Annotated in this window: 34 protein-coding genes and 2 pseudogenes; 17 read left to right on the top strand and 19 right to left on the bottom strand. The window is 50.3% G+C overall.

Going from position 1 to position 42,445, the window contains the following annotated elements:
- Positions 1–270 precede the first annotated feature (270 nt).
- Entirely contained in the window at positions 271–1,317 is a 1,047-nt protein-coding gene (argC, locus tag TW89_RS01595; protein ID WP_128580336.1) for an N-acetyl-gamma-glutamyl-phosphate reductase, read from the top strand.
- A 76-nt stretch (positions 1,318–1,393) separates the two neighbouring features.
- Here argC and TW89_RS01590 read toward each other — a convergent pair whose 3' ends face one another.
- Positions 1,394–1,669, bottom strand: a complete 276-nt coding sequence (locus TW89_RS01590; RefSeq protein WP_003748371.1) for a hypothetical protein — start codon at positions 1,667–1,669, stop codon at positions 1,394–1,396.
- A 252-nt stretch (positions 1,670–1,921) separates the two neighbouring features.
- On the opposite strand from TW89_RS01590, the pseudogene TW89_RS01585 reads away from it, so the two are divergent.
- The 3 genes and pseudogenes from TW89_RS01585 (at position 1,922) to TW89_RS01575 (ending at position 4,087) form a co-directional block, all read left to right on the top strand.
- Positions 1,922–2,607: pseudogene (locus TW89_RS01585) on the top strand (S24 family peptidase).
- 131 nt (positions 2,608–2,738) lie between these two features.
- A complete protein-coding gene (gene erpA / locus TW89_RS01580; protein WP_003680162.1) occupies positions 2,739–3,077 on the top strand; it encodes an iron-sulfur cluster insertion protein ErpA in 339 nt (112 codons plus the stop codon).
- Between the two features lie 335 nt (positions 3,078–3,412).
- Entirely contained in the window at positions 3,413–4,087 is a 675-nt protein-coding gene (locus tag TW89_RS01575; RefSeq protein ID WP_128580335.1) for a hypothetical protein, read from the top strand.
- Between the two features lie 80 nt (positions 4,088–4,167).
- Here TW89_RS01575 and TW89_RS01570 read toward each other — a convergent pair whose 3' ends face one another.
- A complete protein-coding gene (locus TW89_RS01570) occupies positions 4,168–6,357 on the bottom strand; it encodes a primosomal protein N' (RefSeq protein ID WP_128580338.1) in 2,190 nt (729 codons plus the stop codon).
- Positions 6,358–6,492: 135 nt separating this feature from the next.
- Between TW89_RS01570 and TW89_RS01565 the strand changes: the two genes are divergently transcribed.
- Entirely contained in the window at positions 6,493–7,284 is a 792-nt protein-coding gene (locus tag TW89_RS01565; protein WP_128580334.1) for a DsbC family protein, read from the top strand.
- Positions 7,285–7,421: 137 nt separating this feature from the next.
- Here TW89_RS01565 and TW89_RS01560 read toward each other — a convergent pair whose 3' ends face one another.
- The 7 genes from TW89_RS01560 to TW89_RS01530 form a co-directional block, all read right to left on the bottom strand.
- The gene (locus tag TW89_RS01560; protein ID WP_128580333.1) at positions 7,422–8,105 is read right to left on the bottom strand and encodes a 2,3-diphosphoglycerate-dependent phosphoglycerate mutase; all 684 of its coding nucleotides are present in this window, start codon (positions 8,103–8,105) and stop codon (positions 7,422–7,424) included.
- Positions 8,106–8,207: 102 nt separating this feature from the next.
- The gene (locus TW89_RS01555) at positions 8,208–8,960 is read right to left on the bottom strand and encodes a class I SAM-dependent methyltransferase (RefSeq protein ID WP_128580332.1); all 753 of its coding nucleotides are present in this window, start codon (positions 8,958–8,960) and stop codon (positions 8,208–8,210) included.
- Positions 8,961–9,008: 48 nt separating this feature from the next.
- The gene (locus TW89_RS01550; protein WP_063069330.1) at positions 9,009–10,637 is read right to left on the bottom strand and encodes a sigma-54-dependent transcriptional regulator; all 1,629 of its coding nucleotides are present in this window, start codon (positions 10,635–10,637) and stop codon (positions 9,009–9,011) included.
- The gene (locus TW89_RS01545) at positions 10,630–12,216 is read right to left on the bottom strand and encodes a two-component system sensor histidine kinase NtrB (protein WP_128580331.1); all 1,587 of its coding nucleotides are present in this window, start codon (positions 12,214–12,216) and stop codon (positions 10,630–10,632) included. Before TW89_RS01545 ends, TW89_RS01550 begins: the two co-directional genes overlap by 8 nt.
- 70 nt (positions 12,217–12,286) lie before the next feature.
- Entirely contained in the window at positions 12,287–14,590 is a 2,304-nt protein-coding gene (parC, locus tag TW89_RS01540) for a DNA topoisomerase IV subunit A (protein WP_128580330.1), read from the bottom strand.
- A 208-nt stretch (positions 14,591–14,798) separates the two neighbouring features.
- Complete coding sequence (locus TW89_RS01535) at positions 14,799–16,121, bottom strand: MFS transporter (protein ID WP_128580329.1); 1,323 nt, start codon at positions 16,119–16,121, stop codon at positions 14,799–14,801.
- Positions 16,122–16,321: 200 nt separating this feature from the next.
- Entirely contained in the window at positions 16,322–17,365 is a 1,044-nt protein-coding gene (locus TW89_RS01530; protein ID WP_128580328.1) for a LacI family DNA-binding transcriptional regulator, read from the bottom strand.
- 257 nt (positions 17,366–17,622) lie between these two features.
- Here TW89_RS01530 and pgi point away from each other — a divergent pair, with 257 nt between their 5' ends.
- Both pgi and TW89_RS01520 read left to right on the top strand, forming a co-directional pair.
- A complete protein-coding gene (gene pgi, locus TW89_RS01525) occupies positions 17,623–19,263 on the top strand; it encodes a glucose-6-phosphate isomerase (protein WP_128580327.1) in 1,641 nt (546 codons plus the stop codon).
- Between the two features lie 205 nt (positions 19,264–19,468).
- Positions 19,469–20,746, top strand: a complete 1,278-nt coding sequence (locus TW89_RS01520) for an AmpG family muropeptide MFS transporter (protein WP_283114233.1) — start codon at positions 19,469–19,471, stop codon at positions 20,744–20,746.
- Between the two features lie 73 nt (positions 20,747–20,819).
- Here TW89_RS01520 and hpf read toward each other — a convergent pair whose 3' ends face one another.
- The 8 genes and pseudogenes from hpf to TW89_RS01480 form a co-directional block, all read right to left on the bottom strand.
- Positions 20,820–21,134, bottom strand: coding sequence for a ribosome hibernation-promoting factor, HPF/YfiA family (gene hpf, locus TW89_RS01515; protein ID WP_004518850.1), 315 nt, complete (start codon positions 21,132–21,134; stop codon positions 20,820–20,822).
- Between the two features lie 49 nt (positions 21,135–21,183).
- Positions 21,184–22,538 (bottom strand): annotated as a pseudogene (rpoN, locus tag TW89_RS01510) (RNA polymerase factor sigma-54).
- Positions 22,539–22,673: 135 nt separating this feature from the next.
- Positions 22,674–23,315 (bottom strand): energy transducer TonB, encoded by a 642-nt coding sequence (locus TW89_RS01505; protein WP_128580326.1) that lies wholly within the window; start codon positions 23,313–23,315, stop codon positions 22,674–22,676.
- A 45-nt stretch (positions 23,316–23,360) separates the two neighbouring features.
- The gene (gene lptB, locus TW89_RS01500; protein WP_003679854.1) at positions 23,361–24,095 is read right to left on the bottom strand and encodes an LPS export ABC transporter ATP-binding protein; all 735 of its coding nucleotides are present in this window, start codon (positions 24,093–24,095) and stop codon (positions 23,361–23,363) included.
- A 70-nt stretch (positions 24,096–24,165) separates the two neighbouring features.
- Complete coding sequence (gene lptA / locus TW89_RS01495) at positions 24,166–24,696, bottom strand: lipopolysaccharide transport periplasmic protein LptA (RefSeq protein WP_049328829.1); 531 nt, start codon at positions 24,694–24,696, stop codon at positions 24,166–24,168.
- Positions 24,677–25,258 carry an LPS export ABC transporter periplasmic protein LptC gene (gene lptC, locus TW89_RS01490; RefSeq protein WP_003748335.1) on the bottom strand — a complete coding sequence of 194 codons (582 nt, stop codon included), beginning with the start codon at positions 25,256–25,258 and terminating at the stop codon, positions 24,677–24,679. Before lptC ends, lptA begins: the two co-directional genes overlap by 20 nt.
- Positions 25,255–25,791 (bottom strand): KdsC family phosphatase, encoded by a 537-nt coding sequence (locus TW89_RS01485; protein ID WP_128580325.1) that lies wholly within the window; start codon positions 25,789–25,791, stop codon positions 25,255–25,257. Before TW89_RS01485 ends, lptC begins: the two co-directional genes overlap by 4 nt.
- 66 nt (positions 25,792–25,857) lie before the next feature.
- Complete coding sequence (locus TW89_RS01480) at positions 25,858–26,832, bottom strand: KpsF/GutQ family sugar-phosphate isomerase (RefSeq protein ID WP_003748334.1); 975 nt, start codon at positions 26,830–26,832, stop codon at positions 25,858–25,860.
- Between the two features lie 134 nt (positions 26,833–26,966).
- On the opposite strand from TW89_RS01480, the gene tal reads away from it, so the two are divergent.
- The 3 genes from tal to TW89_RS01465 all read left to right on the top strand — a co-directional run bounded on the left by tal (position 26,967) and on the right by TW89_RS01465 (position 30,037).
- Entirely contained in the window at positions 26,967–28,022 is a 1,056-nt protein-coding gene (tal, locus tag TW89_RS01475) for a transaldolase (protein ID WP_128580324.1), read from the top strand.
- Between the two features lie 154 nt (positions 28,023–28,176).
- Positions 28,177–29,064, top strand: a complete 888-nt coding sequence (gene gluQRS / locus TW89_RS01470; RefSeq protein WP_128580323.1) for a tRNA glutamyl-Q(34) synthetase GluQRS — start codon at positions 28,177–28,179, stop codon at positions 29,062–29,064.
- A gap of 238 nt (positions 29,065–29,302) precedes the next feature.
- Positions 29,303–30,037, top strand: a complete 735-nt coding sequence (locus TW89_RS01465) for a LytR/AlgR family response regulator transcription factor (protein WP_003686784.1) — start codon at positions 29,303–29,305, stop codon at positions 30,035–30,037.
- 276 nt (positions 30,038–30,313) lie between these two features.
- On the opposite strand, the gene pilC is transcribed toward TW89_RS01465, so the two are convergent.
- Positions 30,314–33,703, bottom strand: coding sequence for a PilC family type IV pilus tip adhesin (gene pilC / locus TW89_RS01460; protein WP_283114230.1), 3,390 nt, complete (start codon positions 33,701–33,703; stop codon positions 30,314–30,316).
- Between the two features lie 500 nt (positions 33,704–34,203).
- On the opposite strand from pilC, the gene carA reads away from it, so the two are divergent.
- The 3 genes from carA (at position 34,204) to TW89_RS01445 (ending at position 36,272) form a co-directional block, all read left to right on the top strand.
- On the top strand, positions 34,204–35,334 hold the full coding sequence (gene carA / locus TW89_RS01455; protein ID WP_128580321.1) for a glutamine-hydrolyzing carbamoyl-phosphate synthase small subunit: 1,131 nt from the start codon (positions 34,204–34,206) through the stop codon (positions 35,332–35,334).
- A gap of 141 nt (positions 35,335–35,475) precedes the next feature.
- Complete coding sequence (locus TW89_RS01450) at positions 35,476–35,733, top strand: SemiSWEET family transporter (protein ID WP_016687622.1); 258 nt, start codon at positions 35,476–35,478, stop codon at positions 35,731–35,733.
- A gap of 173 nt (positions 35,734–35,906) precedes the next feature.
- Positions 35,907–36,272 carry an endonuclease domain-containing protein gene (locus tag TW89_RS01445; protein ID WP_128580320.1) on the top strand — a complete coding sequence of 122 codons (366 nt, stop codon included), beginning with the start codon at positions 35,907–35,909 and terminating at the stop codon, positions 36,270–36,272.
- 360 nt (positions 36,273–36,632) lie between these two features.
- Here TW89_RS01445 and TW89_RS11675 read toward each other — a convergent pair whose 3' ends face one another.
- The gene (locus tag TW89_RS11675; protein WP_164836680.1) at positions 36,633–36,839 is read right to left on the bottom strand and encodes a hypothetical protein; all 207 of its coding nucleotides are present in this window, start codon (positions 36,837–36,839) and stop codon (positions 36,633–36,635) included.
- Positions 36,840–36,849: 10 nt separating this feature from the next.
- Here TW89_RS11675 and TW89_RS01435 point away from each other — a divergent pair, with 10 nt between their 5' ends.
- The 4 genes from TW89_RS01435 to TW89_RS01420 all read left to right on the top strand — a co-directional run bounded on the left by TW89_RS01435 (position 36,850) and on the right by TW89_RS01420 (position 42,399).
- The gene (locus tag TW89_RS01435) at positions 36,850–37,383 is read left to right on the top strand and encodes a hypothetical protein (RefSeq protein WP_070681324.1); all 534 of its coding nucleotides are present in this window, start codon (positions 36,850–36,852) and stop codon (positions 37,381–37,383) included.
- A gap of 9 nt (positions 37,384–37,392) precedes the next feature.
- Positions 37,393–40,608 (top strand): carbamoyl-phosphate synthase large subunit, encoded by a 3,216-nt coding sequence (carB, locus tag TW89_RS01430; RefSeq protein ID WP_128580318.1) that lies wholly within the window; start codon positions 37,393–37,395, stop codon positions 40,606–40,608.
- Between the two features lie 91 nt (positions 40,609–40,699).
- The gene (locus tag TW89_RS01425) at positions 40,700–41,458 is read left to right on the top strand and encodes a nucleotidyltransferase domain-containing protein (RefSeq protein WP_128580317.1); all 759 of its coding nucleotides are present in this window, start codon (positions 40,700–40,702) and stop codon (positions 41,456–41,458) included.
- Positions 41,459–41,472: 14 nt separating this feature from the next.
- Positions 41,473–42,399 (top strand): DNA polymerase beta superfamily protein, encoded by a 927-nt coding sequence (locus TW89_RS01420; RefSeq protein WP_283114224.1) that lies wholly within the window; start codon positions 41,473–41,475, stop codon positions 42,397–42,399.
- Positions 42,400–42,445 lie beyond the last annotated feature (46 nt).

Raw genomic sequence — 42,445 nt, 5'->3', positions numbered from 1 at the left:
GGGGAGGATTAAGGGGGTATTTGAGTAGAGTCAGGAGTGATTTGGAATAGGAACAGCCGAAAACCTGTGTTTGGATTTTGGCTGTTGGGGGAAGGACTTTTTTGCAAAGGTCTCAGGCCGTCTGAAACCCGCTCTCGAATATTATTCATGCTATATTTCAGACGGCCTGTTTAACCGTCCCTTGCAAAGCTTGGCACAAGCACCGCTGACCGACGGCAATCAATTACTATATAATCAAACGCATCGTTATCCCTACAAAGGAGCCACACCATGACCACAAAAATTAAAATTGGTATCGTCGGTGCAACCGGTTACACAGGCGTTGAATTGTTGCGCCTGCTCAGCAGCCACCCCAACGCAGAGGTTACTACCGTCACCAGCCGAAGCGAAGCCGGTATTGCGGTTGCCGACTACTTTCCCAGCCTGCGCGGCATTTACGACCTTGCATTCCAAACGCCCGAAGATGCCGGGCTTGACCGTTGCGACCTCGTGTTCTTCGCCACGCCCAACGGCGTGGCCATGAAAGAAGCACCGACCCTTGTGGAAAAAGGCGTACGCGTGATTGACCTGTCTGCTGACTTCCGCATCCGCGACATCCCCACATGGGAAAAATGGTACAAAATGACCCATGCAGCGCCACAACTCGTTTCCCAAGCGGTGTACGGCTTGTGCGAACTTTACAAAGATGACATCGCCAAAGCCATGCTGGTGGCCAATCCGGGCTGCTACCCTACCTGCGTTTCTCTGCCCTTATTGCCGCTGCTTCAGGCTGGCCGTCTGAAAGCCAACGCGCCGCTAATTGCCGACTGTAAATCCGGTGTTTCCGGTGCAGGCCGCAAAGCCAGCACCCATGCCCTATTGTGCGAAGCAGGCGACAACTTCAAAGCCTATGGCGTCGGCGGCCACCGCCATCTGCCTGAAATCCGACAAACCCTGTCCGGACTGCAAGACCATGTTTCAGACGGCCTGATTTTCGTGCCACACCTTGTTCCGATGATACGAGGCATGCATGCCACCCTGTATCTGCACCTGCAAGAACATACCGACCCTGAAGCCTTACTGCGCGAATACTACCACGACAGTCCTTTTGTCGATATTTTGCCTTCAGGTTCGACACCTGAAACCCGCAGCGTGCGCGGTGCCAACCTTTGCCGTATCAGCGTTCAAAGAGCGCCCGATCAAGACGATGTGTGGATTGTTCTTTCCGTCATCGACAACTTGGTTAAAGGCGCAGCCGGTCAAGCCGTGCAGAATATGAACATCATGTTCGGCCTGCCCGAAACCACCGGCCTGACTAATGCACCATTGATGCCTTAATATCATCTTATTGAAAACACAAGGCCGTCTGAAACTTTGATCGTTCAGACGGCCTTTATCAATTCATTCACAAACATCACTCATACACCACGCCGGCAAGCATTTCTTCTTCATTCAAGTTGCCGTACTGTTGCTCCCAATCGTGGGTAGCTTCCACCATATCGCATTCTTTGGCAAAAGCCAGCAGCCTGCCGTCCATCTGATCCAAACTCAAGCTGCCCAAGCGTTCGCATTCCGAAGCTGTCAGATTACCGTCCGCCTCATGCGCCTCCGAAGATCCGAAAGGCAGAGCAAAAAAACCCAGCACCAACGCCAGCAGCACCCAAAAAATATTTTTACGCGAACGAGTCATTTCACACCTCTCATCATAATCGTTTAAATCAGAAAAACTAAACCAAATAAAATTAAACTAAGAAAAATCGAATATAAAATTATAAATATCGATTTATCTAAGACAAAACGAATAATACTAAGAAAAAATAGAATATGCAATACTTTTTCTTAGATTAGGTAATTTTTTTCTTACAATTTTATAAAAACTAAGGTAAAATACACTCAAATCATCCAAACCATATAAAAAACATACCTCCATAAAGGCATAAACATGGATACCTTTAAAGACCGCCTGGCTTTCTTATGGAAAGATGAAGCCCGCCAAGCCAAAATTGCCGCCGACATCGATATGACCATCGCCGGATTCAGCCGTATCTGGAACGAAGGCGGCCTGCCGAAATCGGAAACGCTAAAAAAATCAAACAACTTAAAGGCTGCAGCATAGACTGGCTGTTGACCGGCGAAGGTTCCCCCTTCCCCGATTCCGAAGCCCCGAAAGCCACAGCAACAGATACGCTGGGCAATCCAGTCGATATAGACGAATTTGTCTTCGTACCGCGTTACGACATCCAAGCCGCGGCCGGACACGGTCAGCTCGTCGGCGATGAGCAACCCATGTTCGCCATGGCGTTCCGACGCTATTGGATTGAAAATTATGTGACGCGCGACATCAAAAACCTTTCCGTTATCTCAGTCAAAGGCGACTCGATGGAAGGCGTGCTGAATGATGGCGACACCATCCTCATCAACCACGGCCAAACCACGCCGCGCGACGGCCTCTATGTTTTGCGCCTCAACGAAAACCTTTTGGTCAAACGCCTGCAACTGATACCCGGCGGCATCGTCAACGTCATTTCCGCCAACGAAGCCTACCCTACTTTTGAAATCGACCTAAAAAACCCGACCGACGACGTTGCCATCATCGGCCGAGTCGAATGGTTTGGCAGAAGCATCTAAATCTGACATACTGGCGCTTGAAATTTCTGCTATGCCCTCCATGTAAGCTGGCAGACCTGTCTGCACAAACTTGCTTTGGCCAACGGTTTGCGCGACAATAGTAAAAACATTCATATAAAAGGAATCACATCATGTCAGACGAAAGCCCTATTATCTTTACTGACAGCTGCTGCACCAAAGTTGCCGACCTGATTGCCGAAGAGAACAATCCCGACCTGAAATTGCGCGTATTCGTCAACGGTGGCGGCTGCTCCGGCTTCCAATACGGTTTTACCTTTGACGAAATCAAAAACGACGACGATTTCGAAATCCAAAAAAACGGCCTGACGTTCTTGGTTGACCCGATGAGCTACCAATATCTGGTTGGTGCAGAAATCGACTACACCGAAAGCCTGCAAGGTTCTCAATTCGTCATCCGCAATCCGAATGCCGAAACGACTTGCGGTTGCGGCTCGTCCTTCTCCGTATAAACAATCCGTTTCTTCACGAAAAACAGGCCGTCTGTATCTTCAGACGGCCTTTTGTGTGAATTTATTTTAAACAATATTGGATTTATCTTATAATAATAATATCGGGCGTGAATATTTACTCTACAATAGACATAACATTGGACATGAATATTGCCATATAAATAAAAAATCATTGTCCAGCTGATTAACGACACGAAGGCACCCCCTATCCGGTCTGCCTCAGACTGCGGCCTCTGTTTTTGCCTGCATCGCAAGCCAAAACAGCTCAAACACAATAACAAAACCCCAGGCCCAACCCATTGGGTTGACGCAGTCAAAATATTCATGGGATATCAATGAGCAAACAAGAAAAATTTTTCGATGTATATGTTTCTTATCCGCCGAACACGGATAAGGAGCGCATCCATGCCTGCCTGTATGACAACCTGCCCGAAAACGAAGCCGAGAGCCTGATTCAAGCCTTGGCGGAGCGTCCGCAAGCCATTGTGGCCGAAAAATGCACCCAAGACGAGCGCGAAAATGCGCAGCATTACTTCAGCTATTTGGGTTTGGACGTCATTGTCCGTCAGGCTATGGAGTTGGAAGCGGTTGAAGAAGAACCCGTGTTGGCAGTCAACACGCCCGACCCTATCCAATGCCCCGTCTGCATGACGATTATTGAAGAACTCGATGCACAAGAATGTAAGACCTGCCACTTTGATTTGACAGAAAAAAATGAGCTGGCCATCCAGCGTAAGCGCATTGAATGGCAGGAAAAAATCTCTTTCGAGCACAAAAAACAAACCGAAATTGCCCACAAGCTCAAATATGAGCGCGAGCAGGAAGAGAAAAAACTGCGTAAAAAAATCCGCGCCGAATTAGAATCCCAACTACGCGAAGAGTTAGGACAAAATCCAGAGCTGGCCGCGCTGGCAGCGAGGAAGAAAACACAGTTTCTGCTTACAATGGCCATCGTATTCGCCGTTTTAAGCCTGCTTGCTCTCGGCTATATCGCTGCAAAATTCTTCTAAACTAATTTCAAAACTTAAGGCCGTCTGAAAAACAGATTTTCAGACGGCCTTTTATATTTATATTGATTGAACCATTCCAATCAAGCCTCTTGCACATCCACATCCACCGACCATCTGATTTTGCCGTCGCGGTTTTGCTGCAACACTTGCACCCACAAACTCACGGCGCGATGCAAATCCTGTCGGGATGTTGATTCAAGGAAGATTTGCGCGCGTTCGCGTTCGGCAAGTCGCACCATCAGCATGGGGGCGGCGCCGAACTGGGAGACGCTTTCGGGCAAAAGTGGGGCGAGGGTTTCTTTGGCGGCGTTGAGAAATTCCATCGCATCGGCAACGCGCGGCGCGTCGGCGCGGACGGCGGTCTGGAAACCGAAGGGCGGCATGGCGAACATTTGCCGCTCGTTCAATTCGTTTTCGGCAAACACGGCGTAGTCCTGCGCTTTGACGGCGGCGAAGACGGGATGTTCGGGCAGTTGGGTCTGTATCAGCACCTTACCGGGTTTGTCGGCGCGCCCCGCCCTGCCGGACACTTGCATCAGCTCGGCGAACAGCCTTTCCGGCGCACGGAAATCCGCGCTGTACAGGCTGCCGTCGGCGTTCAACACGATAACGAGGTTGAGCTGCGCGAAATCATGGCCTTTGGCGAGCATCTGCGTGCCGACCAGAATGTCGATTTCGTTATCGGCGATGCGGCGGTACAAATCCGCCCAGTCGTTTTTGTGCGCCGTGCTGTCCCTGTCGACGCGAACAACGGCGGCCTTAGGCAGGAAGGCGCGCAGTGTTTCTTCGACGCGCTGCGTGCCGTGGCCGACGGCGGTCAGGTCTTGGTTGCCGCAGTCGGGGCATTTGAACGGGATGGATTCGCGGTGGTCGCAGTGGTGGCAGCGCAGTTGGCGGGCGCGTTGGTGCAACACCATTTTGGCGGAGCAGTTCGGGCAGCCGAAGGTATGGCCGCAGTCGCCGCAAAACAGCGCGGGTGCGAAGCCACGACGGTTGAGGTACACCAGCGACATGCCGCCCGCCTCAAAATTCTGTTTCAAAAGCTGCAAGGCTTGCGGCGAGAAGCCGTTGTCGAGTTTCAGACGGCCTACATTAAGTATTTCCACTTGCGGTAGTTGCGCGGCGGTATGGGCGCGCTCGGTCAGTTGCAGCAGGCGGTACGCGCCGCTTTGCGCCTTGTGCCAACTCTCCAAACTGGGCGTGGCGCTGCCCAACACGACGGGGCAGCCGCTCTGCTTCGCCCGCCACACCGCCAAATCGCGGGCGTGGTAGCGCAATTCGTTGTCTTGTTTGAACGAGCCGTCATGTTCCTCATCGACCACAATCAGCCCGACATCATCCATCGGCGTGAACACCGCCAGCCGCGTGCCGATGACCAATTTCGCCTGCCCTAACATCGCGCGCAGATAATCCTGCGTGCGCCTGCCTGCCGCCATCTGGCTGTGCAACACGGCGGTTGGCACGTCGGCAAAACGGCTTTCCACCCGTTTCAAAAGCTGCGGCGTGAGGTTGATTTCAGGCAACAAAAACAACACCTGCCGCCCCTGCGCCAACACTTTCGCCATCGCATCAAAATACACCTCGGTCTTGCCGCTGCCGGTAATACCGTACAGCAAAAACGGCTGAAATTTGCCGAAGGCCGTCTGAATTTCATCGGAAGCCTTCTGCTGGTCGGCGTTTAATACAAATTCAGAGTGCGAAGCCTGCCCGTGGTACGACCTTAAAGCAGGCTGCGCCGCTTCCGTCGTTTCAATCCAGCCCTGTTCCGCCCAATCCTCAATCAATTTCTCCGCCTGCGCGTTCACCTGCTTCAACGCCGCCATCGTCATTCCGCCCGACAGCAGCACGTCCCACAAAGCCGCTTTTTTGTTGAACCGAGCCGGCGGCGGCGTTTGCGCCCTGCCCGCTTCGTTCAGCGCGTAAAACAGCGGCTGCTGCGGCATTTCCACTGCGCGCGTTTCCTTCAAACCCTGCGGCAGTGCGGCAAATACTGCCTGCCCGGTCGGATAGTGGTAATAACGCGATGTAAACGCCAACAAATCACGCCAGCTTTGAGGCAACGGCTTTTCTTCCACAAAGGCCGTCTGAACGCTCAAAATCCGCACCGTATCCATATCGGGCGCAATATCCGTTTCCCACACAATCCCGACCACGGTTTTATTGCGGAAAGGCACAAGCACCCGCATTCCCGGAGGAAGCGGCTCGGAATGCGAATAAGTCAAAAGGCCGTCTGAAAGCGGCACGTTTACAGCGATGCGGTGGTAAATCATACAAACAATCAAATCATTTTTTCGTATTTTAACAGCCGAAAGCTATTTTCAGACGATAAATTGAGCCTCAATACAATGCAGGCATGACAGAGGTTTGATACAATGCCTTACTTTCAACACACGCAAGTCTCTCGCATGAAAACCAAGTTAATCAAAATCTTAACACCGTTTGCCGTCCTTCCTTTGCTGGCATGCGGTCAACCTGCCGTATCCAACGCCAACGCCGCGCCTGCGCCGGCTGCCAAAGCGGAAGCTCCTGCCGACAAATCCGTTGCCGCTTCTTTGAAAGCACGTTTGGAAAAAGTCTATGCCGCCCAAGATTTGAAAGTTTTGAGCGTCAGTGAAACGCCGATTAAAGGCATTTACGAAGTTGTCGTCAGCGGCAAACAAATCATCTATACCGATGCCAAAGGCGACTATATGCTCGTCGGCGACCTCATCAACGTCAACACGCGCCAAAGCCTGACTGAAGAACGTGCCGCCGACTTGAACAAAATCGACTTCGCTTCCCTGCCTTTGGACAAAGCCATCAAAGAAGTGCGCGGCAACGGCAAACTGAAAGTCGCCGTTTTCTCCGATCCGGACTGCCCGTTCTGCAAACGCTTGGAGCATGAATTTGAAAAAATGACCGACATCACGATTTACACCTTCATGATGCCGATTCCGAGCCTGCACCCTGATGCCGCGCGCAAAGCCGAGCTGTTGTGGTGCCAACCTAATCCGACCCAGGCATGGACCGACTGGATGCGCAAAGGCAAACTCCCAAGCGGCAAAACAAACTGCGAAAACCCTGTTGCGGAAACCACTTCATTGAGCGAACAATTCGGCTTCAACGGCACGCCGACCCTGGTCTTTCCTAACGGCCGCAGCCAAAGCGGTTACAGCCCTATGCCCCACCTCAAAGAAATCATCGAGAAAAACCAGTAATACAGGGTTTAATCTCCATAAAGGACGCTTTACGCGTCCTTTTTTCATGTCGCCCGCCATCAACTGCCTTCAGACGGCCTCGATACAGACAAAGATAAAAAAGGACGTGTCCAACACGTCCTTTTTTCCCCTTTACCTTACAGGTAGAATTTTTCAATCACTTTCAGGTTTTCATCCAATTTGTACACCAGCGGCTGACCGGTTGGGATTTCCAAGCCCATGATGTCTTCGTCGGAAATGCCTTCGATGTGTTTTGCCAAAGCGCGCAGGGAGTTGCCGTGTGCCGCCACCAATACACGTTTGCCGCTCAAGATGGACGGAGCGATTTGATCTTCCCAGAAAGGCAGGACGCGCTCGAGGGTCACTTTAAGGTTTTCGCCATCAGGTACGACATCGCTAGGCAGGTTGGCATAGCGGCGGTCGTTGTGGGCGGAGTGAGGGTCTTTAGGATCGAGCAGCGGAGGCAGGGTGTCGTAGCTGCGGCGCCAGATGTGGACTTGCTCGTCGCCGTATTTTTCTGCGGTTTGTTTTTTATCCATACCTTGCAGCTGGCCGTAGTGGCGCTCGTTCAAACGCCATGATTTGATTTGTGGAACAAACAGTTGGTCGGATTCTTCCAAAACGATGTTACAGGTTTTGATGGCACGGGTCAGAACGGAAGTAAAAGCGATGTCGAACTCGTAGCCCTTCTCTTTCAGCTTTTTACCTGCTGCTGCGGCTTCTGCCAGACCTTGCTCGCTCAGCTTAACGTCGCGCCAGCCGGTGAAAAGGTTTTTCGCGTTCCATTCGCTTTGTCCGTGACGGATGAATACTAATTCCATGATAGTTTGCTCCAATGAAGTTTGGGAAAAGGTATTTATAGCACACTTTGCCGCCGCGCTGATAACGTCGGCGGTTTCTTTTGATATGTTGCAAGTTTGCTTCTAGTCTTCAGACGGCCTTGTCGGAAGGTAAACATCAAACCGCGTGCTTTTGCCTGTGTATTGATAAGCAGGTTTGCGCCCGTCGAGAAATTCGCCCAAGCGCGGGCGTTTGACGACAATGCGTTTTTTGGCGGTATTCAATGCCGCATCCAACAACTCAGCTTCGTCTTGTGCCGCGCCGACCAAGTCGTGAAAGTAAGCCATTTCTTTTTTCACGGCGGCGGTTTTGCGACGCTCCGGGTACATCGGATCGAGATACACCACATCGGGCATGCCGTTTTCCATTGCCAATTCCTGCATCAAATCAACGGAATTGCCGAAATGCAAAGTAATGCGTTGGGCAATCTCCCGTGTCTCTTCACTTTGCCCCACCCTATTGAGGCCGTCTGAAAGTAGACAGGCAACCGCAGGATTTTGTTCAAAAGTGTGTACATTCAAACCCAACGAGGCAAGCACGAAGCTGTCTCGCCCCAGTCCGCCGGTAGCGTCCCAGACAGTCGGTTGTACAGTGTGGTTGACGGCTTTGGCAATCAACTCGCCTCCACCTTTAGTGCGCCGATAATGGGCAGCACCGCCATCAAAATCAACGCGGACACGGCCTTTTTCACCGGCGCGGCACAAACTGATGCCGCTTTCGTCAGCGATAAGGAAACTGCCTTCTTCAGGCTGCCGGTCGATAACGGTCAGCCCGAAAGGCGCGGCAAGGCTGCGAAGTTCGACAGATGCGGTTTCGTCAAAATAAATCTTGTACATAAGGCTTATGTTTCAGACGGCCTTAAAAACTCAGGCCGTCTGAACGTTTTAATTGATGTCCAGGCGTTCCATGCGGTAGCGCATAGAGCGGAAGCTGATGCCCAAAAGTTTGGCGGCTTGGGTACGGTTGTAACGGGTTTGCTGCAAAGCCTGCTCGATGATGCTGCGTTCCACTTGGTCGAGGTAATCCTGTATCTGCATGGTACGCGGATCAAACGGTGGAATGGGGCTATGATTGAGCGTAGTTTCGCGCGCGTCAGGTTCGGCAATATCGTCAAAAGAGAAGCCGCTGCGTTCAGCCTTAACCTGTGGGGCGTTTTGAATCTGCAAGTCGTCCACTTGTATCACTTGGCCGACCGTCAGTGCAACTGCGCGTTCGAGGATATTCTCCAACTCGCGGAAGTTGCCGGGATAGCTGTAATGCAACAGGGCTTCTTGGGCTTTCGGGCTGAGTTTGTAGGTTTGATTGCCGTGACGGTGTTTATACAGCAGATACAGAATCAGCGCGCCCAAGTCTTCGCGCATTTCGCGCAAAGGCGGCATGTGCAGGGAGACTACGTTGAGGCGGTAATACAAGTCCTGACGGAATGCGCCGCTTTCGACCAAAGCTTCGAGGTTTTTGTGGGTTGCACAAATAATGCGCACATCCACAAAGGTTTCCCGCGCATCGCCGATACGGCGCACGGCTTTTTCTTGAATGGCACGCAGGAGTTTGACCTGCATGGCAAGCGGCAGATCGGCAACTTCGTCAAGAAACAAAGTGCCGCCGTCAGCGTGTTGGAAAAAACCTAAACGGTCTTGATCCGCGCCGGTAAAGCTGCCTTTTTTGTAACCGAAAAATTCGCTTTCCATCAGGTTTTCAGGAATAGCACCGCAGTTGACGGCAATAAACGGTTTGTCGGCACGGTCGGACAGCTCGTGAATCGTGCGCGCCGCCTGCTCTTTACCTGTACCGGACTCGCCGGAGATATAAACAGGAACAAGGCTGTGGGCCAATCTGCGAATCAGGTGGCGCACTTCGACCATTTGCGGCGAAGTACCCAACAGGCGCGGCATATCGTCCTCGCCTTCCAATATAGGTGCATCTTGTTGCAGAGCAGGATTGATGCTGCCGGCCGAAAAACGCTCTTTTAAGGAATTGAGCCCTTCCGGAACAGTCAAAGGCCGGTTAAATTCGCTCTGTACGCTCTTAGGCGGCGTAACGACAGGCTTGGCCGGCTGAGGTTCGGGTTTATACAGGGCGGCAGAAACAGGCGCAGGCTGCGATTTGACTTTTTCAGACGGCGTGGGTTCGGCAGTATTGTCTGAAACCGACACTGCCGATTTAACCAATGAACGCAACTGCGACAGCGTAATCGGTTTTTGCAGATAATCAAACGCCCCTGCTTTCAAGGCTTCAACGGCTTGGTCGGCATTGCCGAAGGCCGTAATCACGGCGACGGGCGTATCGAGCATCAGTTCATCAATGTATTGAACAACCTCTAGGCCGGAGCCGTCGGGCATACGCATATCAGTCAACACCAGCGAATAATCGTTGTTGTCCAGCTTGTCTTTGGCTTCTTCAACACCAGCCGCAGTATCGACGCGCAGACCCATTTTCATCAGGGTCATTTCCATCAGGTCGCGGATGTCTGCCTCGTCATCGACAACCAAAACCGGCTCTTGCAATTTATTCATCCTGCGCTTGCTCCTTCGGTAAAATCAGTTCAAACCCGTTCATTTCAGGGTGATAATGCAGCTGCCCCATATTGGCGTGTGCCAACTCGCGTGCGACGTAAAGCCCCAAGCCGGTACCTTGTTTTTCGGTGGTGTAAAACGGCTCGAACAGATGATTTCGTACATCGGGCGGCACGCCTTTGCCGTTGTCCGCCACGACGATGGAAATATGCATCCTGCCACTAGGGCGGATAAGGACGGTAATAGCGTTTTCATCTTGACGGCTGTGTCGCCAAGCGTTGTTGCACAAGTTCCACATCACTTGCTGCAAATGCATAGGATCGACCAATACGGTCAGGTTGTTGCCGTCCATATTCATGCGCAGACAGCCGATGGCATCGGGATTGTTCAAGGTAAATTCCTGCTTGAACTCCAACCAGAATTTCATCAGATTAATCGGCTGGCGGCTGATGTTGTCGCGTTTGTTAAGCAGGGATACGTCTTCCAACATCTTGTCGATACGTTGGATATTGCTGTCGATGATGTTGTAGAGCTTGGCCTTGAGCGGATCTGCCTCATCGCCCTCTTGCAACAAATCGCTGGCATGGCGGATGGCGGACATCGGGTTGCGGATTTCGTGGGCAAGGTTGGCAGTCAACTGTCCGAGCGAAGTCAGCTTGGTGGACATGGCCTCCGCAGCCACTTCACGCAATGAGCGGACGTACAACATCAGCAGCTCGGTTTGCTCCTGAATCAGCGGAACGGCACGGACGTGCATGGCATGTTGAAAAATATGGATATCAGTTTCAAAAGGTTTGTCGGGTTGGCGCTGCCAACGTGCCACCAGTTCGCCAAACACGATTTCCTGCTGATCGATAATCAGACTGGGGAAATAGATTTTTGCCTGTTTGTTAAACAGCCACACGCGTTGGGTCGCATCAATCACCACAACCGCTTCCTGTACGCGGTTCAAAACCAAATGATTTAAGCCGCTGATCCGGCGGTAGGCCAGTTGATGGCGGCTGGCGGACTCTGTGGCCTGCTCCAAATAACGGGCGGCAAACGATGTCAGCATCGCCACTAGATAGCCTGCGCCGATCAGCAGCGAAGAATTCACCATTGATTTCGCGTCCCAATTAAACGAATCGAAACGCATACTGCCGTCTAAAAACAGGTTCAAAATAAACAACATTGCCGTATAACCTGCATACAGCATGGGGTAATGGCCATAACTGAGCAGACACGACGTGGCGACAAACGGCAAAACCAAAATCCCGAAACCGGAAGCCGTACCGCCGGAGATATACACCAAAACCATCATCATGGTGATGTCGACCACGGCACTGGCATTGGGCAAATCCAAAGACTGCCACTGCCAGCCCGGACGGAACACGGAAAGCATAATCAGGAAGAAATACAGCGTTACCCAGATATAAAACTCAACGTCCGGCAACGAAACGCCAATCAGGTTGCCGCCCGTGTAGCTGCCAAAAGCGTGTAAAACCAAAAGCGGCAAGACGATGGCTATTCGGGCGATGTTGATGACGCCGGGAATTCGCTCCCTCAGATTACCCAGCTCTTGAAGATTGGCTCTGTTCATAAGTGAACCTTTTTTATTTTCATGCAATGTCGTAGTAAATTTAATTTATTTGAATATATTTGTTCTTGTTTCAGGACAAACTTTTCAGACGGCCTGATATTTCCAATACCTTGCCTTTTTTACCGCGTTTACCGTCAATATCGGCAATCCGCAGTTTTTCCTGATGCTCGGCGCCGCGTCGGCCGACCGATACAACGGTAAACTCAGGAGAGGTCGTCACCATAATGTGTTCCAAAGATGCACCCTCAGCCAACGACATCAGCTGCAAACCGCGGCCTTTAGGCATGACTTTAAGCTCGCCGATGGAAAACGCCAAGAGACGGTGGTCGCTGCTGGCCAGTACGACTTTGCAGTCAGGATTGATCAGTGAAGAAGCATAGACGGCAACCGGCGGCAGGACGGTTTCGCCGCTGTCCACGGTCATGACTACTTTACCCGCTTTCACGCGTCCGACCATATCGGCCAACTTGGTAATAAAACCGTAGCCGCCGCTGCCTGAGAGCAAGTAATGCTGTTCGGGCTGGCCGGTGAGCATGGCGACGGGTTTCGCGCCGTTTTGCAGCTCGATTAACGATGAAACCGGTACGCCGTCGCCGCGTCCGCCGGGGATTTCAGCGGCATCAAGCGTGTAGGTTCTACCCAGTGAATCCAGGATGACGACGGGTAAAACAGTGCGGCCTTCGAGGGTTTGTTTGAGGCGATCACCTTCTTTGAACGCAGTTTGGCTCAAATCGAGGTTGTGTCCGGCACGGCTGCGTATCCACCCTTTTTCCGACAGAATCAACGTGATGGGCTCATCGGCGGTGGTTTGCGTCAGCACAGCGCGTCCAGCTTCTTCCACCAGCGTGCGGCGTGCGTCGCCAAACTGTTTCATGTCCGCCTGCATCTCTTTGATAATCAGCTTGCGTTTTTCGTTTTCGTCGCCCAAAAAGATATTCAGACGACCTTGTTCTTCGCGCAATTCGTTCAATTCTTTTTCGAGTTTGAAACCTTCCAACCGCGCCAACTGTCGCAGTCGGATTTCCAAAATGTCTTCGGCTTGGATTTCAGTCAGCCCGAACACCGCCATCAAATCGGCTTTCGGGTCGTCTGATTCGCGGATGACTTTAATCACTTCGTCAATGTGTAGAAAGACTTTCAGACGGCCTTCAAGGATATGCAGTCGTTTTTCCACTTGGGTCAAACGGAATTTCAGACGGCGTGTTACGGTCACGACGCGGAAATCCAGCCATTCCTGCAAAATCGTTTTCAGGTTTTTCTGCGCAGGACGGTTGTCCAAACCCATCATCACCAAGTTCATGGATACATTGCCTTCCAGCGAAGTTTGCGCCATCAGCGTGTTGATGAAGGTATCGGTATCGATGCGGCTGGATTTCGGCTCGAACACCAGACGCACGGGATGTTCGCCGTCGGACTCGTCGCGCACGCGGTCAATTAAATCCAACATCAGCTTTTTGGTATTGAGCTGGTCTTGGTTGAGCTGCTTTTTGCCCGCTTTCGGTTTCGGGTTGGTTTGTTCTTCGATTTCGGCAAGGATTTTGGCAGAGTTGGCGTTCGGCGGCAGCTCAGTCACAATCACGCGCCATTGTCCGCGCGCCAGCTTCTCGATTTCATAACGCGCACGCACGCGCACGCTGCCCTTGCCGGTTTCGTAAATCCGGCGCAACTCGTCCGCCGGCGTGATGATTTGACCGCCGCCAGCAAAGTCGGGCGCGGGAATGTATTGCATCAGGTCGGCGGTTTCCAGCGTTGGTTTTTTCAACAGCGCAATCGCCGCCTGCGTGACTTCGTTCAAATTGTGCGACGGAATCTCGGTCGCCATGCCCACTGCAATACCCGACGCACCGTTGAGCAAGACCATGGGCAAACGGGCTGGCAGGTGTACAGGCTCGTCAAACGCGCCGTCGTAGTTCGGCACGAAATCCACTGTCCCCTGATTGATTTCGGACAACAGCAATTCCGCAATCGGCGTCAGCCGCGCTTCGGTGTAACGCATCGCCGCCGCCCCGTCGCCGTCGCGCGAACCGAAGTTGCCAATGCCGTCGATTAAGGGATAACGCAAGGTAAAATCCTGCGCCATGCGGACCATCGCCTCATAGGCAGAACTGTCGCCGTGCGGGTGGTATTTACCCAAGATCTCGCCGACCACGCGCGCCGACTTCACCGGCTTCGCCCCCGCCGTCAAACCCATATCGCGCATGGCAAACAAAATACGCCGTTGTACAGGCTTTTGGCCGTCTGAAACTTCAGGCAGCGCGCGGCCTTTGACCACGCTCATGGCGTATTCAAGATAGGCGCGTTCGGCGTATTGCCCTAACAGCAGGTAGTCTTCGCCGACAGGAGATGGGCTTGAAGCGGAAATGTGTTCTGTCATCAGGATGGTAAAACGAAATAAATTAAAGAAGGATATTGTAAAGCAAAATCGGTAGTCATAGCCAATTTGAGTGATGAACGGTAGCGCAGCAACAATAAGGCTTACCGAATCAGGTCAGCAAATGGAATCCATTTCGACAAAAAAGGCCGTCTGAAACCATTTCATGTTTTAGACGGCCTTTTCATTTTGGTTTTAAATCAAGACTTTGTTATTCTGCAGTAGCCGGTTTGACCGCAGTTTTAATGGTTAAGGTCACCGCTGCGGCAATGGCCAGGGAAACACCGGCAAAAGTCATCGCGTTGGCAGGGTTTGAACCCAAGAAAGTTCTGTACACCCAGCCGAAAGATACGGTTTCAATCAGCATTGGAATCACAATCATCATATTCACAATACCCATGTACACGCCGTAACGTTCTTTCGGAATAGAACCGACCACAATCATAAACGGCACGCCCATCATACTTGCCCAACCGACACCGAAACCGATCATCGGGGCAAACATCAGGTATTTATTGCCGATGTGCGGAATGGTAAGCAATGCCAGCGCGGCAAGGGTTACGGCAAAGGCGTGAACATATTTGGCGGCGTATTTGCGCGCCATCCACATCAGGCCGAAAGCGGAGATAAAGGTTACAACGTTGTAGAAACCGTTTACCAGGCCGGTCCATGCAACCGCTTGACTATACGCTTCGGTATTTTCAACGGTCGAATCCCAGACGGATTGGACGATACTGTGGGAAATATATTGCCAGTAGATGAAGAGCGCGTACCATTGGAAGAGATACACCAAAGCCAGTTGCCATAGGGCAGTCGGCATTTCGCGGACAGCAACGATAATATCTTTAACGGCATGGGCCGGACCGCTCGGCTGGGCTTTAATGGCCGCCATTTCTTCAGGGCTGGGCTCGCGTTCGGCCGTTGATAAAACGGTAACCAAAACCGAACCGATGGAGCAGACCGCACCAATATAAAACGAACCGAATACCCAATACGGAATGCCCGCTTCGGAAGTTTGTTGCAACCAGCCGATTTGTTGGAAGATATAGAGGGAAACGTTGGCCAGGGTAATGCCCAAGCCGGTAAACACAGACTGCATCAAGAAACCGGTGGATTGCTGGTGTTCAGGAACGGTATCGGCAATAAAGGCACGGAAAGGTTCCATTGCCGTGTTGTTGCTGATGTCCAAGAGCCACAGCAGCAATACGGCCACCCACAAGGCGGTAACGTGCGGATAGATAAAGAGACAGAGGCTGCAACCGATGGCACCAATCAAGAAATACGGACGGCGGCGGCCCAATCCAGGCACCCAAGTGCGGTCACTCATCGCACCAATCATCGGCTGTACCAGCAAACCGGTAATCGGGCCTGCCATATTCAAAATCGGCAACTGGCTCGGGTCGGCATGAAGAAAGCTGAAAATCGGATTAATCGCAGTTTGCTGCAACCCGAAGCTATATTGAATACCGAAGAAACCGAAGTTCATCAGCATAATCTGGCGAAGTGTCATCGCCACTTGTGGGGAGATTTTCATAGGAAGGCTACTCCTGGGTAATAAACTATGGAAACAACAAACTCCAATTTCAGCAGTATGACGCTTTTATTGTATTTGGGCTGCCCTTTTTACTGAGGCAACTCCGTTTTCAGACGGCCTTTATTTTGACCGTTTACATGAATCTTATTTTGATGTGTGTTTGTGTTGTTTAAAGCTTATTATTTTCAGGCCGTCTGAAACTATTTATTAATCACAGACTGACGCCAGATGGTTTCCCCAACGACCTTGACTGGCTGAACCGCACCGGTCGGATGTTCGATGTATTGGAACAGCAAATCCGCCGCCATCGCGCCCATACGCAGATACGGCAGCTCGGTGCTGGTCAACGGCGGAAACAGCGTCTCCGCAATCGCGCTGTGGTTATCATATCCGGCAACAGAGACTTGCTCGGGAACCCGCACGCCGCGCGTCCTCAAAATCCCGTACACGCGCACTGCCATTTCATCGTTACCGCAGCAAATTACCGTCGGCGGAAGTGGCAAAGACAGCAGCTTCAAAATAGCCGAAATCAAAGATCCGCTGTCGTTACTGAAGTCAGGATAACCAGTTTGCACCAAATCAGGATCGAAGACAATATCCGCATCAGCCAAAGCACGGCGGTATCCGGCCAATCTCAATCTTGTCGCTTCCACGCCCGGCTGCAAAGTCACATAAGCAATCCGCTTGTGCCCGCTTTGGATAATTCGGTGCACCAAGCCATACTGCCCTGCTTCGTCGTCCGGCAAAACCGACGGCGTACCTACCAAATCAAAACAGTTGACCAACACCATCGGACAACGGTTGGGCACTTCCGGCAGCAATACTTCCTGATGGAAACCTGCCACATATAAAATCCCCTCAGCACGATGTTCCATAAAGGTACGAATCAGCGGCTCCATCTGACCGGGCTGACCCGGCTTGTTGTCGATGTCGGCAATCATCAAAATCTTACCTTGTGCGCGAATCTGCTGCTGAATGCCCTTAATCAAGAACATATCCGGTATGCCGTGTCCGCCCGTATTCTCGCCCGTCCGCGAAATGGCGCCGGTAATCAAGCCGACCAAGCCGGAACGGTGGGACCGCATAATCCGCGCCGCAGAAGACGGGATATAGCCCAAAGCAGCAATCGCTGTTTCTACTTTGGAACGGGTTTTATCACTGACCGGCGCATCGCCGTTAATCACCCGGCTGACCGTCTTGGGAGATACCCCGGCATAAGCAGCGACATCATAAATTGTAGCCATCTTACGGACCCGCCCCGACAAGATTTCAATAATGTTACATAGGATAACACAGCAGACATCGGTGTCATACCCCCTTTTTTACAGAAACTTGATGATAATCAACCGTTTCTATTGCATTTTGCATACATTTCTTAAACAAAACCACCCACGCCATCTCCCAAAATCTGTTCAAATTTGTTAAACTACAAGCTACTACAAAAAAGCAGGAAATACCTATCTATCCTGCTTATTTTACCGTTACATACTAAGGAAACGAGATGTCCGCATACTCAGATGCATGGCAAGCCTTGGAAGCCCATCATGCCGCTACTCAACACGTTACCCTGCGCGAACGTTTCGCTGCAGATGCCGAACGTTTCAATAATATGCACGAAATTCTGCACGGTTTGTTATTTGATTACAGCAAAAACCGCCTAGATGAAAACACCCTTGATTTATTGTGCCAACTGGCCGAAGCGGCCGATTTGCCACAATATATGCAGGCTATGAGCAGCGGTGAAAAAATCAATACCAGCGAACACCGCGCCGTTCTCCACACTGCCCTGCGCCTGCCTGCCAATGCCAAACCTGTTTACGTTGACGACGAAAACATCGTGCCCCATATTCATCACGAACTCAACCGCGCACTCGAGTTTGCACACCAACTTTTAGACGGCACCCACGCAGGCATTACCGGTAAACCGATTACCGACTTGGTTCACATCGGTATCGGCGGCTCCGATTTAGGCCCGCGCATGGCCACACAGGCGCTGCAACCCTATTGGCAAAACATCCGCATCCACTTTGTCAGCAACTCCGATGATGCCGACCTGACTCAAACCCTTCTCGGCCTCAATCCCGAGACCACCGTATTCAGCATTGCCAGCAAATCATTCCGTACGCCGGAAACCCTGCTCAATGCCTATGCGGCGCGCACTTGGTATCGCGATGCAGGTTTGCCTGATTCCGGCATCTACCGCCACTTCTGCGCCATTTCCGCCGATGTGGCCGCTGCCCAAAACTTCGGCATTTCCCCCGACAAAGTCTTCGCCATGTCCGACTGGGTCGGCGGCCGCTATTCCGTCTGGTCGCCCATCGGCCTGCCGCTGATGGTTGCCGTCGGCGAAAAAGCGTTCCGCAAAATGCTGGCCGGTGCACACGCGATGGATACCCATTTCTTCGAAACGCCATTCCGCCGCAACATTCCCGTCCTGATGGCGCTCATCAACATTTGGTACAACAACTTCCAACATTCAGACGGCCAAACCGTTGTCCCATACAGCCACAACATGCGCCTCTTCACACCATGGCTCAACCAGCTCGATATGGAAAGCCTCGGCAAACAGCGTACTTCAGACGGCCAACCCGTTTCCTGCACCACCGGCGGCATTGTCTTCGGCGATGAAGGCGTCAACTGCCAACATGCCTACTTCCAGCTTCTGCACCAAGGTACGCGTCTGATTCCCGTTGATTTCATCGTCCCCATGACCACAATCTACGGCAACCACCGCCAACACCGCTTTACCGTTGCCAATGCCTTTGCTCAAGCCGAAGCGCTGATGAAAGGCAAGACCTTAGACGAAGTGCAAATCGAATTGGCCGCCCTACCCCAAGACGAACGCGACCGCCTTGCACCGCAAAAAGAATTCCCAGGCAACCGCCCGAGCAACAGCCTGCTTATCGACAGCCTGACGCCTTTCAACCTCGGCATGCTGATGGCCGCCTACGAACATCGCACCTTCGTTCAGGGTGTGATTTGGCGTATCAACCCCTTCGACCAATGGGGCGTGGAATACGGTAAAGAGCTGGCCAAAACCATCGAACCCGAACTCGAACGCGGCACGCCGGCACACGACAGCTCTACCAACGGTCTGATTGCCTTCTACCGTAACTGCAACGCAGCATCGAAGGCCGTCTGAAAATAAAATATCCGTAAGACCAGCATATCTGCCTGTCTTACGGACATTTCGAAAACCTATCGGCTTATTCCAACAAAAGGCCGTCTGAAACTTAATTTGTCAAAGTTTCAGACGGCCTTTTATTATTCGATAAAGATAGCAGAAGTTGATTCGCCATATCACTCATCTTTGCTACAATATCCCTTTTCTTTTTATTGATTCCACTATGACAACCGCACCCCAACCCAGCACTTGGCGCAAGATTTTTTCGCGCAAAATGCTGATCTGCATTTTCACAGGCTTCACTTCGGGGTTGCCGCTTTATTTTCTGATCAACCTGATTCCGGCATGGTTGCGCAGCGAACATGTTGAATTGAAAACCATCGGCCTGATGGCACTTATCGGGCTGCCTTTCACTTGGAAATTTATCTGGTCGCCCGTCATTGATTTGGTCAGATTACCTTTTTTAGGACGGCGACGCGGTTGGATGCTGGTTACGCAAATTGGTTTGCTGCTGACCTTGCTCATTTACGCCTTCCTAAATCCTGCTCAGCATTTATATGTAATTATGGGCTTATCGTTGGTGGTCGCCTTTTTTTCTGCCAGCCAAGATATTGTATTGGATGCATTTCGCCGCGAAATTTTGTCAGATGAAGAATTAGGCTTAGGCAACTCTATCCACGTCAACGCCTACCGTATCGCCGCTTTGGTACCTGGTTCGCTCAGCTTGATTTTGGCCGACTTGATGCCTTGGCACAACGTATTCATCATTACTGCACTGTTTATGCTGCCCGGTCTGCTGATGACCCTGTTTTTAGCTAAAGAACCTGACATTCCACCATCTGTGTCGCGTACATTTGCCCAAACGGTTTCTGACCCTTTCAGTGAGTTCTTCTCCCGCAAAGGAATCAAACAGGCCATATTGGTATTGCTGTTTATCTTTCTCTACAAACTGGGCGACAGCATGGCCACTTCTTTGGCCACACCTTTTTATCTGGACATGGGCTTCAGCAAAACCGACATCGGCCTCATTGCCAAAAATGCCGGTTTATGGCCTGCTGTCATTGCCGGTATTGTAGGCGGTATTTGGATGATAAAGCTCGGTATCAATAGAGCTTTGTGGATTTTCGGAGTGGCGCAATGGGTTACTATTCTAGGCTTTGCCTGGTTGGCAAATTTTGGCAAGTTTGAAACCATCACACTGACAGAGCAAATGATGCTTGCGGCCGTGATTGGTGCAGAAGCAGCGGGAGTAGGTCTGGGTACAGCGGCGTTTGTTGCCTATATGGCTCGTGAAACCAATCCTGCATTTACGGCCACACAATTGGCCCTCTTTACCAGCCTGTCAGCCGTTCCACGTACATTTATCAATGCTTCGGCAGGTTATCTGATTGAAGCGATGGGTTACTTCAATTTCTACTGGCTGTGTTTCGCTTTGGGCATACCGGGTATGTTGTTGCTGTTTAAAGTGGCACCGTGGAGTGGCGAAAAAGTGAGTAACTAGATTGCCAGTCTAAAACATCTAGCAAAACAAAAGGCCGTCTGAATATTCAGACGGCCTTTATCATACAAAAGCTTTATTCGGCAGCAGGTTTGACAGTACTGCGGACATCGCCACTTTTTTCTTTATGCTTCAAAACAGCGCGGTCGAGTTTGTCCATCAAAACATCAATCGCGGCGTACATATCCTGTTCAATCGCTTCAACGTGCAAATCTTTGCCTGCCAAATGCACATCGGCTTCGGCTTTCTGGCTGACTTTTTCCACCGAGAGCGTGATGGTCACGGAAATGATGTTGTCGGCGTGGCGACTGATTCGTGCCAACTTGTCGGAAACATAGTTTTTGATGGCTTCGGTAACATCAAAATTCAGACCGGTGATTTTCAGATTCATGATACAGCTCCTTCGGTTGATTAGTCCGTCAAAACGGATCGGAATATATCTACTCGGTAAATTTTCGTTTGTGTGCCGGTGGTATGTCTAATGATTCTCTATATTTAGCAACTGTACGTCTAGCGATTTCAATGCCGCGTTGTTTTAATAATTTGACGAGGGCCTCGTCCGAATAGGGTTTGCTGCTGTCTTCACTTTCAATCAGCTGGCTTAATACGGCTTTGATTGCGCCTTGGCTGAACCCTTCGCCATCATCGTCGGCATTGACTGCCTGTGTGAAGAAATAGCGTAACGCAAACAGGCCGCGCGGGCAAGACAAATATTTCTGGTTGGCGGCGCGCGAAATGGTGCTTTCCGCCAAACCCAATTCGGCGGCGGCATCTTTCATCAGCATGGGCGACAGGCCGATTTCTCCGAAAATGAAAAAATCTTCCTGATTTTTGACGATATACTCGGCAAGGCGGAGGACTGTGCTTTTACGCAGCTCCAAAGAATCAATGCGCTGCTTGGCTTCGCTGATTTTTCCTTCCACTCCGGTGCGCCCTCTTCCGCCGATTTCATCAGGTCACAATATTCCTGATTAAGCTGCAACTTCGGCCAAGCAGCCTCATTGCTGATGACTTCCCAGCCGTCCTTGCCCTCTTTGACCCAAACGTCAGGCTGAATATAAGGCGTAGGCGTAGCGGAGGCGAAGCCGTAGGCAGGATAGGGATTGAGCTCGGCAATCATATCGAGCGCGGCTTCTATGGTTTTGCTGTCGGTATCGGGATAGAGTTTGCGGAAACGCAAAACGTTTTGTTTGCGGTTTTTGCCTAACTCTTGAAGCGAACTTTGCACCAAATGCGCGGCCATTTGTCTAACCGGAGAAGCCGGCAAACGCATCAGCTGCAGCATGAGCGACTCGGTCAAGTCGGCCGCAGCCACGCCGGGCGGATCAAAGGTTTGCAATACATCCAGCGCATTTTGCAGAGCCTCTTCGTCCAGCATCCATTCCAACGGCGTGTGGTCGATGATTTCTTCGAGACTGTCGGTGAGGTAGCCTTGTTCATCCAAAAAATCAATCAAGACGTGAACATAGGCCGCTTCCACTTGCGAGAGCGGATGTTCGCACACTTGGGCATGCAGATAGTGTTTGAAATCCTCTTCTTCGGCGATGTTGCTCCAAATATCTTCGGCATCGTCGCCGCTCAAATGCTGACCTGCGCGCGGCATGGTGACGGCACGGTTGAGCCCGCTATCGGCAAACTCATCGGTTTCCGGACGCTCAAGCAGAGGATTGTCCAACAACCAGTCTTCCACTTCGCGCTCAAGCTCAAGACCCGACATCTGCAAGATGCGCAAAGACTGCTGCAGCCGCTGGTTGAGCTGCTGGGTCTGTTTGAGTTTAAGGACGAGTGAAGACATAATGTTTGATAGTAAATGTGCTTTATGGATTTCAGACGGCCCGTCAGATACAGGCCGTCTGAAAGTATCAAATATATTGTTTATATATTGGATGATTATTTCAATATATTATTCTTTTATCAACCGATAAATGAATTATTCAACAGTAGAGATGGTTTCTAACGGTAAAGCAAACGTAATAGGCAGAACAAAAACCATGGCAACAGGCTTCCCGCGATAGGTAGCGGGTTGAAATTTTGTCTTCAAAACTGCTTTTCGTCCTGCCGCATCTAAACGCGGGGACCCACTACTCTTTTGTATCCATACAAATGCTTTGCCATCTATATTGATAAAGACATTTAATACCACAGTCCCTTCCTCGCCATTCTCTGTAGAAAGCTGTGGATAAGGTGGGGGAGCAACTTGGACAGGTTTCGTCTTTATCTCTTCTTTGAATCCATTTGGCACAGTATAAAAGAATCTGAATTTTTTAAGGCTTTCCAGTGTCTTACAATCCGTTTGTTGGGTTTTCTGATTATAAGTACACTCTTTATAAGGCTCGACTTGTTTTGGCAAACCTACTTCTTGAGCAAGTTTCAACAATTCCAGCGCATCCACTTCCCAATGGAGGCTTTTTCCCAGCTTACCTTCTTTATCCACGATAGCTGTCGCCGTTACGATACCGGTTATCGGCTTGCCATTTTTATCTATCACGCCTTGGCGCACACCCATATTCTGCAATGGCAGTTCTGGCATTGCATGCACGGCAGTAGCTGCCAAAACGGTAAAGGAAGACAAAAAAATTCGTTTCAACACAGATACACCTTTTCAGACGGCCTAAACTCAATATTTGAAATTTTCACCCAAATAAACCGAACGGACTTGTTCATTGTTGACCAAATCATCCGGCTTGCCTGAAGCCAATACCGTACCGTCGCTGATGATGTAGGCACGGTCGCAGATGCTGAGGGTTTCGCGCACGTTGTGGTCGGTAATCAATACGCCGATACCGCGTGATTTGAGGAACTCGATGATTTTCTGAATATCGATGACGGCAATCGGGTCAACGCCGGCAAAAGGTTCGTCCAACAAAATGAAACGCGGCTGCATGGCCAACACGCGCGCGATTTCGACACGGCGGCGTTCGCCACCGGACAAGGACGGCGCAGGGTTGTTGCGCAGGCGCTCAATATTCAAATCTGCCAACAGTTTTTCAAGTTCGGCATCGATGCGGCTTTTGTCCTTCATGCTGATTTCCAAAATGGCGCGGATATTTTGTTCCACGGTCATTTTGCGGAAAATCGAGGCTTCCTGCGGCAGATAGCCGACGCCGAGGCGGGCACGTTCGTGAATCGGCAGGTGGCGCAATTCTTGGCCGTCCAACATCACGCTGCCTGCATCGGCGGCAATCAGGCCGACAATCATGTAAAAGCTGGTGGTCTTACCCGCGCCGTTGGGGCCGAGCAGGCCGATGACTTCGCCGCTTTCGATTTCAAGGGAGAAGCTTTTGACGACTTGGCGTTTTTTGAAACTTTTTTGCAGGTTTTGAACCACAAGACGGCTGTTGTTTGCGCTCATATTCTGTTGACTTTCGATATTGACCTCAGGCCGTCTGAACCTTTTTCAGACGGCCTTTTTGTGTGTTTTCTTATTTGTTTTTCTGCGTGCTGGACGGCTGGATGACCACGCTGACGCGGCCGGATTTGGCGGCGGATTTCACACCGGATTTGGCGCTGCCGTTGATGGTATAAACCTCGGTTTTGGTGTTGTAGGTAATGACCGCACCTTCAGCTACATCGCCGCCGCGCTGTACTTTGGCATTGCCGGTCAGGGTAACCAGACTGGCTGCGGAAGAATACGTCACGGTATTGGCTTGGCCGTTGACCACGCCTTTGCCGCCGTCCAACTCTTGGCTGAATTTGACGGGCGAGCCGGTGGCTTTCATCAACTGCTCGCTTTTGTCGTTGCGTGAAACGGTCACGCTGCCGGCGCGGATATTGAGCGTGCCTTGTTTGATGATGACGTTGCCGGAAAAGGTGGTGCTTTGGTTGTTTTGGTCAAGCGAGCCTTGGTCGGCTTCGATTTGAATCGGCTGCTTGCTGTCGCTTTGCAGGGCAAAGGCCGGGCTGGCGGCAAAAACGGCAACAAGGGCTAAGGTTTTACAAATTTTTTGTATCATAAATTGTGGCTTTCACTTTGGAAGGGAAATTCAGCAAACCGGTTTTGTGGTCATAAGTCATGCCGTTTGCCTGACCGCCGGACTGTCCGTATTGGAAAGTAACGGGGCTGTCGGTATGGGCGTATTGCGCCTCGGTATCGACATTCAAGCGTTCGGTTTTGACGATGCCGGCCAAACGCTTGGCATCGGCCGCTTTGTTTAAGACAACATTTTGTTCGAAAACGACTTTTTTGTTTTGGATATTGTACACGGCCTTGTCGCTGCCGACTTCGTACAACAGGCTGCCGTCGCGGTAAAACGAAAGATGCGGTTTGTCCAAATGCACGTCCGCGCTATTGGGATATTGAACGGCATCGGCCGCGCTCAGGTTTTCTTTCAGACGGCCTTCTTGGTCAAAACGTTTGCCGTTGATGCCTTTCATCGAATATTGCGGCTCATTCGGATTGAGGACGACTTCTTCGACCTGCACTTCGCTGATGCGGCCGAGCCACGCCGCCAGTGCGCCGAGTGAAACGGCCAACACCAGCGGAAAGGCGATTCCGTAACGCCATCTGATTTTCATCGTACATACTCTTTCAAAGCAGGTTCAAGCGTACCTTGCGCCTGCATAATCAAATCGCACACTTCACGCACCGCGCCTGCGCCGCCGGAACGTCGGGTTACATAATGGGCGTATTGCAAAGTAAACCAATGCGCTTCGGGGACGGCAACCGCCAATCCGCAACGCACCATCACGGGCAAATCGACAACATCGTCGCCGACAAAGGCGCACTCATGCTCCTCCACGCCGGCCTGTTCGCGCAATTGGGCGTAGACGGCACGTTTGTCGTGAATACCTTTGAAGTAATAGTTGATACCGAGCTGCTTCACGCGGATACCGACGGAAGGCGCATCGCGGCCGGTAATAATCGCAGTTTGCACGCCGCTAGCCTGAAGCATTTTCAAACCGTGTCCGTCCAAAGTGTGGAACGATTTGATTTCTTCGCCGTTATCACGGATAAAAATGCGGCCATCGGTCAAAACACCGTCCACATCCAGTATCAGCAGTTTGATGCCTGAAGCGCGTTGTTGCAGGTCGGAAGAGAGGTTTTGCATAAGGTTTCCTTATTTCAGACGGCCTATTCTAGCATAAGGCCGTCTGAAAACGTTTTTGCCGTCGATTCAGACAATTCGTGCCATCAATAAATCGTGCATGTTCAGCGCGCCAATCAGTACGCCGTTTTCTTCGACCACCAGCAAACCGTTCACATGGCCGCTTTGCATGGCTTTCAAAGCTTCGGTGGCCAGGCGGTCGGCGGAGATGGTTTTCGGCGAAGCGTGCATGATGTCATCCACTTTCAAACCGGCAAAGCTGTCGCGTTCTTGAAACAGACGGCGCAAGTCGCCATCGGTAAATACGCCTTTCAGACGGCCTTCGGCATCGGTTACCGCCAACATGCCCAAGCCTTTTTCACTCATACGGACAATGGCCTCTTTCAACGGCGTGCCCAACAAAACGGCAGGCAGGGCTTCGTCTTTGTGCATAATATCCGCCACACGCAACAGCAGGCGTTTGCCCAAGCTGCCGGCCGGATGGCTTAAAGCAAAATCGTCGGGCGTGAACGCTCGTGCGCGCAGCAATACAACCGCCAGCGCATCACCCAAGGCCATCACGGCGGTCGTACTGGAAGTCGGTGCAAGGCCGAGCGGACAGGCTTCTTTGGAAACCGCCGCGGTAATATGGATATCGGCATGACGCGCCATGGTGGAAGTCGGATGGGCAGTGATGCAGATAAGCGTGATGTTTTTGCGTTTCAACGCCGGAATAATCGCCGCAATTTCATCGCTTTCGCCGGAATTGGAAATGGCAATCACGACATCGTGGTCCACAATCATGCCCAAATCGCCGTGCGCCGCTTCGGCAGGGTGGACGAAAAACGCAGGCGTACCGGTGGAAGCCATGGTTGCCGCCATTTTGCGGCCGATGTGTCCGGACTTGCCCATGCCAGTAATGACGACCCTGCCCTTGCAGTGCAACAACGCTTCCGCCGCACGGACAAAATCATGGTCCAAAGCCGCCGCAATTTCACGCAAACCTTCGGCTTCCGTATCCAATACATCGCGCGCCCAGTCGAGATAAAGTGTGTTTTCCGCCATCAAAGCCGCCTTTCATGCTTGAATTTAGGTTTGTTTTGCCCAAATTAATCAGCTGTAAACTGTTCAAATTCATCGAATCGGCGTAGCATTACCGCCACTTCACAAACAAACCTATTATGTAAAAGGAATCAGAGATGACTATTTTATCGGACGTTAAAGCATTAGGACAACAAATCTGGTTGGACAACCTCTCCCGTTCGCTGGTACAAAGCGGCGAATTGGCCGAAATGCTCAAACAGGGCGTATGCGGCGTAACTTCCAATCCTGCCATTTTCCAAAAAGCCTTTGCAGGCGATGCCCTGTACGCCGACGAAGTAGCCGCGCTCAAACAGCAAGACCTGACCCCGAAACAACGCTACGAAACCATGGCGGTTGCCGACGTACAAGCCGCCTGTGACGTGTGCCTTGCCGAACACGAATCCACCGGCGGCAAAACCGGCTTCGTCAGCCTCGAAGTTTCGCCCGAATTATCCAAAGACGCACAAGGCACGGTTGAAGAAGCGCGCCGCCTGCACGCCGCCATCGGCCGTAAAAATGTCATGATTAAAGTACCGGCAACCGACGAAGGCATTGAAGCGCTTGAAACCCTCGTTTCAGACGGCATCAGCGTCAACCTGACCCTGCTTTTCTCCCGCGCCCAAACCCTCAAAGCCTATGCGGCCTACGCGCGCGGCATTGTCAAACGTTTGGAGGCGGGACACGATGTTTCCCATATCCAAGTTGTCGCCAGCTTCTTTATTTCCCGTGTCGATGCCGCATTGGACGCTACCCTGCCCGACCACCTCAAAGGCAAAATCGCCATCGCGCTGGCCAAAGCCGCCTATCAAGATTGGGCGCAATACTTCGGCAGCAGCGAATTTGCCGCACTTGCCGAAAAAGGTGCCAACCGCGTACAACTTTTGTGGGCATCCACAGGCGTGAAAAACCCTGCCTATCCTGACACTTTGTATGTTGATAGCCTGATTGGCGCCCATACCGTCAACACCGTTCCCGATGCGACACTCAAAGCCTTTATCGACCACGGCACCGCCCAAGCCACTTTGACAGAAGGTGTAGACGAAGCCCAAGCGCAGCTTGCCGAAACCGCCAAACTCGGCATTGATGTCGAAACTTTGGCAACGCGTTTGCAGGAAGACGGTTTGAAACAATTTGAAGACGCTTTCGCCAAACTGCTGGCTCCCTTGGCTTAAGCAGATTAAACAGACGGCCGATTGAAACTTAAATCATTTTGAAAAGTCTCAGGCCGTCTGAAATCCAAATTCGGGCGTGTACGGCACGCCCTTTTCTATCACGATTTGAATACCGTGCAGGCATACTGCCCCTGCCCTACACAAACACCCTGCCATGTATATAGGACGTTTTGCCCCCAGCCCTACCGGCCTGCTTCATATCGGCTCCCTGCTGACCGCCGTCGCCTCCTATGCCGATGCGCGCGCCCATCAGGGCAAATGGCTGGTTCGCATTGAAGACCTTGACCCCCCGCGCGAAATGCCCGGCGCCGCTGCCGACATTTTGCGCACGCTTGAGGCTTTCGGTTTTGAGTGGGACGGCGAAGTCGCCTATCAAAGCCGCCGTTACGACCTGTATCAAGACACACTCGACCGCCTCAGGGCAGCCGGGCTGGTGTATCCCTGCCATTGCAGCCGTAAAGACTGGCAGGCGGCGGCAACACATGGCGCAGACGGATTTGTGTACAACGGCCGTTGCCGCAATCCACAGCAACGACCCGACACGCAAAACAAAATGCCGGCATGGCGCATTCAAGTTCCCGATCGCGTGATCGGTTTTTCAGACGGCATTGTCGGACATTACGCACAAAATCTGGCACACGATATCGGCGATTTTGTCCTGCTTCGCGCCGACGGCTATTGGGCCTATCAGCTTGCCGTGGTTGCCGACGATGCCGATCAAGGCATAACGCATATTGTCCGCGGTCAGGACTTGCTCGTTTCCACGCCGCGCCAAATCTATCTGCAACAATGCCTCGGCATTCCCACACCGGCCTACGCGCACCTTCCCCTGTTGACCAACAGCCAAGGGCAAAAATGGTCAAAACAAACCCTTGCTCCGGCTTTGGATTTGAATCAAAAAGAACAGCTTCTCCGCCAAGTCCTAACCTACCTCAACCTACCCGATGCACCTACAGTGAACCATCCTCAAGAATTGCTCGATTGGGCGGTAGCGCACTGGCAAATGGACAAAATCCCAAAATCGTCCATTATCACGGACTGAATTAGCGCAATTACAACAAAATTACTCTAGGTATTACAATATTTCATAAAATTATGTAAGTAATCTTCGGATCCATTCCAAACCATGCCCAAGAAGCGAAAAATCATGTATATTTCAAAAATTTCCTAAAATTGTCACAACCTGATAATTTCAAGGTTGTAACAACATACGGCTGACGCGTTATTGAGGATGACAAAGCGCGGCAGATCTCCCACGATACAACAAAAAGAATACCGCTATGCCAAGTGCCATTATTGTAGAAGACGAAGTATTAGCAGCAGAACGCTTACGTGTATTATTGGAAGAGTGCAATGTCGTACTGCTCAACGTCTTTCACCATGCCATGCCAGCATTGGAGTGGCTGAGTGTTCACGAAGTCGACATCGTATTTGCCGACATCGGTATGCCGGAAATCGACGGTCTCGAGTTTGTCGAACGCATTAAGCGTACCGCCAAACGCCAGCCGGAAATTGTATTCACCACAGCCTACGAAGAACACGCCCTGCGCGCGTTTGAGCTGGCTGCCGCAGACTATCTGCTCAAACCGATCAAAATGACCCGCCTGCAAACCGCGCTTGACCGCATCATCGAGAAAAACCGCGAAAAAGCAGACAGCTTCACCCATTTCAAAGTGTACAACCGCGAACGCATGGTCGAAATCCCATGGCAACAGGCGCGTTACCTGATGGCGGAACACAAAACCGTCTATCTGTTTACCGGCGACGGCCACAGCTACGAATTACCGAAGACCCTAGTTTACTGGGAAGAATTGCTGGGCGACAAAGTCATCCGCATCCATCGCAATGCCCTCGTCTTCCGCCACACCCTCGACAGCCTGATTCGACTGGACGATGACGAAAACGACGAATACGCATCCACATGGGGCGCCAAAATTCTCGATATTCCAACTCCGTTGCCCGTCAGCCGCCGACAACTGTCCACCCTGCGGAAAATCATTAAAAACAGCATCTAACAATGCGTTCCTTGACTGGCTCTTTTTAAATCAAAGGCCGTCTGAAAAGATATTTTCAGACGGCCTTTTAACTTCTCAGTCCAATGACAGAAAGCAGAAAAAGAAACGGACCAGAGCTTGTCATTTAGCTTTATCCAAACTCTCAATTTGATCAAACCTTGTTACATCCATAAACAAAGTTTTCCATTTTTTAATCCAGTATCTCTCAATTACTACCACTCAACAGAAAAGGCCGTCTGAAACATTCAGACGACCTCGATATTCAAGCCTTACCGATTAAAAGAACAATTCACGCCAGCTGATGCGTTTGAGTCCGCATGTACGGCCTTGTACTTCCAGGCTGACCAGCTGGTTAGACAAGAGACTGCGATCGCCTTTGGTTGCAAAACATTTATTGTTTGGCACGCTCGGCGTAGCGTTCAACTCCTTATCCGTACCCGTGCCGCCGCTATCGCCATCGGCAGTTACCGGAGAATCGTCGGCTTTGCTGGAATTCATATAAGTAAAGTTGATAACGCCATCAAAAGTCATACCGTTGGCGTAATAAATCTGGCCATTATTTTCACGTTTGATAAACGTACGATCCTTGCTGGAGATACGAGCATCACGCAAGCCCAAACGACCGCCGTTTTCGGCATTTACGCCTAGAATAATCGTTTTCGCTGTCGTTTGTGTGGACGTACTGTCCGGCAAACAAACATCGGTACTGGAAGAATCAGTATGAATTGTTTTGCTTTCATACTTGCGGATGGTCAGAACAGCTGTACGCAAAATCATCGTCGGCTTGACAGTCACACGTTCATTCGGATCTAAAGTCAGACTCCAGCCTTTTTTGCCTTCACCAACTTTATTGTCGCTGACATAAATGTGTTCGCCGTCACTTTCTCTGGTTTGCTGTTCCAACTCACTGCTGTTTGCCAAAACCGCTTTTTTAGATTCATCAGTAGACACATCGTCGTAAATACCATAAACGGCATTGATTTGTCCGTTGGTACCTTCTAGTTCATTCTGATAAATCTCGCTACCCGTACCAAAAATAACGACATACTTGTCTTTACCGCGACGGGAGACCGCAGGCGCAGACGTAATCGGTTGATTACCCGAGCCTTGGAAAATCATTTGTGCCGACCATTCAGACGGTGTTTCACCACTCAAGTCGAAGCGGAACATATTACCGTAACGGTCGCCTGCATAGGCAATATCGACAATACCGTCAAAATCGGTGTCCACCAAAGTGGGGGTAGAGAGGCCACCTTTGCCATCGTGTACAGGAATTCTGCGCAAGAGCTTGCCGGCTTCTTTAGAAAAAGAAACATTAGTGCCAGTATTTTTCGTCCCTGCCTCTTTCCCTGTCATATCATAGACATATAAAGCCGTTTCATTGTCAGCACTGTTCACATCTTCAGTACGATAGCCGCTAGCCAAGAAGCCCGCATAACGCACATTCGATTCCAGATTGACCGGAGTGGTATCGCGTTTGATGGAAACACGGCCGATTTGTGTCGAACCAATGGTATAACCCAGCTTATTGTCAGAGCCTTTTTTTGTTTCAAACAAAGGTACAGTCGTATTCCAACTACTACTACGATCACTGTCAGCCACTTCACCAATATTCAACGCATATGCACCGCGTCCGCCTTGACCCATTGCGCCAAACATAAAGATTTGCTTATCAGGCGTTTGACGAAGAACAAAACCACCATTGACCATATATCGGTGTGGTTGTTCTTTTGTGGAACCATAGCCCTCACGAGCAATATCCTTCAGAACTTTACCCAAAGTTGTTGCTTGACCTTTATCGTCCTCGCGCTCCATTCCTGCCGGAATATAGCTGAGTTTCAAGTCATAAGGATTGTCAGACGTATCATTACGACGGAAAATATGTACCATGCCGTCATTGGCAGCGGCAACCAAAAACTCTTGACTGCCTTTATCTTTATCCTTATCCCCAATAGCCGCAACCGAACCGTCTAAAATATCGCCTAAATTACGTTCATCTTTATTTGGATCATTAGGGTCAGTCGGACGGACACGATAAGACTGGCTATAATCTTTTGCTCCGGCATCCGCTTTAATGGCTTCATCAATACCTAATCGGCCAGTCCATTTCAGCAATGCATTTTTCCATTCCAACTTATCTTTCGCACTGCCGTCTGAAATGCCAAAATCAGCATTTTCAGCCTCATTATCTACAACTTCATTGATGAAATAGGTCTTACTGCCATCATTAACCAAAGTAAGGCGGTTATTAAATGATGGCTGAACAAACTCTGTCGTATTGATAGGCGTACCATCGCGTTTTAATTTATAAAACCGCAACTGACTGCTCCAAGAGCCGGTATTCAAATGAACCGTTGCCGCCATATTGGGAATACCTGTACTGGTCGTTGCCGGTGCAGTTGAAGATACTCCTTCAAATTTCGTATTCTTGCTGTCATTTTCAATATTGTCGACAATGGTTTTAAAGGCTTTAAGCAAATCTTCTTTTTTCGCAGCATTAAAATACCAGTCTGGACGGCTCGCACCATTTTTCAGATACTCTCGCCCAACTTCAGAGACTCCCTCACCAAAACCCACAGTAAAAGTCTGAACCAATTGCTTGCTGTAATCTACACCTTTGGGATCGCTTGGATCACCATCCCAGCTTTTATCTGCAGCATCTAAACCGTCTTTTGCTGTTTTAATGTCTTTTTCTGCCAAAGTTTGACTGAAGAAACGCATACCGCGTTTTTCAACTTTACCAGTTTCGGGATCTGTATAGCTTCTATCCCAATAAGGAACAATGATTTCGCCTAAAGGTATCCAATTCCCTGAAGTATTTTTTTGATAGTTAGTATATTGGCATTGAAACTTTTTCTCCCCTTCAGGAGTATTCGATCTCGGATCATAATTTGGCAGATCAAAATATCCTTCAAGGCCATTTCCTGAAAATTTCTTACCTTGCCTATGTTTATCTTCATAAGCTTTTACTTCAGACGGCCCAAAATATTGGTATGCAGACGTACCCGCACTACGTTCAATATCGCGGTAATAGTTTGAATAATAATAATCCCTATCGTAGTTGAAGTTAGTATTGCGAGACAAGCGAGGATCTTCACCTGGAATCTGGTTACTACAACTCATATTGGCATCACCGTCCGACATCACAATCACATAAGACTTCTGACAACGGTATTTGATGTTGGGCATCACAAAGTTTTTAACTACTTCATAGTAGCGGCGCGTGATTGGCGTAGCATGGCCGGGATCAATGCGATCTACCCTCCTTTGAACGTCCTGCCAATTATCAGTAAAGCCCTCCTCATCTAGAATGTCGGTATGACCATTGTTATGCAGGGTTTGCAAACCCCATTGGAATCGTTGCTTTTCTCCATACTCTTTCAATACCGATTTTAGAGCCTCCTTAGTAATCGTTATTCTTTTATCAGCCAATACAGATGTTTCCTTACCTTGCACATTCCATTGCATACTGCCCGAGTCATCAATCAAAAACATAATATTGTGTTTGACTTTGGGTTGACCGCTGACGTCGGTTTTGTTTTGCAGGTAAAAAGGAGTTTGGGCAAATTGCTGCGTATTTGCCTGAACGGAAATGCTGATAAGCGCTAAAGCGGAAGCGACGCTTGCATGAATGAGGCGATGGCGGCCTGATGGAGCGTTTTGCATAATGTGTTCTTTTTTCATCGGATAATCTCAGCTAAAAATGACGTTGTTTTTATTTTTTATGGGGCTACGATTTTAGCATAAACAGCCTGTTTCATGTTTGATTCGGCTGAATTTCCCTACACCTGCATTTCAAACACAACAAAAATGAAACAATCTGTCTGCTCAGTTTTAAGACGGCCTGACTGAATATTTAGTTCAGCCTTATTCATCAAGCATTTCAAAAGCAAGAGACTGTACCGTAAAGATAAAACGTTTTTAAATTATCGATTATTTGCTCTACGCTTGAAATTCCTATTACTTTGACTTAAAATACACTGCTTCTACGGCATAGACCGCTATGTCTGAAAAAGCACGTTACACAGCAAAATCAAAGCTGCGGAGCGTGTTTTTTTTTAGCCGAGATTTCCGAAGGCTGTCTTTTTTGTAAACAATTTTTATTTTTCAGACGGCCTGACCCATTTTTTTCGAACCGACCATCATCAGGCAAACAGGATTCCATCATGACCACTCCGGCTCTTCTCGTTCTCGCTGACGGCAGCGTATTTCACGGCACATCAATCGGTTACGAAGGTTCGACTTCCGGCGAAGTCGTGTTCAACACTTCCATGACCGGCTATCAGGAAATCCTGACCGACCCTTCCTACTGCAAACAAATCGTTACCCTCACCTATCCACATATCGGCAACACCGGCACCAACACCGAAGATGAAGAAAGCCGTAGCGTTTACGCCGCCGGTTTGATTATCCGCGACTTGCCGCTCTTACACAGCAACTTCCGCGCATCCGAAAGCCTGCACGACTATTTGGTACGCAACAAAACCGTCGCCATCGCCGACATCGATACCCGCCGCCTGACCACCCTGTTGCGTGAAAAAGGTTCACAAGGCGGTGCAATCTTGACTGGTGCAGATGCCACGGTTGAAAAAGCACAAGAACTGATTGCTGCATTCGGCAGCATGGTCGGCAAAGACTTGGCAAAAGAAGTTTCCTGCACAGAAACTTACGAATGGACCGAAGGTGAATGGGAATTGGGCAAAGGTTTCGTTACCCCTTCCGAACAGCCTTACCACGTTGTCGCCTACGATTTCGGCGTTAAAACCAACATCCTACGCATGCTTGCCTCACGCGGCTGCCGCCTGACTGTCGTTCCGGCGCAAACCAGCGCGGAAGACGTGTTGGCACTAAATCCTGACGGCGTATTCCTGTCCAACGGCCCCGGCGACCCCGAGCCTTGCGACTACGCCATCAAAGCCGTACAAAAACTGATGGAAAGCGGCAAACCAATTTTTGGCATTTGCTTGGGACATCAGCTGATCAGCCTTGCAATCGGCGCAAAAACCCTGAAAATGCGCTTCAGCCATCACGGTGCCAACCACCCCGTACAAGATTTGGACAGCGGCAAAGTCATCATCACCAGCCAAAACCACGGTTTCGCCGTCGATGCCGACACCCTGCCCGCCAACGCACGCATTACCCACAAATCCTTGTTCGACAACACTTTGCAAGGCATCGAACTGACAGATAAACCCGTGTTCTGCTTCCAAGGCCACCCCGAAGCCAGCCCGGGTCCGCAAGACGTCGGTTATCTGTTCGACAAATTCATTGACAATATCAAAGCAGCAAAACAATAAAGCTGATTTTTTCAGATGGCCACACTCAACTCAACAACAGGCCGTCTGAAAACCAAACCTCAAAAAATATAAATTCAGGTACACACTCTCTCAACATCTACACAGTCTGAAACCCAACCCTCTAATCAGAAAGGAAAAACCATGACAGAAAAGCAAATGCGCATTCTATCCGTCGTCGCCACCCTAACCGCCGTCGGTATGTACGTTTCCTATATCCCACAAATCCAAAACAACCTTGCCGGCAACCCCGGCTCGCCGCTGCAACCCCTCGTCGCCGCCATCAACTGCACATTATGGGTTGCCTACGGCTTTTTGAAAGAAAAACGCGACTACCCCGTCATGCTGGCAAACGCACCCGGTATCATTTTGGGCTTGATTACATTTATCACCAGCTTTTAAGGAAGTTTTCAGACGGCCTGTGCAAAATAAAAACGCAAAAGGTCGTCTGAAAAAAGATTGTCTTGCCGCAACATTTAATTCAATCAGCAACCCCATCCCCTCTCCCGTGGGAGAGGGCTAGGGAGAGGGCAGCAAGCCGCAAGGCTTGCACAAACAGCAACCCGACAACAAAAATGAACCCGCCCGAAAAACTATTGACCGCCGACAACCCCGCCCTGCGCCAACGCGCCAAAGCCATGCGTCAAGAAATGAGCGAGGCGGAAGCAAAATTGTGGCAGCACCTGCGGGCAGGCCGTCTGAACGGCTATAAATTCCGTCGCCAGCAGCCGATTGGAAACTATATTGTTGATTTTATGTGCATAATGCCCAAGCTGATTGTCGAAGCAGACGGCGGACAACACACAGAACAAGCCGCATACGACCACGCGCGGACGACATATCTCAACAGCCGGGGCTTTACCGTGCTACGTTTTTGGAACCACGAAATTTTGCAGCAAACAAACGATGTACTGGCGGAAATCCTGCGCGTGTTGCAGTAATTGGAAAAGCAGCCTGCACGGTAGCAGATGGCTGATTTTTATTAAATTATTGAAAATAATAGAGTATAAACCGACTGAATTGAGCATTTATAGAGGCCGTCTGAAAAGTAAAAAGCAGCCTGCACAACCTATTTTCCTTGCAGAACCTTTAATCTCAACAGCCGCCCCGTCCTCTCTCCCCGTGGGAGAGAGCCAGAGAGAGGGCAACAAGCCGCAAGGCTTGTATTTGGGAGATTTAGGTGTTGGGAAAGATTGCTGCAATTCGGGGAATGCCCTCTCCCCACCCTCCCCCACGGGGGAGGGAGCGGGTTGCAGCAGATTCAAGCGTTGCAGGCCGTCTGAAAAAGAATGCCCGAAACATCAACAGCAGGAATTTTTCAGGTAGTCTTTATCGCAAGGCTGATGGAACAAACGCTGCAAGCGTTTTTTCAGACGACCTTTGAACCCATCGGTAGGGTGTGTACCGCAAGGAACGCACGCGGTGGGCTGGGGTTGCAGGGAAAATGGAGAACGCGTGCATGCGTACCGTCCTACATACGGGCTACGAGCTGTGTTACACTTAACCAAGGAGTTAGTAATGTTTAGTGATATTTACTTGAACCAGAAAAACTATTTTGGTATCGAAAAAAGATTGCCTTTTAAAGCATTTTGGGATAATGGCGGACAATGTTATCTAGACTTAAAAGTAGTAGATGGAAAAATAATTGCACTTTGTGGACAACTTATTAATTATACAAATACATCTATTGTAAATGCTGCAGAGGAAGTTTATCGGTCAATAATTGACTATTTAATTTCTAACGAGATTTTAGTTGTTAGAACTAAATTTTCTTTCAAAAATATTTTTTCAACTAACGAAAAAAAATATAAGGAAATAGAAAAAGAAATAAATAAATTCTTATATGAAAATATGGACTGGTATTTATTTTTTAACAATGACATAACATTAGATCCATATACAGGGAATGATTTAATATGGCATGTGCAAATCGATCCAAATGATGGGGGTGCGCAATTCTTAGAAACTTATCAGTCATGGGAAGTTTTACAACAAAAGTACCCCAACATTACATTTTCATATGATAAAAATGATTTAATCTTAACCAAATAGAGACCCACCATGCCCAAACGTACCGACCTAAAATCCATCCTTATCATCGGCGCCGGCCCTATCGTTATCGGTCAGGCCTGCGAATTTGACTATTCGGGCGCACAGGCCTGCAAGGCTTTGCGTGAAGAAGGCTATAAAGTCATTCTGGTGAATTCCAACCCCGCCACGATTATGACCGACCCTGAAATGGCGGATGTTACCTACATCGAGCCGATTATGTGGCAGACGGTGGAGAAGATTATCGCCAAGGAGCGGCCTGATGCGATTCTGCCCACAATGGGCGGGCAGACTGCCTTGAACTGTGCGCTGGATTTGGCGCGCAACGGCGTATTGGCGAAATACAACGTCGAGCTGATTGGCGCGACCGAAGACGCGATTGACAAGGCGGAAGACCGCGGCCGCTTTAAAGAAGCGATGGAAAAAATCGGTTTGTCTTGCCCGAAATCTTTTGTCTGCCACACCATGAACGAAGCTTTGGCAGCGCAAGAACAGGTCGGCTTCCCTACCCTGATTCGTCCTTCTTTCACGATGGGTGGTTCGGGCGGCGGTATTGCCTACAATAAAGACGAATTTTTGGCAATTTGCGAACGCGGTTTTGATGCGTCGCCTACGCATGAATTGCTGATTGAGCAGTCTGTTCTCGGCTGGAAAGAGTACGAGATGGAAGTTGTACGCGATAAAAACGACAACTGCATCATCATTTGCTCGATTGAAAACTTCGACCCGATGGGCGTGCATACCGGCGACTCCATCACTGTTGCGCCTGCACAAACATTGACCGACAAAGAATACCAAATCATGCGTAATGCTTCGTTGGCAGTGTTGCGCGAAATTGGCGTGGATACCGGCGGTTCAAACGTGCAGTTTGCTGTAAACCCTGAAAATGGCGAGATGATTGTGATTGAGATGAACCCGCGCGTAAGCCGTTCTTCTGCGTTGGCATCTAAAGCAACGGGCTTCCCGATTGCCAAAGTAGCGGCCAAACTGGCTGTCGGCTTTACGCTGGACGAGTTGCGCAACGACATTACCGGAGGTCGCACCCCTGCGTCGTTCGAGCCTTCCATCGACTATGTCGTGACCAAAATCCCGCGTTTTGCGTTTGAAAAATTCCCTGCCGCAGACGACCGCCTGACCACGCAAATGAAATCTGTGGGCGAAGTGATGGCAATGGGCCGTACCATTCAAGAAAGCTTCCAAAAAGCCTTGCGCGGTTTGGAAACAGGCTTGTGCGGCTTCAACCCTCGCAGCGAAGACAAAGCGGAAATCCGCCGCGAACTGGCCAACCCCGGCCCTGAGCGTATGCTTTTTGTAGCCGATGCGTTCCGCGCAGGCTTCACGCTGGAAGAAATCCACGAAATCTGCGCCATCGATCCTTGGTTCTTGGCGCAAATCGAAGACTTGGTGAAAGAAGAAAAATCGGTTTCAGACGGCCAGTTGCAAGATTTAGATTATGCCGCTTTACGCCGTCTGAAACGCAAAGGTTTCTCTGACAAACGTTTGGCACAATTGTTGAACGTAAGCGAAAAAGAAGTCCGTGAACACCGCTACGCGCTGAAACTGCATCCGGTTTACAAACGCGTCGACACCTGTGCCGCCGAGTTTGCCACCGAAACCGCCTACCTCTACTCCACTTACGAAGAAGAATGCGAATCCCATCCTTCCGACCGTAAAAAAGTGATGATTCTCGGCGGCGGTCCAAACCGTATCGGCCAAGGTATCGAATTTGACTACTGCTGCGTTCACGCCGCGCTTGCCCTGCGCGAATCCGGTTTTGAAACCATCATGGTCAACTGCAACCCTGAAACCGTATCCACCGACTTCGACACCAGCGACCGCCTGTACTTCGAGCCGCTGACATTGGAAGACGTATTGGAAATCGTCCGCACCGAAAACCCATGGGGCGTGATTGTGCATTACGGCGGCCAAACCCCGCTCAAATTGGCCAATGCCTTGGTGGCAAACGGCGTGAACATCATCGGCACATCTGCCGACAGCATCGACGCTGCCGAAGACCGCGAACGCTTCCAAAAAGTATTGAACGACTTAGGCCTGCGTCAACCGCCCAACCGCATCGCCCACAACGAAGAAGAAGCCCTCGTTAAAGCCGAAGAAATCGGTTATCCGTTGGTTGTACGTCCTTCTTACGTACTCGGCGGCCGCGCCATGCAGATTGTTCACTCTGCCGAAGAGTTGCAAAAATACATGCGCGAAGCCGTACAAGTTTCCGAAGACAGCCCCGTATTGCTCGACTTCTTCTTGAACAACGCCATCGAAGTGGACGTAGACTGCGTTTCAGACGGCCAAGATGTCGTGATCGGCGGCATCATGCAACACGTCGAACAAGCAGGTATCCACTCCGGCGACTCCGGCTGCTCATTGCCTCCATACTCATTGGACGAAGAAATTCAAGACGAAATCCGCCGTCAAACCAAAGCCATGGCATACGCACTGGGCGTGGTCGGCTTGATGAACGTACAGTTTGCCGTACAAGACGGCGTGGTCTTCGTACTGGAAGTGAACCCACGCGCCAGCCGTACCGTACCGTTCGTATCCAAAGCCACCGGCGTACCGCTCGCCAAAGTCGGCGCACGCGTGATGGCAGGCATTTCGCTGAAAGAGCAAGGCGTAGAAAAAGAAGTCATCCCAGACTTCTACGCCGTTAAAGAAGCCGTGTTCCCATTCATCAAATTCCCAGGTGTGGACACCATTCTCGGCCCTGAAATGCGCTCTACCGGCGAAGTCATGGGCGTAGGCGCAAGCTTCGGCGAAGCCTACTTCAAAGCCCAACTCGGCGCAGGCGAACGCTTGAGTACAACAGGCAAAGTGTTCCTCGCCGTACGCGACGAAGACAAACCGCTCATCGTCAAAACCGCACAAAACTTCCAAGCACTCGGCTATGGTGTCTGCGCCACACGCGGTACCGCCGAATACTTGAAAGAACACGGCATCATCGTGCAAGCGGTCAACAAAGTACAGGAAGGCCGCCCACACATCGTGGACGCAATTAAAAACGGCGAAATCGCACTGGTGGTCAACACCGTCGGCAGCACAGTGCAATCTGTTACCGACAGCCACAGCATCCGCCGCACCTCCCTCACCCAACGCGTACCGCAATACACCACCATCGCCGGCGGCGAAGCCATGAGCGAAGGCGCAAAAAGCCGCGAGCACTTGGGCGTGTACAGCGTACAGGAATTGCATGGTCGTCTGAAAAACAAAGCCTAATCAATCCTATCGGATTTAAATAGTTAAAAGGCCGTCTGAAACCTGATTGCTCAGTTTCAGACGGCCTTTCTGTAAAAATAAGGAAAACGTAATGAAACAAACTATTCAAGAAAAACTAACTCAAATTTCACTTGCCGAACCACTGCATTTTCTGCTGGCGGCGGAGAGCGGAAGCCGCGCATGGGGCTTTGCTTCGCCCGACAGCGATTATGATGTTCGCGCCATTTATATCCGTCCGCAGGAACATTATCTGCAAATTGATGAAGCAAAAGATACGTTTGAATTTATTGAAAACCAATGGTTTGACGTAGGCTGCTGGGACATCCGCAAGGCTTTGCGCCTGTTGAGAAAAAGCAATGCTGTATTGCTGGAGTGGTTGCGTTCGCCGATTGTTTATACACAAGATGAGGCATTCATAGGCCGTCTGAACGAACTTGCGCCCCAATACGTCCAAGCCGCCGCGTTGTTGCACCATTATCGCGGTATCGCCGGTAATGCTGTGAAAGCCATGGATTTGGCGCAGCCGATTAAATTGAAGAAATGGTTTTACGTCTTACGCCCTTTATTGGCGGCACGCTGGGCGGTGAAACAAGGTGGTATTCCGCCAATGACTTTGGTTGAGTTGATGAATGAGTGGCAGACAGATTGTGCTACCCAAATTACTGATCTGGTTGCATTAAAAGCAGAACAAGACGAAAGTTATCTGCACACATTATCGCCAGAGCTGCAAAAGCTGACTGTTGACCTATATAACGAAATTTCTACCTTATCTGCCCCTGCTGCCGAACCTGCCGATAGCGGGCCTTTGAACGAATTGTTCCGCTCCACCTTGGCAACCATTTATCCGTAAAAGGCCGTCTGAATATGCTGACCCTCGAAGACTTGCACACGCAAAACCTGATTCTGCTTGAAGCCGTATCCGGCAGCCGTGCCTACGGTTTGGCAACGCCCAAGTCCGATACCGACATCAAAGGCGTGTTTTACCTGCCCAAATCCATGTTTTACGGCATGGAATACATCCCGCAAATAAGCAATGAAACCAACGATATTGTGTATTACGAACTGGGACGGTTTATCGAATTGCTGCTGCAAAGCAATCCGAACACGCTGGAGCTGCTGGCTTCCCCTTCCGACTGTGTACGATACCGTTCGCCATTGATGGATGCGTTCAAAACCAAATGGTTTATCTCTAAAACCTGCCAGCAAAGTTTTGCAGGCTATGCCTACGGACAAATTAAAAAAGCACGGGGATTGAATAAAAAAATCAGCAATCCGATGCCGTCTGAAAAGAAAAGCATCCTTGATTTCTGCCACATCATAGAAGGCAAGCAAACCGTACCGTTACAGTACTGGCTTGCACAACGCGGAATGGAGCAAAGGCGTGTAGGCTTAATCAAAATAGCCCACGCCCGAGAACTTTATGCGCTGTTTTACGATGCCGACGGCACGCTTGGCTACCACGGTATTGTACCCAAAGCCACAACGCTCTCACTCAGCCCCATTCCAGAAGGCGAAACACCGCTTGCCCATCTATCCTTCAACCAAGACGGATACAGCAGCTACTGCCGCGAATATGCCTCTTATCAACAATGGCTGGTAGAACGCAACGAAACACGCTATCAAGGCACACAGGGCGCGACGGTCAAGGTTACGATGCAAAAATATGAATGCATACTTTCCGCCTGCTTGAAACCGCGCGCGATATTCGCCCTTCATGGCGAAATCCGTCCACGCCGTCCCAATCGTGACGAATTGCTGCCATCAAGCGCGGTTCTTTTCCTTACGGACTGAACTTGTTTCGGGCGTCGGTGCTAACGAACTATTGACTTAAGTAAAG

It is taken from the genome of Neisseria flavescens, assembly GCF_001618065.1.
In the GTDB taxonomy this organism is placed as follows: domain Bacteria; phylum Pseudomonadota; class Gammaproteobacteria; order Burkholderiales; family Neisseriaceae; genus Neisseria; species Neisseria flavescens_A.
This window is presented reverse-complemented; position numbering and strand designations above follow the sequence as displayed.

Excerpts from the sequence above, each read along its gene's own strand:
- argC (WP_128580336.1), top strand. The coding sequence starts at position 271 with ATGACCACAAAAATTAAAATTGGTATCGTCGGTGCAACCGGTTACACA.
- TW89_RS01590 (WP_003748371.1), bottom strand. The coding sequence starts at position 1,669 with ATGACTCGTTCGCGTAAAAATATTTTTTGGGTGCTGCTGGCGTTGGTG.
- erpA (WP_003680162.1), top strand. The coding sequence starts at position 2,739 with ATGTCAGACGAAAGCCCTATTATCTTTACTGACAGCTGCTGCACCAAA.
- TW89_RS01575 (WP_128580335.1), top strand. The coding sequence starts at position 3,413 with ATGAGCAAACAAGAAAAATTTTTCGATGTATATGTTTCTTATCCGCCG.
- TW89_RS01570 (WP_128580338.1), bottom strand. The coding sequence starts at position 6,357 with ATGATTTACCACCGCATCGCTGTAAACGTGCCGCTTTCAGACGGCCTT.
- TW89_RS01565 (WP_128580334.1), top strand. The coding sequence starts at position 6,493 with ATGAAAACCAAGTTAATCAAAATCTTAACACCGTTTGCCGTCCTTCCT.
- TW89_RS01560 (WP_128580333.1), bottom strand. The coding sequence starts at position 8,105 with ATGGAATTAGTATTCATCCGTCACGGACAAAGCGAATGGAACGCGAAA.
- TW89_RS01555 (WP_128580332.1), bottom strand. The coding sequence starts at position 8,960 with ATGTACAAGATTTATTTTGACGAAACCGCATCTGTCGAACTTCGCAGC.
- TW89_RS01550 (WP_063069330.1), bottom strand. The coding sequence starts at position 10,637 with ATGAATAAATTGCAAGAGCCGGTTTTGGTTGTCGATGACGAGGCAGAC.
- TW89_RS01545 (WP_128580331.1), bottom strand. The coding sequence starts at position 12,216 with ATGAACAGAGCCAATCTTCAAGAGCTGGGTAATCTGAGGGAGCGAATT.
- parC (WP_128580330.1), bottom strand. The coding sequence starts at position 14,590 with ATGACAGAACACATTTCCGCTTCAAGCCCATCTCCTGTCGGCGAAGAC.
- TW89_RS01535 (WP_128580329.1), bottom strand. The coding sequence starts at position 16,121 with ATGAAAATCTCCCCACAAGTGGCGATGACACTTCGCCAGATTATGCTG.
- TW89_RS01530 (WP_128580328.1), bottom strand. The coding sequence starts at position 17,365 with ATGGCTACAATTTATGATGTCGCTGCTTATGCCGGGGTATCTCCCAAG.
- pgi (WP_128580327.1), top strand. The coding sequence starts at position 17,623 with ATGTCCGCATACTCAGATGCATGGCAAGCCTTGGAAGCCCATCATGCC.
- TW89_RS01520 (WP_283114233.1), top strand. The coding sequence starts at position 19,469 with ATGACAACCGCACCCCAACCCAGCACTTGGCGCAAGATTTTTTCGCGC.
- hpf (WP_004518850.1), bottom strand. The coding sequence starts at position 21,134 with ATGAATCTGAAAATCACCGGTCTGAATTTTGATGTTACCGAAGCCATC.
- lptB (WP_003679854.1), bottom strand. The coding sequence starts at position 24,095 with ATGAGCGCAAACAACAGCCGTCTTGTGGTTCAAAACCTGCAAAAAAGT.
- lptA (WP_049328829.1), bottom strand. The coding sequence starts at position 24,696 with ATGATACAAAAAATTTGTAAAACCTTAGCCCTTGTTGCCGTTTTTGCC.
- lptC (WP_003748335.1), bottom strand. The coding sequence starts at position 25,258 with ATGAAAATCAGATGGCGTTACGGAATCGCCTTTCCGCTGGTGTTGGCC.
- TW89_RS01485 (WP_128580325.1), bottom strand. The coding sequence starts at position 25,791 with ATGCAAAACCTCTCTTCCGACCTGCAACAACGCGCTTCAGGCATCAAA.
- TW89_RS01480 (WP_003748334.1), bottom strand. The coding sequence starts at position 26,832 with ATGGCGGAAAACACACTTTATCTCGACTGGGCGCGCGATGTATTGGAT.
- tal (WP_128580324.1), top strand. The coding sequence starts at position 26,967 with ATGACTATTTTATCGGACGTTAAAGCATTAGGACAACAAATCTGGTTG.
- gluQRS (WP_128580323.1), top strand. The coding sequence starts at position 28,177 with ATGTATATAGGACGTTTTGCCCCCAGCCCTACCGGCCTGCTTCATATC.
- TW89_RS01465 (WP_003686784.1), top strand. The coding sequence starts at position 29,303 with ATGCCAAGTGCCATTATTGTAGAAGACGAAGTATTAGCAGCAGAACGC.
- pilC (WP_283114230.1), bottom strand. The coding sequence starts at position 33,703 with ATGCAAAACGCTCCATCAGGCCGCCATCGCCTCATTCATGCAAGCGTC.
- carA (WP_128580321.1), top strand. The coding sequence starts at position 34,204 with ATGACCACTCCGGCTCTTCTCGTTCTCGCTGACGGCAGCGTATTTCAC.
- TW89_RS01450 (WP_016687622.1), top strand. The coding sequence starts at position 35,476 with ATGACAGAAAAGCAAATGCGCATTCTATCCGTCGTCGCCACCCTAACC.
- TW89_RS01445 (WP_128580320.1), top strand. The coding sequence starts at position 35,907 with ATGAACCCGCCCGAAAAACTATTGACCGCCGACAACCCCGCCCTGCGC.
- TW89_RS01435 (WP_070681324.1), top strand. The coding sequence starts at position 36,850 with ATGTTTAGTGATATTTACTTGAACCAGAAAAACTATTTTGGTATCGAA.
- carB (WP_128580318.1), top strand. The coding sequence starts at position 37,393 with ATGCCCAAACGTACCGACCTAAAATCCATCCTTATCATCGGCGCCGGC.
- TW89_RS01425 (WP_128580317.1), top strand. The coding sequence starts at position 40,700 with ATGAAACAAACTATTCAAGAAAAACTAACTCAAATTTCACTTGCCGAA.
- TW89_RS01420 (WP_283114224.1), top strand. The coding sequence starts at position 41,473 with ATGCTGACCCTCGAAGACTTGCACACGCAAAACCTGATTCTGCTTGAA.